Annotated in this window: 49 protein-coding genes and 1 other RNA gene (1 of these 50 running past the window's edge); 17 read left to right on the top strand and 33 right to left on the bottom strand. The window is 69.9% G+C overall.

Translation table 11 applies throughout. From position 1 onward, the window contains the following. Positions 1–1,188: the beginning of an RHS repeat-associated core domain-containing protein gene (locus tag KOI35_RS49210; RefSeq protein ID WP_215795693.1), read on the bottom strand. 5,616 nt of this gene lie to the left of the window's left edge; only the first 1,188 of its 6,804 coding nucleotides appear in the window; the start codon lies at positions 1,186–1,188; the stop codon falls past the left edge of the window. Between the two features lie 35 nt (positions 1,189–1,223). Next, on the bottom strand, positions 1,224–4,124 hold the full coding sequence (locus KOI35_RS43865) for a LamG-like jellyroll fold domain-containing protein (protein WP_215795692.1): 2,901 nt from the start codon (positions 4,122–4,124) through the stop codon (positions 1,224–1,226). A 208-nt stretch (positions 4,125–4,332) separates the two neighbouring features. Between KOI35_RS43865 and KOI35_RS43860 the strand changes: the two genes are divergently transcribed. Beyond that, complete coding sequence (locus KOI35_RS43860; RefSeq protein ID WP_215795691.1) at positions 4,333–5,277, top strand: hypothetical protein; 945 nt, start codon at positions 4,333–4,335, stop codon at positions 5,275–5,277. A 294-nt stretch (positions 5,278–5,571) separates the two neighbouring features. Here the strand turns inward: KOI35_RS43860 and ssrA are convergent. The 8 genes from ssrA to KOI35_RS43820 all read right to left on the bottom strand — a co-directional run bounded on the left by ssrA (position 5,572) and on the right by KOI35_RS43820 (position 12,038). Further along, positions 5,572–5,947, bottom strand: a transfer-messenger RNA (tmRNA) gene (gene ssrA, locus KOI35_RS43855). A 24-nt stretch (positions 5,948–5,971) separates the two neighbouring features. Then, entirely contained in the window at positions 5,972–6,604 is a 633-nt protein-coding gene (locus KOI35_RS43850; protein ID WP_215795690.1) for a cellulose binding domain-containing protein, read from the bottom strand. Positions 6,605–6,673: 69 nt separating this feature from the next. Beyond that, on the bottom strand, positions 6,674–7,150 hold the full coding sequence (smpB, locus tag KOI35_RS43845) for an SsrA-binding protein SmpB (RefSeq protein WP_215795689.1): 477 nt from the start codon (positions 7,148–7,150) through the stop codon (positions 6,674–6,676). 53 nt (positions 7,151–7,203) lie between these two features. Next, positions 7,204–8,319, bottom strand: a complete 1,116-nt coding sequence (locus KOI35_RS43840) for a M23 family metallopeptidase (protein WP_308121427.1) — start codon at positions 8,317–8,319, stop codon at positions 7,204–7,206. Between the two features lie 223 nt (positions 8,320–8,542). Then, positions 8,543–9,418, bottom strand: a complete 876-nt coding sequence (gene ftsX, locus KOI35_RS43835) for a permease-like cell division protein FtsX (RefSeq protein WP_215795687.1) — start codon at positions 9,416–9,418, stop codon at positions 8,543–8,545. Positions 9,419–9,476: 58 nt separating this feature from the next. Beyond that, complete coding sequence (ftsE, locus tag KOI35_RS43830) at positions 9,477–10,157, bottom strand: cell division ATP-binding protein FtsE (RefSeq protein WP_215795686.1); 681 nt, start codon at positions 10,155–10,157, stop codon at positions 9,477–9,479. Between the two features lie 148 nt (positions 10,158–10,305). Then, on the bottom strand, positions 10,306–11,424 hold the full coding sequence (gene prfB, locus KOI35_RS43825; RefSeq protein ID WP_215795685.1) for a peptide chain release factor 2: 1,119 nt from the start codon (positions 11,422–11,424) through the stop codon (positions 10,306–10,308). Positions 11,425–11,522: 98 nt separating this feature from the next. Further along, a complete protein-coding gene (locus KOI35_RS43820) occupies positions 11,523–12,038 on the bottom strand; it encodes a PadR family transcriptional regulator (RefSeq protein WP_215795684.1) in 516 nt (171 codons plus the stop codon). Between the two features lie 374 nt (positions 12,039–12,412). On the opposite strand from KOI35_RS43820, the gene KOI35_RS43815 reads away from it, so the two are divergent. Further along, positions 12,413–13,405, top strand: coding sequence for a hypothetical protein (locus tag KOI35_RS43815; protein WP_215795683.1), 993 nt, complete (start codon positions 12,413–12,415; stop codon positions 13,403–13,405). 79 nt (positions 13,406–13,484) lie between these two features. On the opposite strand, the gene KOI35_RS43810 is transcribed toward KOI35_RS43815, so the two are convergent. Together KOI35_RS43810 and KOI35_RS43805 are read right to left on the bottom strand one after the other, a co-directional pair. Further along, positions 13,485–13,994: a DUF6912 family protein gene (locus KOI35_RS43810; protein WP_438870661.1), complete on the bottom strand. Its 510-nt coding sequence runs from the start codon at positions 13,992–13,994 to the stop codon at positions 13,485–13,487. A gap of 261 nt (positions 13,995–14,255) precedes the next feature. After that, on the bottom strand, positions 14,256–14,690 hold the full coding sequence (locus tag KOI35_RS43805; RefSeq protein ID WP_215795682.1) for a rhodanese-like domain-containing protein: 435 nt from the start codon (positions 14,688–14,690) through the stop codon (positions 14,256–14,258). Between the two features lie 92 nt (positions 14,691–14,782). Between KOI35_RS43805 and KOI35_RS43800 the strand changes: the two genes are divergently transcribed. The 3 genes from KOI35_RS43800 (at position 14,783) to KOI35_RS43790 (ending at position 16,319) form a co-directional block, all read left to right on the top strand. Then, positions 14,783–15,238 carry an Lrp/AsnC family transcriptional regulator gene (locus KOI35_RS43800; protein WP_215795681.1) on the top strand — a complete coding sequence of 152 codons (456 nt, stop codon included), beginning with the start codon at positions 14,783–14,785 and terminating at the stop codon, positions 15,236–15,238. 58 nt (positions 15,239–15,296) lie between these two features. Then, on the top strand, positions 15,297–15,530 hold the full coding sequence (locus KOI35_RS43795) for a helix-turn-helix transcriptional regulator (RefSeq protein ID WP_215795680.1): 234 nt from the start codon (positions 15,297–15,299) through the stop codon (positions 15,528–15,530). Positions 15,531–15,674: 144 nt separating this feature from the next. Further along, positions 15,675–16,319, top strand: a complete 645-nt coding sequence (locus tag KOI35_RS43790) for an Rv3235 family protein (RefSeq protein ID WP_308121426.1) — start codon at positions 15,675–15,677, stop codon at positions 16,317–16,319. 149 nt (positions 16,320–16,468) lie between these two features. Here the strand turns inward: KOI35_RS43790 and secA are convergent, their stop codons facing one another. Then, positions 16,469–19,390, bottom strand: coding sequence for a preprotein translocase subunit SecA (gene secA / locus KOI35_RS43785; RefSeq protein WP_215795679.1), 2,922 nt, complete (start codon positions 19,388–19,390; stop codon positions 16,469–16,471). Between the two features lie 163 nt (positions 19,391–19,553). Between secA and KOI35_RS43780 the strand changes: the two genes are divergently transcribed. Continuing rightward, positions 19,554–20,687 carry a GNAT family N-acetyltransferase gene (locus KOI35_RS43780; protein WP_215795678.1) on the top strand — a complete coding sequence of 378 codons (1,134 nt, stop codon included), beginning with the start codon at positions 19,554–19,556 and terminating at the stop codon, positions 20,685–20,687. Here KOI35_RS43780 and hpf read toward each other — a convergent pair whose 3' ends face one another. The 12 genes from hpf to KOI35_RS43720 all read right to left on the bottom strand — a co-directional run bounded on the left by hpf (position 20,688) and on the right by KOI35_RS43720 (position 33,139). Further along, entirely contained in the window at positions 20,688–21,311 is a 624-nt protein-coding gene (gene hpf, locus KOI35_RS43775) for a ribosome hibernation-promoting factor, HPF/YfiA family (protein WP_215795677.1), read from the bottom strand. Between the two features lie 246 nt (positions 21,312–21,557). After that, complete coding sequence (locus KOI35_RS49390) at positions 21,558–21,971, bottom strand: phosphoribosyltransferase family protein (RefSeq protein WP_438870660.1); 414 nt, start codon at positions 21,969–21,971, stop codon at positions 21,558–21,560. A 377-nt stretch (positions 21,972–22,348) separates the two neighbouring features. Next, positions 22,349–24,148, bottom strand: coding sequence for an LpqB family beta-propeller domain-containing protein (locus tag KOI35_RS43765; protein ID WP_215795675.1), 1,800 nt, complete (start codon positions 24,146–24,148; stop codon positions 22,349–22,351). Beyond that, positions 24,145–25,824: an MtrAB system histidine kinase MtrB gene (gene mtrB / locus KOI35_RS43760; RefSeq protein ID WP_215795674.1), complete on the bottom strand. Its 1,680-nt coding sequence runs from the start codon at positions 25,822–25,824 to the stop codon at positions 24,145–24,147. The genes KOI35_RS43765 and mtrB overlap by 4 nt, the downstream gene beginning before the upstream one ends. A gap of 28 nt (positions 25,825–25,852) precedes the next feature. Then, positions 25,853–26,542: an MtrAB system response regulator MtrA gene (mtrA, locus tag KOI35_RS43755; protein ID WP_023358973.1), complete on the bottom strand. Its 690-nt coding sequence runs from the start codon at positions 26,540–26,542 to the stop codon at positions 25,853–25,855. A gap of 121 nt (positions 26,543–26,663) precedes the next feature. Next, positions 26,664–26,870: a DUF397 domain-containing protein gene (locus tag KOI35_RS43750; RefSeq protein ID WP_215795673.1), complete on the bottom strand. Its 207-nt coding sequence runs from the start codon at positions 26,868–26,870 to the stop codon at positions 26,664–26,666. A 42-nt stretch (positions 26,871–26,912) separates the two neighbouring features. Further along, a complete protein-coding gene (locus KOI35_RS43745; RefSeq protein ID WP_215795672.1) occupies positions 26,913–27,773 on the bottom strand; it encodes a DUF5753 domain-containing protein in 861 nt (286 codons plus the stop codon). 388 nt (positions 27,774–28,161) lie between these two features. Then, on the bottom strand, positions 28,162–29,316 hold the full coding sequence (manA, locus tag KOI35_RS43740; RefSeq protein ID WP_215795671.1) for a mannose-6-phosphate isomerase, class I: 1,155 nt from the start codon (positions 29,314–29,316) through the stop codon (positions 28,162–28,164). 16 nt (positions 29,317–29,332) lie between these two features. Beyond that, a complete protein-coding gene (locus KOI35_RS43735) occupies positions 29,333–30,265 on the bottom strand; it encodes a cation diffusion facilitator family transporter (protein ID WP_215795670.1) in 933 nt (310 codons plus the stop codon). 36 nt (positions 30,266–30,301) lie between these two features. Further along, complete coding sequence (locus KOI35_RS43730; RefSeq protein ID WP_438870659.1) at positions 30,302–31,534, bottom strand: SIS domain-containing protein; 1,233 nt, start codon at positions 31,532–31,534, stop codon at positions 30,302–30,304. Beyond that, a complete protein-coding gene (locus KOI35_RS43725; protein WP_215795669.1) occupies positions 31,534–31,719 on the bottom strand; it encodes a Trm112 family protein in 186 nt (61 codons plus the stop codon). Before KOI35_RS43725 ends, KOI35_RS43730 begins: the two co-directional genes overlap by 1 nt. A gap of 40 nt (positions 31,720–31,759) precedes the next feature. Continuing rightward, positions 31,760–33,139 (bottom strand): phosphomannomutase/phosphoglucomutase, encoded by a 1,380-nt coding sequence (locus KOI35_RS43720; RefSeq protein ID WP_215795668.1) that lies wholly within the window; start codon positions 33,137–33,139, stop codon positions 31,760–31,762. 194 nt (positions 33,140–33,333) lie between these two features. Here KOI35_RS43720 and KOI35_RS43715 point away from each other — a divergent pair, with 194 nt between their 5' ends. From KOI35_RS43715 to KOI35_RS43700, 4 genes are all read left to right on the top strand, one after another. Beyond that, on the top strand, positions 33,334–34,617 hold the full coding sequence (locus tag KOI35_RS43715) for a GAF domain-containing protein (RefSeq protein ID WP_215795667.1): 1,284 nt from the start codon (positions 33,334–33,336) through the stop codon (positions 34,615–34,617). A gap of 33 nt (positions 34,618–34,650) precedes the next feature. Next, positions 34,651–36,174, top strand: a complete 1,524-nt coding sequence (gene adh, locus KOI35_RS43710) for an aldehyde dehydrogenase (RefSeq protein ID WP_215795666.1) — start codon at positions 34,651–34,653, stop codon at positions 36,172–36,174. Between the two features lie 3 nt (positions 36,175–36,177). Beyond that, a complete protein-coding gene (locus KOI35_RS43705; protein WP_215795665.1) occupies positions 36,178–36,576 on the top strand; it encodes a DUF779 domain-containing protein in 399 nt (132 codons plus the stop codon). A 94-nt stretch (positions 36,577–36,670) separates the two neighbouring features. Next, on the top strand, positions 36,671–37,699 hold the full coding sequence (locus tag KOI35_RS43700) for a polysaccharide deacetylase family protein (protein ID WP_308121425.1): 1,029 nt from the start codon (positions 36,671–36,673) through the stop codon (positions 37,697–37,699). 10 nt (positions 37,700–37,709) lie between these two features. Here KOI35_RS43700 and KOI35_RS43695 read toward each other — a convergent pair whose 3' ends face one another. Continuing rightward, on the bottom strand, positions 37,710–38,078 hold the full coding sequence (locus KOI35_RS43695; protein WP_215795664.1) for a DUF3499 domain-containing protein: 369 nt from the start codon (positions 38,076–38,078) through the stop codon (positions 37,710–37,712). Positions 38,079–38,284: 206 nt separating this feature from the next. On the opposite strand from KOI35_RS43695, the gene KOI35_RS43690 reads away from it, so the two are divergent. Continuing rightward, complete coding sequence (locus KOI35_RS43690; protein WP_438870658.1) at positions 38,285–38,764, top strand: metallopeptidase family protein; 480 nt, start codon at positions 38,285–38,287, stop codon at positions 38,762–38,764. A gap of 83 nt (positions 38,765–38,847) precedes the next feature. Here KOI35_RS43690 and KOI35_RS43685 read toward each other — a convergent pair whose 3' ends face one another. The 3 genes from KOI35_RS43685 to KOI35_RS43675 all read right to left on the bottom strand — a co-directional run bounded on the left by KOI35_RS43685 (position 38,848) and on the right by KOI35_RS43675 (position 42,935). Continuing rightward, positions 38,848–39,105 carry a WhiB family transcriptional regulator gene (locus tag KOI35_RS43685; protein WP_014688021.1) on the bottom strand — a complete coding sequence of 86 codons (258 nt, stop codon included), beginning with the start codon at positions 39,103–39,105 and terminating at the stop codon, positions 38,848–38,850. Positions 39,106–39,390: 285 nt separating this feature from the next. After that, positions 39,391–41,901, bottom strand: coding sequence for a bifunctional FO biosynthesis protein CofGH (locus KOI35_RS43680; protein ID WP_308121424.1), 2,511 nt, complete (start codon positions 41,899–41,901; stop codon positions 39,391–39,393). Positions 41,902–41,984: 83 nt separating this feature from the next. Further along, positions 41,985–42,935 (bottom strand): hypothetical protein, encoded by a 951-nt coding sequence (locus tag KOI35_RS43675; protein ID WP_215795663.1) that lies wholly within the window; start codon positions 42,933–42,935, stop codon positions 41,985–41,987. 143 nt (positions 42,936–43,078) lie between these two features. Here KOI35_RS43675 and cofD point away from each other — a divergent pair, with 143 nt between their 5' ends. The 3 genes from cofD to KOI35_RS43660 all read left to right on the top strand — a co-directional run bounded on the left by cofD (position 43,079) and on the right by KOI35_RS43660 (position 45,892). Beyond that, positions 43,079–44,035 (top strand): 2-phospho-L-lactate transferase, encoded by a 957-nt coding sequence (gene cofD, locus KOI35_RS43670; RefSeq protein ID WP_215795662.1) that lies wholly within the window; start codon positions 43,079–43,081, stop codon positions 44,033–44,035. A 31-nt stretch (positions 44,036–44,066) separates the two neighbouring features. After that, positions 44,067–45,119, top strand: coding sequence for a coenzyme F420-0:L-glutamate ligase (locus KOI35_RS43665; RefSeq protein WP_215795661.1), 1,053 nt, complete (start codon positions 44,067–44,069; stop codon positions 45,117–45,119). Between the two features lie 209 nt (positions 45,120–45,328). Continuing rightward, on the top strand, positions 45,329–45,892 hold the full coding sequence (locus tag KOI35_RS43660; protein WP_246614769.1) for an NUDIX hydrolase: 564 nt from the start codon (positions 45,329–45,331) through the stop codon (positions 45,890–45,892). Positions 45,893–45,963: 71 nt separating this feature from the next. Here KOI35_RS43660 and KOI35_RS43655 read toward each other — a convergent pair whose 3' ends face one another. Then, the gene (locus KOI35_RS43655) at positions 45,964–47,079 is read right to left on the bottom strand and encodes a mannose-1-phosphate guanylyltransferase (protein WP_215795660.1); all 1,116 of its coding nucleotides are present in this window, start codon (positions 47,077–47,079) and stop codon (positions 45,964–45,966) included. Between the two features lie 18 nt (positions 47,080–47,097). Next, a complete protein-coding gene (locus KOI35_RS43650; RefSeq protein ID WP_215795659.1) occupies positions 47,098–48,249 on the bottom strand; it encodes a glycosyltransferase family 4 protein in 1,152 nt (383 codons plus the stop codon). 159 nt (positions 48,250–48,408) lie between these two features. Between KOI35_RS43650 and KOI35_RS43645 the strand changes: the two genes are divergently transcribed. Further along, entirely contained in the window at positions 48,409–49,113 is a 705-nt protein-coding gene (locus tag KOI35_RS43645; RefSeq protein WP_215795658.1) for a TIGR03089 family protein, read from the top strand. On the opposite strand, the gene KOI35_RS43640 is transcribed toward KOI35_RS43645, so the two are convergent. Both KOI35_RS43640 and KOI35_RS43635 read right to left on the bottom strand, forming a co-directional pair. Further along, complete coding sequence (locus KOI35_RS43640) at positions 49,094–51,034, bottom strand: acetoacetate--CoA ligase (RefSeq protein WP_215795657.1); 1,941 nt, start codon at positions 51,032–51,034, stop codon at positions 49,094–49,096. The two genes, KOI35_RS43645 and KOI35_RS43640, sit on opposite strands and share 20 nt — an antisense overlap. Positions 51,035–51,050: 16 nt before the next feature. Then, on the bottom strand, positions 51,051–51,548 hold the full coding sequence (locus tag KOI35_RS43635; protein ID WP_215795656.1) for an acyl-CoA thioesterase: 498 nt from the start codon (positions 51,546–51,548) through the stop codon (positions 51,051–51,053). Between the two features lie 84 nt (positions 51,549–51,632). On the opposite strand from KOI35_RS43635, the gene KOI35_RS43630 reads away from it, so the two are divergent. Then, positions 51,633–56,780 carry a midas domain-containing protein gene (locus KOI35_RS43630; protein WP_215795655.1) on the top strand — a complete coding sequence of 1,716 codons (5,148 nt, stop codon included), beginning with the start codon at positions 51,633–51,635 and terminating at the stop codon, positions 56,778–56,780. A 63-nt stretch (positions 56,781–56,843) separates the two neighbouring features. Further along, positions 56,844–57,452 (top strand): transcriptional repressor LexA, encoded by a 609-nt coding sequence (gene lexA / locus KOI35_RS43625; protein ID WP_215795654.1) that lies wholly within the window; start codon positions 56,844–56,846, stop codon positions 57,450–57,452. The last annotated feature ends 219 nt before the right edge of the window (positions 57,453–57,671 follow it).

Below are 57,671 nucleotides of genomic sequence, written 5' to 3'. Positions count from 1 at the left end.
GTACTTGGTGCCGTCGGTCGTGGTGACCCGCCAGTACTCGTTGTCGTTGTCGCCGTTGGCCCGGTCCGCGTCCTTGACCTTCTCGATCTTGGTGCCGTCGTCCTTCTTCAGCCGCCAGACCGAGCCGTCCTGGATGAGCTCGCCGGCGTGGCCGCTCAACGACAGCGTCGCGTTCTCGTTGAACCAGCACTGGTCGCCGGTCTTGTGATCCGGGTTGTCGTCGGCGCATCCCGCGTACTTGCGCTCGATGAAGCCCGACCACATGCTCCAGCCGTCACCGGCCCAGCCGCCCTGCGTGTTGGTGCCGCCGGTGAGCCCGTCGACGTTGCTCGACGAGTAGTCGAGGCTCAGCGCCGGTGCCGGACCACCGGACGCCTGCGGCGCCCGCATCGGCAGCGAGTACGAGAAGTCGCCCGTCTGCTTGGAGACGTCCCAGGTGGCCGCGGCCGACAGGTCGGTCGCGCTGTAGTCGCCGTTGTCACCGGACGCGCCCGCCTCGGTCGCCAGGGTGGTGCCGGTGGCGGCCAGCGGCACGGTGGCGGTCAGCGTCTGGCGAGCCGCGTCGTTGACCGTGCTCAGCTGGCGCCGGACCGAACCGGTGACCTCGACCAGCCGCAGCCGGGTGGCCCAGTCACCGCCGTACGCGTCGGCGAAGCTCGAGTAGTCGACCGTGACCGAGACCGCGCCGGTGGTTCCCGGCCGGTCGGTGCGCGCCACGTCGAGCAGCAGGCCGCTCACTCCCGCCCGCTCGGCCGTGGGCCGGTCGTGCAGGGTGACCTTCACCCGGGAGGGCCGGTCGGGGGCGGCCAGAGAGCGGCCGTTCGCGGTCGCGTCGGCCGCGGCCGTGCCGATCCGGACCGGCAGGGTGCCCGCCCGGGTGGCCGTGGCCGCGAGGGCCGCGGTCCTGGGCACGGCCGTGGCCGACAGGGCCACCTCGGCGCTGCCGGCGGCGGGCCACGTCACCTTCCGAGGGCCGTCGACCGACGGCGGCAGGGCCAGCGGCGCGGCGGCCTTGGGCTTGACCGCCTCGACCCGGACGCCCTTGACGTCGGCGGGCTTCGGCGGATCCCATTTGGCCGGCACGCCCAGCGCGGCCGACGGCCCGACAACGGTGACGGCCAGCAACGTGGCCAGCGGGAAGGCGAGCCATCGGCTGCGCCTCCCGAACTTGACGATCTGCGTATCCACTGGGCCTCTCCCCCGGAGACTGGTGGTCGGACGGTTCACTGGATGGCCTGCTGACAGATCTCGGCGGCGGTCAGCACGCGCTGGTGCACGTAGACCTGATCGACGCTGCCGCGCCAGTAGCCGGCGGCGGCGCCGTCGATCCGGCCCCGGCCGATGACGAAGGAGCCCGGCGCCGACCACGGCGTGCCACCGGACGGGGCGGAGACCATCTCGCCGTTACAGCTGTCCTGGTTGCCCATGACGTGGATCTGGAGCGTCCCGGTCACGGCGTCGTACACGCCGCCCAGGTGCACCCACTTGTTGTCGGCCGGGGGGACCGAGTCCCCGACGGTGCCGGTGGCGCAGACCGACGACGGTCCGGCGCCGGCCGAGTCGGCGTCCCGCAGCACGAAGCACCAGCCACCCGCGCCCCCGTTGGCGCTCTTGCGATAGGCCAGCGCGAACCGGCTGGCTGTCGTCCCGTCGGCGCTGAGCACGTTCTGCTCGGCCGCGGCGGCCAGCGACGACGGCTTGGCCCAGGCCATGACGGTGAAGCTCTTGGCCGAGTCGATCACGGGGCTGCCGGTGGTGATCTGACCGGTGCCGTCGAAGACCGCGGCGTTGCCGATGTATCCGGCGCCCCAGCCCACCCCGCCGGCCAGCGTGCCCGGCTGGGCGACCACGGTGCTGCCGATCGGCGCGCAGATCGGATCGCCGGCGTCGGTGTTACCCGTGTCCGCGGCCGTGCTGCCGCCTGTCTCGTCGAGCCGCCAGTTCCAGCAGCGGTTCGGCACCGGGGTGACCCAGAACTGATAGTCGTTCTGAGCCAGCAGAGGTGACTTGTTGCCGGCCACGTCGGTGGCGTAGACCCGCATGGTGTGCACCATGTCGGTGGCCGGCGTGTAGGCGGCCGAGGCGGTCGTGGTGGTCGTGGCGCTGCCGCCGTCCACCGTCCACGTGTACTCGTACGCACCGGTGCCGCCGGCGAAGGCGAACGTGCCGCCCTGCCCGGGCCCACCCGACCAGCTCTTGTACGGGTACTGCGGCGACGAGATCGTCGGGGTGCCGGGCGGCGTCTTGTCGACCTTCAGGGTCTGCCAGCCGCTCCACCCGCCGGTCAGGTTGTTCTCGTCCTTCGACCGGGCCCGCCAGTAGTAGGTCCCGTTGTCGGCGAGCGAGGCCGTCACCTTCCACGACGCGTTCGAACCCGACGATCCGCTGTAGGGAGCGGCGGAGTTCGTGGCGACCAGCGTGCCCGTGTCGGCGGCGGTGGCTCGCACCTCGAAGGTCGTCTTGAGCGTTCCCCCGTACGGGTCGGACGCCTTCGCGATGAGCGTCGGCGTCGACGTGCGCACCGTCGCCGTACCGGAGCAGGCCTTGTAGCAGTCGGTGGTCGCGTTGAACGCCTGCGGTGCGGGCGCGTTGGGCGCCTTGTCGTAGGTGAGCACCAGGTACGTCTTGTCGGTGTAGAACTTCTTCCACCGGTCCTGCGAGCTCTCGTAGTCGCCCTCGTCGTTGCAGGCACAGAGCCCGGCCACATAGTTGGTCCAGTGCTGCCCGGGGTTGACCGCGTACTGCAGGTCGGAGCGCAGCGAGGCGTTGTCGAAGACCGCGTCGGCGTCGGGCTGGATGGTGCTGCAGCCGCCGGCCTCGTTGGCGTGGCCCTCCCAGGTGCCGATGGTGGTCGCCGGCAACGGCCGGGTGCTCCAGGCCATCCGAGCGCCCGAACTCACGGTGATGCCGCCCGTCCGGTACAGCCAGACCCAGCTGTTGTCACACGAGTACGAGTGGTCCAGCTTCATCTTGATCTCGGCGTCCAGGATCGTCGTGTCGTGGAGGCTGGAGATCGTGAAGTTGAAGAACGAGCGATAGAGCGTTCCGTCGTACGGGTTCCGGCCGACCCGGGCCCGGTTCTCCACATCGGTGTTGAAGTTGCCGTTGTTGGCCCACGCCCAGCGCTCCCGCAACCCGTTCATCGGCGGGTCGATGAAGACCGGATAGGTGGTCGCCGGATCGGCCAGCATCGCGGCGTCGGCCTGGACGGTCAGTTCGGCCCCCGACACGCCGACGACAGCCGGCTTGACCACGGCGGCGGCACCCGGCCGGGTGGCATCGGACGCCAGGTCCTCCGCCACTGCGCTCAGCCTGGACTTCGCATTCGCGGCGGCGGCGGTGCCGGGAACGCTCGAGTCCCACATCGACCCGCCTCCGCCGGACGCGAACACCTGGCCGGACGCATCCACGACCTCCAGGCCGCCGGTCTCGCCGAGGCGCCGCGTGGCCGAGCCGCCGAGCTGATAGCGAATCGTCTTGAGCAGAGGATTCTTCGCCGCCTCGGCCGTCTTCACCTCGATCGCGTGCCGGAAGCCGTCGGCCGTCGCGGTCACGTGCAGCGCGACACCCGGCAGCACCTCGTCATAGGTCGCGGACGCCCCGTCGAGCCGCGGCGCGGGCAGGGCGGACGGCCAGGCCAGCGTGAACGCCGACCCGTTGGACCGCCAGGTGACCAGCGGCCCGGAGCCGCCGGCCGAGAAGGCGATGTCGGCGGTCGAGGCCTCGGCACCCAGGCTGCCGTCGGTCCGCCGGACGAGGGTGGTCGAGATCGGGTCCCAGGACCCGTTGGCCCGGCGCACCCGCTGCGGCGTGATCGCCGACTCGAACCGGCGCTCGCCCGTCGGCGCGACGAACGTGCGGGTCAGCTCGGTGCGCAGACCGGCGACCTCGACGTCCTCGGCGCACCGCTGCGCGAGCGCCTCGGCGGCGGTTTCGGTCGGCGCTTCGGAACCACAGGCCGCGAGCGCGGCCGGGGCCACGTTCGGCGGCGTGGCGGCAGCGGATTGCGCGGTGAGGGCGGGCGCGAGCCCGGCCAGAAGTATGAGAGCAGAGACCCGGGCGAGGGCCCGGCCGGCGGTCGAAGGCGCAGAGGGCCGTCCGACCTGCCAGATGGCAGGACGCATTGAAGTATTTCCCCCCGTTGATATGTGAGGGGAACGTACGGATGATCATCCAACGAGGTCAATCAGCCGTTCAGATGATCTCCAGGAACCACACAGCCCCCGTTAACCCGGGACTCGCCGATTTGCGCTATGGGGCCTAGATCGTTCCCCCGGCCCGGCCCGGCCCACCGGGACCTCGCGCGCCGGAAATTCGGGGCACAATGCCGCGATGCGCCGGATCACCGCCGAACTCGTCCATCGCCTCACCGACCTCCAGCCCGGCCGCGACCTGGCCCCCATCGGTCTGGGGGCGATGAATCGCTACACCCGGTCGACCGACGGGCAGGCAGGTGCCCTGGACGAACAGCTTCGCGTGACCCGCCGGCGTGATGTCACGCCCGACAGGCGCCTGCTGGCGGCCTCCCCGGATCTGTCCACGGTGGTGCTGGGCGGCTTCGAACACATGGTCGTCCACCTGCACGACCGCACAGTGAAGGTCGCCATCGAGCACGCCGACACGGCAACCCTCGTCAGCACCACCCGGATGGTCGTGACCGCCCCCGCAGTCACCTACGGCGACGGTCACCACGTTCGCCTGGTCGACCTGCCGTCGGCCGCCGTCCTCGACACAGTCACGCTGGACCTGACCGACGCCTTGCTGTTCACGGCACCGCACCCGTCCGACGGTTCGATCGTGCTCAACGCCGACCTGGGCCAGGACGGCAGCAAAAACTTCGTGGTGCACACAGCCGACACCCACCTGACCGTCACCCCGATGCGCTCGGACGTGACCATCTCAGGCTTCAACCCGTCCGGCGCCCACCTGTTGCTGCTCCCCCACCCCGCGTCCGAAAACCAGGCAACGGTGCTGGACTGGCCGGCCCAGCGGCCGGCCGGCCACCTGAAAGGCGCCGACCTGGGCTTCACCGAGTACGGCATCGACATGTACGGCTGCTACCTGAGCAACGACCAAATCCTCCTGCTGACCGAGGGCGGCCTGCTGTTGTGCGATGCCGGCCTGGCCCCCATCGCCTGGCTGGACCTACCCACAACCGACGACGACACCCAGGTCGCTTCGGTCCTGGGCCTGGGCCCCCACTTGTTCGCAGCCGAGGTCTGGGCCAACCGGGCCAAGACAGCCGCCGTCTGGCGCACCCCCGCCACACACCCCTGACCAAACCCCGCATCCGATCATCAAGCGACAGAGGACCGGCATGGCCGCCGAGCTCTTCGAAGAGACATGACAGGCGGGCGCCAGTCCCACAGGATCAGCGACTCCAGCCGGCCAACGCGAGGCGCCAGGCACCCCCGCGCAACCACCAGCCCGCGCAAAGCGCCGGGCACCCCAGCGCAACCACCCACCCAGCGCAACCAACCGCACCCGTGGGGTTTCAGGGGGCTCGGCCCCCTGAGCAGATATAGAGGGAGGCCCCGGTCTGCGCTTTCCGCAGACAGGGGCCTCCGCCTCCCGTGGAGGTGCCGGGAATCGAACCCGGGTCCTTCGTCGCTTTGTCAGGGCTTCTCCGAGCGCAGCTCACTATGCCTCTACTCGGCCCCTGGAATCACGTGAGCGAGTTCCTGTGACGGGCCCAGTCGCTGATTAATCTCGCCGTGAGGTCCCCGCGACCGGGACCTGGTGGCCAACCTCCTAGCTGATGCCGGAGATCCGGGACGGAGGTACTCCCGGTCCGACAGACTCACTACTCGCCTCAGGCGGCGAGAGCGAAGTCAGCGCGATTGGTATCGGCGCTTATAAATTTCCGACGACCGATTCTCGAGACGACGTCGGCTTCCTCGGCTCGCTTCCCCTGTCTCCACATTCGAAGTCGAAACCAGTCACCCCCTGGTCAATGAACAACTGTGCCATCCTACCTGACCCGGCACGAGCCGCCCAACGCATTACAGCCGTCGGGGTGGGCGCGGCCGCGGCCGCTGGATGAGGTCTGGTAGCCGAACTGCGCCGTGTCGCCGGGGGCCAGCGGGCCGCCGGTGAAGACCAGGGTGTCGCCGTCCTGGGTGCCGGTGGCGTTCCACGTGCCGCGCAGCTGCAGGTCGCGGACGCGGGAGTGGCTCACCGTCACGCGCCATTCGACCGGTTTGTCGCCGCGGTTGACGACTCGGCCGGCTGCGACGTAGCCCGCTTCCCAGCTCGCGCCGACCTGCAGTGTCGCCTCGACGTTGCTGCGCGTGGGGGCGGGCTTACGAGTCTCCCGCCGAGGCGACGGCGACGACGGCGACGGCGACGGCGACGGCGATCGCGATAAGGAGGGCGAGGGCGACGTCGAGGACTCGAGGGCCGAGGGCGTGGCTGACGGCGTACGGGAAACGGTCTTGGAAGGTGTTGGTGTGACCGAGGGCATGGCCAGCACCGGGGGCCTGGATGCCTCGGCCGGGCCGACGGCGCGGACCGCGACCCAGACGGTGAGGAACACCAGGATCGCGACGGCGAAACTCAGGACGAACCGGGCCGTGCCGAAGTCGCGCACGGAGTGCTTGGCCAACGCGATTCCCTCTCAGGACACTCCGCGACGAGCAACGCGCCGACGGCGAAGAAAGGGGAAGGGTACCCGTCAGGACATGCCTTTGGCACGCCGGCCGAGGGCGCGACTGATCTCCTTCTGCGCGTCCTTGCTGGCCATGTCCTGCCGCTTGTCGTAGGCCTTCTTGCCCTTGGCGAGGCCGATCTCGACCTTGGCGTAGCCGTTGTGGAAGTAGACCTGGAGCGGAACCATCGTGACGCCGTCGTCGCGCAGCTTGTTGCGGATCTTGAGGATCTCGTCGCGGTGCAGCAGCATCTTGCGGACGCGTCGTGGTTCGTGGTTGGTCCAGGTGCCCTGGGTGTATTCGGGGATGTGCATCCCGTGCAGGAAGAGTTCGCCGCTGTTCTCGTGGCCGAACGCGTCGACCAGCGAGGCCCGCCCCAGCCGCAACGACTTGACCTCGGTGCCGGTGAGCACCAGGCCGGCCTCGTACGTGTCGAGGATGCTGTAGTCGTGGTAGGCCTTGCGGTTGGAGGCGACGACCTTGCGACCTTGTTCGCGTGGCATGCCGCCAACCTCCTATTGATGAGTGACCGAACCATGCAATGTTACTAGGCCGGTCAGCAGAGGCAGCGCGGCAGATAGTTGAGCGGATCCCGGGGCTCGCCGTTGAACCGGGTCTCGAAGTGCAGATGGTTGCCGGTCGAGGCGCCGGTGGTGCCGACCAGCCCGATCACCTCGCCCCGCCGCACGTACTCTCCGACGTGCACGAGAAACGCCGACTGGTGCCCGTAACAGGTCTGGAAGCCGACCCCGTTGATCCGGCCGTGGCTGACACAGGTGTAGCGCCCGTAGCCACCGGCCCATCCGGCCCTGATCACCCGCCCGGCCGCGGCCGCGTGGATGGGGGTGCCGCCGCCGGCCGCGATGTCCACGCCGGCGTGCAGTTGCCACACTCGGTAATACGGGTCGTATCGCCATCCGTAGTCGCTGGACTTCCAGCCGGCGACCGGCATGAGCAGCTGCCCACCGCCGTACTTGACGTCGCCCGATTTGAGGGAATACCCGCGCAGCGCCGCCTCGATCCGGGCCTCCTCCGCCTTCGCCGCCCGATAGCGCGCGAGCACGGCCGAGCGTTGCGAGTTCGCCACCCGCAGAGCCGCGGCCCGGGTCTGGGCCAACTGCACAAGAGCTTGTTGCGCCCGTACGGCGGCAGTCTGCGCTGTCCGTGCCGCGGTCAACCGGTCACGGGCGTCGGCCTCGGCGTCCTCGGCGGCGCGCTTGGCCAGTCCGGCCCGGTCCTGTTCGGTCCGGGCATCGCGCCGGGCCAGCACCAGCGTGTCGACGTCCTGCTGCTGGCTGCGCATGATCTGGTCGACGATGCTGAGCCGGTCCATCATGTCGGCCGGTCCGCTGGAGTCGACCAGCACGTTGAGGCGGGCGATGTTGCTGCCCATGTAGCTGGCGGTGGCGATCTCGTCGACCCGGTCGCGAGCGCCGTCGACCCGGTCCTGGGCCTCGGCGAAGCGACCGGCCACCTTCGCGTACGCATCCCGGGCGGCCTCGGCCTTGCGCTCGGCGGTGTTGGCGGCGTTCAGGGCGGCCGCGACCAGGCCGCGCGACGTGGCCACCTTCTTCTGGGCGGCGGGCATCGCGGCGGTGGCGACCTCGAGCTTGGCGGCCGCGGCGCGTGCCAGGTCGGTGGCGTGTTCGAGGACGGCCTCGGCGCGCTGCACCGCTTTACCGGCGCGCTCGGCGTCGTCCCCTCCGGTTTCGGCCGAAGCGGGGTGCGGTGCGATCAACAGTCCCGCGCAAAACACCAGAAGAGCACATTTCCGGTTATGTCGACGTTTGGACCACACGAGAAGCACCGTAACGCGGTGATCTAGGTCGTACAGCCCAAAACGCCCAACGAGCCGCCTCCCCGAGAGGGAAGGCGGCTCGTTGGCGTGATTTAACTCAGACCTTGAGGTAGAAGCGCAGCGTCACCCAGGCGGTGACCGCACTGACCAGGGCGCCGACGCCGGCCAGCAGCGGCAGCATGAGCCACACGTTGCCGTTGTCGATCGGGGTCAGGATGTTCGTCAGCGCCTGCAGCTTGTTGTCGAACAGCACGATCTTGCCGACGAACAGGGCGACGAAGCCGAGGATGGCACCGATCAGGCCGGCCACCACCGCCTCGAGCACGAACGGGGCCTGGATGAACCAGTTCGACGCGCCGACCAGCTTCATGACCGCGACCTCGCGGCGCTTGCTGTACGCGGCGACCTGGATGGTGTTTCCGACGAGGAGCAGCGCGGCCAGCGCCATCACCCCCGCGACCACCAGCGCACCCACCTGGATGGCGTTGAAGATGTTGAACACCTTGTCGAGCAGTGCCCGCTGATCGATGATGTCCTGAATGCCCTGCATTCCGGTCATCTGATCGGTGAACGTCTTGTAGGTCTCCGGGTTCTTCAGCTTCACCCGGAACGACTCGGGCAGGCTGTTGGGGCCGACCGACTTGACGAACTCGGGCGAGTCCTTCCAGAGCTCCTGGAACCGCTTGAGAGCTTCCTCACGGGTCTCGTAGGTGCGCTCTTGGACCAGAGGGTTGGACGAGATCGCCTGGTCGATCGCCGTGCGCTGAGCCTCGGTGACATCGGTGCGCAGGAAGATCGAAACCTCGATCTCGCCGTAGTAGTAGTTCTTCATCTGGTCGACCTGCATGTAGAGCAGCACGCTCGCGCCCAGCATGGTCAGCGAGACCGACATGGTGATGATCATGGCGACCGTCATCGTGACGTTGCGCCACAGGCCCACCAGGACCTCGTTGAGGACGTACTTCAAGCGCATCGGGGGGTTCCTTCCGGGACTCCGCGCAGTTCTTCTTCAGTCGGGGGTTCGGCGGAGCTCAGCCGTAGACGCCGCGAGCCTGGTCGCGGACGATGCGGCCACTCTCGATCTCGATGACGCGACGGCGCATCTGGTTGACGATGTTGGAGTCGTGCGTGACCATCACGACCGTCGTGCCGGTCCGGTTGATCCGGTCGAGCAGTCGCATGATCTCGATCGAGGTGTCCGGGTCGAGGTTACCGGTGGGCTCGTCGGCGAGCAGGATCAGCGGCCGGTTCACGAACGCCCGGGCGACCGCGACACGCTGCTGCTCACCACCGGAGAGCTCGTGCGGGTAGCGGTGCTCCTTGCCACCCAGGCCGACCAGCTCGAGAACCTCGGGCACGACCCGCCGCGACACGGCCTTGGTCTTGCCGATGACCTCCAGCGCGAAGGCCACGTTCTCGTACGCGGTGCGGTTGGGCAGCAGCCGGAAATCCTGGAACACGCAGCCGATCGAGCGGCGGAAGTGGGGGATCTTCCAGGACCGGATGGAGGTGACGTCCTTGGCGTTCACCACCACCTTGCCCTGGGTCGGCGAGACCTCGTGGAGGAGAAGCTTGATGATCGTCGACTTGCCGGAACCGGAGGGGCCGATGAAGAAGACGAACTCACCCTTCTCGATACCGACGCTGACATCGTCCAGCGACGGCCGAGACGCCTTCGGGTACGTCTTCGTCACGTTCTCGAGCTGAATCACGGGAACGGAGTCTACGCGGTGTAACGAAAACGCCAACCCCGCCGGGTCCGCCATTCTGCGCGTCCGGTGAAGAAACCCGGCCGCCGGGCGACGACGGCCCACCGTTCGTCGGGGCGCCGTCGCCGTCCGTAGACGATCTTGCCGGTCGTTACTCCGAGGCGGCCTTCTGTGACTGCTTGCGCCAGCGGATACCGGCCTCGATGAACTCGTCGAGATCGCCGTCGAAGACGTTCGACGGGTTGCCCGTCTCCTGCTCAGTGCGCAGATCCTTGACCATCTGATAGGGGTGCAGCACGTACGAGCGCATCTGGTCGCCCCAGGATCCGGTGGTGTCCTGCTTGAGGCCGGCCATCTTGGCCTCCTCCTCCTGGCGCTTGCGCTCGAGCAGCCGGGCCTGGAGGACGCGCATGGCCGAGGCCTTGTTCTGAAGCTGGGACTTCTCGTTCTGACACGTGACGACGATCCCCGTCGGAATGTGCGTGAGGCGCACAGCGGAGTCGGTCGTGTTAACGCTCTGTCCACCGGGACCCGACGAACGGTAGACGTCGACGCGCATCTCGTTCTCGGGGATGTCGATGTGGTCGGTCTGCTCGACGACGGGCATCACCTCGACGCCGGCGAAGCTCGTCTGACGGCGGCCCTGGTTGTCGAACGGGCTGATCCGGACCAGGCGGTGGGTGCCCGACTCGACGCTCAACGTCCCGTAGGCGTACGGGACCTTGACCGCGAAGGTGGCCGACTTGAGCCCCGCCTCTTCGGCGTAGGAGGTGTCGTAGACCTCGGTCGGGTAGCCGTGCCGCTCGGCCCAGCGCAGATACATCCGCATGAGCATCTCGGCGAAGTCGGCCGCGTCGACACCGCCGGCGCCGGCCCGGATCGCCACCACCGCCTCGCGGGAGTCGTACTCCCCCGACAGCAGGGTGCGGACCTCCATCTCCTCGATGGCCTTGGTCAGCGCGACGAGCTCGTCGCCCACCTCGTGGACGGAGGCGTCGTCACCCTCGGCCTCGGCCATCTCGAGCAGCAGGCCGGCGTCGTCGAGCCGGGACCGCAGGCGCTCCATGCGGCTGATCTCGCCGGAGACGTAGGAGAGGCGGCTGTTGACCTCTTGCGCACGGGCCTGGTCGTCCCACAGGTCGGGGGCGGAGGCCTGCTCCTCGAGGTCTGCCTTGTCCGCGCGCAGCTTGTCGACGTCCAGGACGTTCTCGATGTTGCGCAGGGTGGCGTCGAGGGTCTTGAGTTGCTCGGGATAGTCGGCAGCAGTCACGACAGTCAAGAATACGCCGCCCCGACCAGAAAGCTGGTCGGGGCGGTCGAGGATGAGTAGGGAGCTTGCCCGGCCCGTCCGCCGGGCTCACTCCGGCGTCAGCCGGCTGGGGCGATCTTGAGCCAGCTCAGCGCGGCCTTGTGATAGGCGACGGCGAACTCGAGGGCCGCGGCACCGTACTGGTCGCCCGCCTTCTTCGCCTCCTTCGCCTGTTCCTTGGCCATGGCCATGGCCTCGGCGTGGTACTCGTTGGCGTTGGTGTAGAGGCTCTGCAGCTGAGATCCGCTGTGCTGATCGCCGAAGGCGACCCGGAGCGCGACCGGGTTACGCAGAGCGTCCCGGCCCGGGGCCTCGGCGAGCCACCGACTGAAGGCTCGCTTGCCGGAGGCGGTGATGGCGTAGGGCTGGCTGGATCTGGGGCCGGGCTTGCCGAGACGGACGTAGCCCATTTCGGCGAGAACCGGCAATTCGCGGTAGACCTGGCTCCGCGTCATCGACCAGTAGGGCCCGAGGCGGCGTTCGGCAGCCGCCATCAGCTGACCGCCGGTCATCGGCCCCTCGTGGAGCAGGCCGAGCAGAGCGGCAGCCGTGGGATTGATTTGAGAGTCGGGCATGCCTTCTACGCTGCCACTTTGTCGTGCCGACGTCCAGGATTTCGCCCGATCCGTCCATTTTGCGTCTCCACAAACGACTGTCCCGCACGGACAGTCCGACCACGAGTGTCGAGACGGCGCGTTCTGCCGAAAATCTGGCTCTTGACCAGCTAAAATGGTCCTAGCCAAACGGTCAGACGGCGATGCCGGGCAGGAAACCCCCGAAACGGGACAGATAGCCGCTCAGGAACAGCATCGTTCCTAACAAACCTGACATTCGACTCCGTTTAGCGTGTCGGCGCGCCGCGGTGACTCCACTTCGGCATCCTGCCCCGCGACACGGCCCGCCTTTCCCGTTCGTCGCGGGGCGACGGAGGCCGCGTACCCTGAGCCTCATGTCTGAGCAGGAGGTCACACCGGCCCCGAAACCGGCCGCCGCCGCTTCGTCGAACGGTCTTCTGCTGGCGTTCGTGACGCTGGTCTGGCTGGGCGCCATGCTGTGGTCGGCCCGCGAGACCATCACCGGCCGCGACAACGCCGAGATGGAGGTGACGTCGTCGGCCTACGCGCTGCCGGGCGCCATCTCGGCCGCGCTGGTCGCCGGGTCCACGGTGGCGCTTGCGGTCCTCGCCCTGATGCGCCGCCGCGGCGAGCTCGGTGCGACCACCCGTTTCATCATCGCCACCGGCGCCGGCCTGCTCGTCGGAGTGCTGGGCGCCGTCGTCATCGTCACGATCAACACCGAGGGCTGGCTGTACGCCGTGATGGGCGGGACGGTGGCCGCCGCGGCGACGATCGGCGGGGCGGTGGCCGGCTTCCGCATCCCCCGCGTGGTGACCGCGGTCGGCTGGGCCTCGGTGGCCGTCTTCGTGGTCGGCTTCCTGCTGAACATCTTCCAGGGCCCGCTGCTCGATCTGCTCAGCTCGGGCGAGACGAGCTCACAGGCGAACGCGTCCCAGTGGTTCTCGTACGGCCAGGGCGCGCTCAGCGGTCTCGCCGCGGGCATCGTGTCCTATCGGGTGCTGCGCCGCGCCCGGGCCCGGTCCGGCGGGCTGGACGTGCCGTGGCCGCTCTACGGTCTGGCCGGCGCCGGCGCGGGTCTGCTGCTCGTCATCGCCGAGATCCTCACCCGCACGGCGGGCAGCCGGGTGCTCGATCTGGCCGGACGGGTCAGCGAGCTCGAACTCGTGGTGCAGCAGATGCTCAGCGGCGCCCGGCTCAACAGCGCGCTGATCGTCCTCTTCGTCGGGGCCATCAGCGCCACGATCGCCGTGGGCCGCACGATCAGCCCCGGCACCGAGGACGACTCCGCGCCCGACGAGGACACGGACTCGGACGCTCCCGCCGCGCCGATCAAGTCACAGGCACGCCCCACCAGCGCATCCTGAACGAGCGCAGCGCCCCAGATCGCGGCACGGGCGGCGGCCCAGGCTAACAGCGCGGGCTAGCCGTCCGGGCGGCTGTTTCTCAGGCGAGTTCGTCCAGCTCCGTGACCGCGTACCACTCGAGCTCGTGATCCTCAGCACCGTCGACGGTGAACTGAGCGTCAGGATCGCCGGCGGCCGCCTCATCGACCACTTCGGCCGCCGCCGCTACCGACTCAGCCGCATCAGCACTGTCGACGTGGATCGAGGCGACCTCCTTGAGCGACACCGCCTGCGGCAACCGCACAGTGCTCGATCCCAGCTCGATGTCTTCACGAACGAGCGCCGACGATGGCACATCAGCCGACACCACGACCCGGCGGCGCGGCGCCTCCGGGTCGAGCCGCAGCAGATGAAGCGCATCCTGAGCGGCCCGGGTGAAGGCGACGTACTCAAGCTCCTCTTCGTCGCCCTCGGCATACCACTCACGCAGCGCCGGAGTCACCGCATGCGCCTCCAGCGCCCCGGCACCCAGCTGCCCGTCGGCGCGCAGGGCCGCAAGCATCGGCACGGTGGCCGGCACATAGACCCGGACCAGCTCGGTGATCGGCACGTCTCCTCCAGCGTTTGAACCGTCCCCGTAGTACACCGCCGAGGCGGCGCCGGGTAGGCCCATTCCACCAGTCGTGTCCGGATCGTGGCGCGCCGGGCTGTGGATAACTCCGCACTGTGGATAACCCAGCCACCCCCGCTCTCGCGCAGTACGGTCCCCTCACTTCCTTAGTCCCTGGGTGGGCGGGGGAGGCGGCGGCTGCTCCGATGATCTTGGCCGTGTCTGATCTTGACCGTGACTGATCTTGGCCGTGTGACGGGATCAGCAGCCGCAGGACTCCGGGGGCGCGCCGGCGAGCAGCAGGAGCGGGACCGGCGCTGTGCGGGGGTCGGCCGGGGTGGTGACGTCGCCGTCGGGGGTGCGTACGGGGAAGCCCTCGCGGATCCAGTACTCGATGCCGCCGATCATTTCCTTGACCTGATAGCCGAGCCGGGCCAGGGCGAGCGCCGACCGGGTGGCGCCGTTGCAACCGGGGCCCCAGCAGTACGTGACCACGGGCACCGCGGGGTCGAGCAGTTCAGCGGCGCGAGCCGGGATGTCGGCGGTCGGCAGGTGCAGGGCGCCCGCGATGTGGGCCTGGTCCCACGAGGCCTGGGACCGGGAGTCGATGAGCACGAAGCCGGTCGCCGCGCGTACGTCGGAAACGTCGGTCTGGAAGTTCAGCTGGGCCTCGAAGAAGGCAACGGCGGAAGTCATGCCAACACGCTAGGGGCGCCGGCGCCGCTGTGACATGGCCGTTCCCCGGCACATCTGGCCTCGCGCCGGGGAAACACGTTTAGATGAGCGCCATGACCACGGATATCGCACTCGACTCGACGGATTGGCGATTGCTCACCGAGCTGCAGAAGGACGGGCGTTCCTCGTACGCGGAACTCGCCCGCGCCGTCTCGATGTCGCCCAGCGCCGTCACCGAGCGGGTCCGGCGGCTGGAGGAGGCCGGCGTGATCGCGGGCTATCGGGCCACCGTCGATCCCGAAAGGGTCGGTTTGCATGTGATGGCCTTCGTTCGCATGCGTTACCCGCACGGCAACTACAAGCCGTTCCATGATCTGCTCGGCTCCACGCCCGAGATCGTCGAGGCGCACCACGTCACGGGTGAGGACTGCTTCGTGCTCAAGGTGCTGGCCCGCTCGATGCGCCACCTCGAGGAGGTCACCGGACGTATTTCGGGGCTCGGAGCGGTCACCACCAGCGTCGTCTACTCGAGCCCACTCACCGGTCGAGCCGTCGCCGGACCCGAGTGACGCGTTCCGAGGGAAACGGTGGCAAACTGAGGCCGCCGAATCTCGACCGGAGGTGACCGTGGCGGAGCCGCGCTTCCTGCTGCTGACCGACGTCGCCACCGAGCTGAACGTCTCGGAGTCGCAGGTCTATCACATGGTCCGCAGCGGCGAACTGCCCGCGATCAAGATCGGCGGCCGGGGTCAGTGGCGGGTCGAACGGGCCCGGCTCGAGCAGTACATCGAGGACAAGTACGCCGAGACGGCGACCTGGGTGGCCCACAACCCGCTCAACGCGGCCGAGAGCGAGCAGTAGCCGCCCGCCCGTTTCGCCCCTCTTCCCATCTGGCTCAGATGGATCTCCGTTCGCGTTGACCCCCGATCCGCGCTGTCTTCAGAATCGCTGTCACAGGCAAACGAAGGCAAACGCAAGGTCAACTCAACGACAAGGGGTGCGGTGGTGCAGACAACGGCAGAGGCAACCCGAGCCAGACCCTCGACTCTGATCACCCTGCGCCCCGTCCCACGCTGCGAGCCACCCTTCGACGACGAGCTGGAGCCCACGGTCTGGGCCACGGCTCACCAGCTGTCCCTCGACTGGCCGTCCCGGCACCCCGACGGCGGGCCACGATCCGGCGGCGAGCGCGGCCGGGACGGCGAGCGCGGTAGGGACGACGGATCGGAAGGCGACCCGGAGAGCAGAAGGACGCCGCAGCACTCCCCCATCGCCGGCGCCTCGCCCGAGGCCAAACTGGCCGTACGACGATTCGTCCACACCTGTGTCGAGGTGCTCGAAGGGCACCGCCCGGCGGCTCACCTACGCCGCCTCTCCCGCCCGATGGAGGCGGGCTCGGTGGTCGCCCAGGGCATGGCCGCCGCGCATCGAGTGGCCGACATCCGGCGGGCGTCCCAGCCCCGCGGCGGCCGCCGCCCGGTCCGCCGGATCCCACCGGTCGCCGTGATCCACGTCCGGCTGTGCGAGCCCCGCCCCGGCGCCGTGGAGGCCGCCGTCGCCCTCGTCACCGGCGACCGCACCTGGGCCCTGGCGCTGCGGCTCGAGCTGCACGAGGAGTGCTGGCGCGCCACCGCCCTGCGCCTGATCTGACCAGACCCCCGGGGCGCCCGCCGACCACACTCGGCAGCGGGCGTCCCGGGCCGCAACACGACACCAAAGCCCGGCCGCAACACGACACCGAGCGCGAAACGACGACGGCCCGCTGGCGTGATGCCGGCGGGCCGTCGTGCGGGTCTTACTCAGACGGCGCCAGGCGCACCGTGGCAGCGCTTGTACTTCTTGCCCGAACCGCAATAGCAGGGCGCGTTGCGCGACGGGCCGTTGGACTCGGCCGCGCCCGGCGCCTGCGCGCGCCGCCCGCCCGTGTGGGCCGGGCTGGCCGGCACCGGCGAACCGCCCGGGCCGATGCCCAGGGCCGGCGCCTGCGGCTGCTGCTGGTTCTGGATCTGCGGCGAGCCCTCACCGGCCTCGCCGTCGATCGCGGGCGACGTGTATTGCAGGTTGCGCGGCCGGCTCTCGCCGCCCAGGCCCTTCGCCCGCACCGCCACCCGGTCGGCCTCGGTCTCGTTGTCCGAGTCGCCGTCGGCCATCACGCCACCGGCCGGCAGGGGCACCGCCTTGCTCGGGTCGACGGTCACCGTGGGCTGCTCCTGCACCTGGACCTCCAGGTTGAACAGGAACCCGACCGCCTCCTCCTTGATGCCCTCCATCATCTGGTTGAACATGTCGAAGCCCTCGCGCTGGTACTCGACCACCGGGTCACGCTGGGCGTACGCCCGCAGGTTGATGCCTTCCTGCAGGTAGTCCATCTCGTAGAGGTGTTCGCGCCACTTGCGGTCGATGACGCTGAGCAGCACCTGACGCTCGAGCTCGCGCAGCGCCTCGGCCCCGAGCTCCTCTTCCCGCGTCTTGTACGCCTGGTTGGCGTCCTCGACCAGCTGGGCCGTGAGGAACTCGGCGTCGATCGACTGCCGCTCGCCGCCGGACTCCTCGATCATGTCTTCGACCGTGATGGTGACCGGGTAGAGGCGCTTGAGGTTGGTCCAGAGCTGTTCGAGATCCCAGTCCTCGGCGTAGCCCTCACCGGTGGCCGCGCCCACGTAGTCGTTGACCACGTCGTTGATCATGTTTTCGACCTGGTCGTGCATGTCCTCGCCGTCGAGGACACGCTTGCGCTCGGCGTAGATCACCTGGCGCTGCTTGTTCATGACCTCGTCGTACTTGAGGACGTTCTTGCGGATCTCGGCGTTCTGACCCTCGATCTGGGTCTGCGCGCTGCGGATCTGCCGGGTCACCATCTTGGACTCGATCGGCACGTCGTCGGGGATGTTGAACCGCTCCATCACGGCCTCGACGGCACCGGCCCGGAACCGCTTCATGAGGTCGTCCTGCAGGGACAGGTAGAACCGGGACTCGCCCGGGTCACCCTGCCGGCCGGAACGACCGCGGAGCTGGTTGTCGATGCGGCGGGAGTCGTGGCGCTCGGTGCCGAGGACGTAGAGGCCGCCGGCCGACGTCACCTCGGCCGCTTCCTCCTCGCAAGCTTCCTTCCAGACCGGAAGCACCTCTTCGAGGGCCTTGGCGTACTCGTCCGGGTCTTCCACCGGGTCGAGGCCGCGCTGGGCCAGCTCGTTGGCCGCGAGGAAGTCGGGGTTACCGCCGAGCAGGATGTCGGTGCCGCGGCCGGCCATGTTGGTGGCCACCGTGACCCCGCCCTTGCGGCCGGCCTGGGCGATGATCGTCGCTTCCTGCGCGTGGAACTTCGCGTTCAGCACGCTGTGCGGGATGCCCCGGCGGCGCAGCAGCTGCGAGAGGATCTCCGAGTTTTCCACCGAGACCGTGCCGACCAGGACGGGCTGACCGGTCTCGTGCCGCTCGGCGATGTCCTCGATGACGGCCTCGAACTTGGCCTTCTCGGTCTTGTAGATGACGTCGGGGTGGTCGATGCGGATCATCGGCCGGTGGGTCGGGATGGACACGACGCCGACCTTGTAGACGCTGTTGAACTCGCCGGCCTCGGTCTGCGCCGTACCGGTCATGCCGCCGAGCTTCTCGTAGAGCCGGAAGTAGTTCTGCAGCGTGATGGTCGCCAGGGTCTGGTTCTCCTGCTTGACCTCGACGCCCTCCTTGGCCTCGATGGCCTGGTGCATGCCCTCGTTGTAGCGACGGCCGTGCAGGATGCGACCGGTGAACTCGTCGACGATGAGGACCTCGCCGCCCTCGTCGACGATGTAGTCCTTGTCGCGCTTGTAGAGCTCCTTGGCCTTGATGGCGTTGTTGAGGTAGCCCACCAGCGGGGTGTTGACCGACTCGTACAGGTTGTCGATGCCGATGCGGTCTTCGACCTTGCCGACACCGCGCTCGGTGATCGAGATGGTGCGCTTGGCCTGGTCGACGTCGTAGTCGCCCTCGCCGTCGGTGCCGCGCTGGAGCCGGGCCACGATCGAGGCGAACTCGCCGTACCACCGCTGCGAGTGCTCGGCCGGGCCGCTGATGATCAGCGGGGTGCGCGCCTCGTCGATGAGGATCGAGTCGACCTCGTCGACGATCGCGAAGTTGTGGCCCCGCTGCACCAGCTCGTCCTTCGACCACGCCATGTTGTCGCGCAGGTAGTCGAAGCCGAACTCGTTGTTGGTGCCGTACGTGATGTCGCACAGGTAGGCCGCGCGGTGCTCCGTGGAGGGGCGGTTCGGCAGGATCACACCGACCGTCAGGCCGAGGAACCCGTGCACCCGGCCGACCCACTCGGCGTCGCGCTGGGCGAGGTAGTCGTTCACCGTGATGATGTGCACGCCCTTGCCGCTCAACGCGTTGAGGTAGGCCGGGAACACGCCGGTCAGGGTCTTGCCCTCACCGGTCTTCATCTCGGGGATGTTGCCGAAGTGCAGGGCGGCGCCGCCCATCAGCTGGACGTCGTAGGCCCGCTGGCCGAGCACCCGCTTGGCACCTTCCCGGGCCACCGCGAACGCCTCGGGCAGCAGCGAGTCGAGCGACTCACCGTCCGCCACACGTTCTTGGAACTGCTGGGTGCACTCGCGCAACTCGTCATCGGTCAGGTCGACATAGTCGTCCTCGATCGAATTGACCGCATCCGCGATCGCCTTGAGCCGGCGCACCATGCGGCCTTCGCCGGCGCGTAGGACCTTTTCCAAAATCGACACGGGTCAGCGCTCCCCTAGACAGTCTGCCGAACCATCGTAGGCACCCTTCCGCCGAAGCTGTGACCCGAGCCTCGGGTTAACCGCACAAACGGTGTGAAACTTCGCATCAAGTTCGCTGAGAGCGCAGCCGTTCGGGCAGGATGAGCGCGGAAGAGGAGAGGGCGTGACCATCGCACAGATCAACGGCACCGGCGTACGCCTCCGGGCGTTTCGCGCCGACGACGCCGAGGCGCTGGCCGCCGGATTCGACGATCCGGTCTCCCAGCGGTTCCTTCCCCAGATGCCGAAGCCGTTCACCGAGGCGCACGCCGACCGGTACATCGCCGAGCGTGTCGCGGCCACCTTCGCCGAGGGCGGGGTGCTCTACGCGATCGCCGATCCGGAGACCGACGAACTGCTCGGCGGCATCGGGTTCGACAAGGTGGTGGCGGCGCGGCGGCAGGCCGAGGTGGGTTACTGGGTCGGGCCGTGGGCGCGTCGCCGCGGGGTGGCCGGGGCGGCTCTGCGCGCCCTGAGCACGCACGCCCTGAGCCATGGCCTCGAGCGCCTCGAGCTGCTCACCCACTGGGACAACCCGGTCAGCCAGCGGGTCGCCCTGGCCGCCGGTTTCACCCGGGAGGGCGTACGCCGGGGGGCCGAACCCGGGCGCGGCGACGGCCGCGAGGACATGATCGTCTTCACCCGCCTGGCCACCGATTCCGGCGAGCCCACGCCGCGGCTGCTGCCCGGCCTGCCCGGCGGCGAGCTCACCGACGGCGTCGTGCGGCTCCGGCCGTTGGGCCCGGGCGACACCACCTTCCTGGGCGAGCTGCTCGGCCTGCCGGACGTGGTCGCCACCAGCGTGCCGCCCGTCCCGCCGACGCCGGAGCGCATCCGGCAGCGGTGCTTCCGGGCCGAGGCCCACTGGCTGGCGGGCACCCGCGCCGACCTGGTGATCGAGGATGTGGCCACCGGCGAGCCGGCCGGCGACATCGGGCTCTACTACGACGACCCGGGAACGCAGCAGGCCATGATCGGCTACAGCATGCTGCCGGCGTACCGGGGGAAAGGTTTTCCGACCCGGGCCGCGCAACTGCTGTCGTTGTGGGTGTTCGCCGAGACCGACGTGGCCCGGCTCATCGCCGGGGCGGTGCCGAGCAACGCGGGTTCGCAGCGGGTGCTCGAGAAGGCCGGATTCCACCGGGAGGCGTACCTGCGCTCGCGTCTGCCCGGCCCGGACGGGACGCGCAGCGACGACGTGCAGTTCGTCCTCCTCGCCGAGGACCTCCTGACCGAAGGCCCTCGGCTTGATGGGTGACTAACCCGTGGTCTCCAGCGACAGGATTCCGTAGTCGTAGCCGCGCCGGCGATAGACGACGCTGGGGCGGCCGCTGTCCTTGTCGAGGAAGAGATAGAAGTCGTGGCCGACGAGCTCCATCTGGAAGAGAGCGTCGTCAACCGTCATCGGGTCGGCGGGATGTTCCTTCTCGCGCACGATCCGCCACGGCTGGTCCTCGTCGTGTTCCGCGAGGGCGGTGGCTACCGATGAGGTGTCCTCGGCCGCCTGTGCGGCCAGGCTGAGGTCGGTGGGCAGGCCGGCGGTGGCCGCCGCCACCGAGAGGGGCGCGTGGCGCCCGCGGTGCACCCGGCGCCGGTCGGCGGACCGCCGCAGCCGGCTGTCGAGCTTGGTGATGGCCAGGTCCAAAGCGGCGTAGAAGTCTTTGGCGCAGGCCTCGGCACGGACGACCGGACCTCTCGTCATGACGGTGATCTCGACGCGCTGGCACTTGTCGGACTGGCGCGGATTGCGCTCGTGGAAAAGTTCGACGTCGGCCCTGATCAGCTTCTGGTCGTAACGCTCGACCTTGCTCAGCTTCTCGGCGACGTGTTCGCGATAGTGCTCAGGAACCTCTACGTTGCGGCCCTTGACGACAATGTCCACTCGTGACCTCCCCCAACGTTTTTCATCTGCAAACGCCCCTGCGATAAGGGTGTGCGTGCGGGGGCGCCGAACTGCGACGCGAAGTGCGATTCGGCCTCCGCCTACGAAGACGGGCGTGACCGATTGTGAAGAGGACGACTCCCTTCCGGTGCGGCGGTTCGCGGAACGCTGCGCCTGGAGGACGGGCGGGTTGAGACGGCACTCATACCCTCGTCACCAAGACGCTAACGTGCCGATGCTCTCCCGTCACCCCTCGTTCGGGATACCAGATCCCCGACGTTCCACCTTTTCTCTACCCCCAGGTGGTAATCCGCCGAAACCGACTGCCGATGATCTCCGCAGTTGGGTGGCAGCGAGAATCGCAGCGCCTACGACCTGCATGTTCGCCTCCTCGAGCCGACGCGTCGCCGCGGCCAGCGTGGCTCCCGTGGTGACGATGTCGTCGACTATCACCAGCGTGCCTTTCCGGGGCGCGACGCGTCGCAGAACGCCGATTCGGGGCCGCCGAATTCGCAGCGAATCCTCAGCTGCGGCACGCCGACCGGACACGCTCAGTGACGTAGAGTCGGGGCGCGGTAACGCTTCGAGCTGATGACTGACATCAGCGTTCCAGCCGGCCGCGCGCAGGCGCCGCACCGTGTGTGCGGCCAGTCGCGTCATGTGGTCACCGTGGCGCTCGCGGGCGGCCTCGGCGGTCGACGGCACGGGCACCAATGTCACCGGTGTCCCGCGCGGGGCTAGCGCGGCCACCGCCGTCGCCAGCATGGTGCCCAGTGGCCGGGCCAGCCGATGCCGCCCCTTCTCCTTGTAACCCAGAAGAACACCCCGGAGCGGTCCCTCGTACGCCCCCACAGCCACGCACGGGGGCAGTCCGGGTGGCGGGGGCTCGGGACTCGTACGGAAAACTCTGAGCCCCTCCAGACGACCGGCACAGTTCGCGCAGACGCCATAGCGCAGGGGCACCCGTTCGGCCTCGCAGCCGGCGCACGGGACCGGCAGCACGAGGTCGGCCAGATCGCCGAGCAGACCGGCCAAGCTCAGTCCAGGTAGAAGGGCGCGGTCGGGTTGATCCCGGGCTGCGCGGTCACGTCGGCCAGGTGCTGCGGCTCGATCTTGTCGGGTTCGCTGAACACGTCCCAGGCGTCGCCACCGGCCACATACGACTCGGAGGCCAGCCGTTCCCCGTTCACCGGGTTGGTCGGGTAGGCCGACAGGTATTTCACCGGCGCCGCCCCGATGTCGCTGAGCCGCGTGACGGCGATCGTGCCGTCGAGCGAGACGTCGTAGATGGCGTACCGGTTGTTGGGCCGCATGCCCGCCACGGCCAGCGAGGACTCGCTGTTCCAGGCCACCGCGGCCACGGTCTTGAGGTCGGGCGGGAGTACCTGTTCGGGGTCGCCCACAGTGATGCCCTCGCCGACGGTGGTCAGCGCCGCCCGATAGAGCCGGCCGTTGCTGACCAGGGCGACGCGGTGCCCGTCGGGCGCCACCGACAGGCCGGTGACCGCACCCAGGCCACCGCCCTGCCACTCGACCCGCCGGGCGGTGCCGCCGGTGGCGTCGAAGCTGTAGATCTGGCCGCCGATCGTGATCAGGCCGACCGCCGCCGAGGCGTCGTCACCGTCGGGGGTCTGCGCCCAGATCGGAGCACCGAGGGTGCCGCCGGGCAGCCCGCCCACGGCCTGGAGATCGGCCTGTTCGCCGAGCGGGGCCTGGGCCACCCGCAGCTTGCCGCCGGTCACCACGGCCGCGTAGGCGCGGGTGGCCGACGCGCTCAGGGCGGCCGCGGTGATGTTCTTGTTCGCGGCCGGCTTGAGCACCGGCACCGGATCGGTGGCGTGCGGCGAGTCCTTCATCCGGCGGATGGCGTTGCCGTAGAGCGCGAACCGCTCGGGCGCGCCGACCAGCCGGAAGGACGCGTTGCTGTCGAGATAGTCGCCGTCATGGGTGCGGACCGCGTCGTCGTGACCGATCTTGATCTCGATCGTGCGCGGGACCAGCGGCCGGATCGACCACTGCAGCTGACGCCGGAGCCGGTCGAGCGCCCCGCCGTCGCTGCCCTGCGGCACGGCCTGCGCGGTAAGACTGATCTGCAGCGTGTCGTTGCTGATGGCGGGCACGTTGCTGGTCAGCTGGGTGCCCTGGGGCAGGGAGTTGACCGCGTCGGCCAGCCAGGGCGCCGGGGCCCCGGTGAGCCAGCCGAGGATCGTCGTGGGGCGCTGCACGGTCGGCACGGCCAGCGGCATGTAACGCACGTCGGGCACCAGGCTGGTGTTCGCCGTGTCCCACCAATAGATCGTGCTCGGCGTGTAGAACTCGGAGAGCGCCCGGTCGGTCATCATCAGGATCGGCGGCGCCTCGAGGATGAACTGGCCGTCGCGGCCGCTCACCGGGCCGACGCGCAACGTGTACGGCTGCGAGCCGGCCGGGTCGGCCGGGGTGAACACGCCGTTCGCCTTGAGGGTGCCGATCACCTGGATGTTGATCGTGACGTCGGTGTCGCCCGGGGTGTGCAGCGAATCCTCGGTCTCACGGACGACCTTGATGTCGTTGCCGGACGGGAACTTCGCGGCCAGGTCGGGCGCCAGGAACGCCTTGGCCCGGGCGACGGCGGTCTCGGGATCGCCCGCGGCGGCTCGCAGGTAGTTGCCGACCAGCGTCTTCGGCTCGTCCGTGTCCTCGCGCCGGGGCTGTACCGGAGGCAGGTCGTCGCCGCCACCCGAGACGCCGCCGGACGGGCCGTTGTCGACGATCGTCACGCTGCTCTGATCGGGGATGCCACAGCCACCGGCCAGCAGGGTGGCCAGCACCGCGGTGGCGCACAGCAGGCGCTTCACGAGACCACCTCGGCCGCTTCGCCGGGCGCGGCCGGGAGCGCGGCCGCACGGTCACGGGGAATCAGCGGCAGGGGCGCCGCCAGCAGCCGGTCACCCGAGCGCACCGGCAGCGTGAGCCGGAACTGGGCGCCCTCGCCGGGCGCGCCCCACGCCTCGAGCCAGCCGCCGTGGAGCCGAGCATCCTCGGCACTGATCGACAAACCCAGGCCGGTGCCACCGGTCTGCCGGGCCCGCGACGGATCGGCCCGCCAGAACCGGTTGAAGACCAGCCTCTCCTCGCCCGGCTTGAGCCCGATGCCGTGGTCGCGCACGGTGACCGCGACCGCCGCGTCGTCGGCCGCCAGTGTGACCACCACCGGCTTGGCCTCGCCGTGCTCGACCGCGTTGCCGACCAGATTGCGCAGCACCCGCTCGACCCGGCGCGGATCGACCTCGGCGATCACCGGCTCGTCGGGCACGCGCAGCTCGATCGTCACCGACACCCGATCGGCCAGGCCGGCCAGCCGGTCGGCGACCCGTTCGACGATCGGCACCAGGTCGGTGTGCTCGGCGTCGAGGGCGGCGAACCCGGCGTCGAACCGGCTGATCTCCAACAGGTCGGTCAGCAGGCTCTCGAACCGGTCGAGCTCGGCCTGCAGCAGCTCGGCGCTGCGGGCCACGGCCGGGTCGAACTCGTCGCGCTCGGCGAAGATCAGGTCGGCCGCCATCCGGACCGTGGTCAGCGGGGTGCGCAGCTCGTGGGAGACGTCGGAGGTGAACCGGCGCTGCAGGCGGGACAGCTCTTCGAGCCGGACGATCTGGCGCTGCAGGTTGGCCGCCATCTGGTTGAACGACGCGGCGAGCAGGGCCAGGTCGTCCTCCCCGTCGACCTTCATGCGCTGGTCGAGCAGGCCGGCCGAGAGCCGCTGGGCGGTGCGGGCGGCCACCCGGACCGGCGTCACCACCAGCCGGGTGACCAGGCCGGCGATGACCCCGAGCATGATCACCAGCGCGATGCCGGTGGCCAGCACCGTGGTGCGGATCTGGTTGGCCGCGCTGTTCTCGGTGGTCAGCGGCACCATGTAATAGAGCTCGACGTGGCCGAAGCTGGTCGGCACCGGAGAGCCGGTGACCAGGTATTTCGTGCTGCGGTCGTTGACGTCGGCGGTGACGATCTGGCGGGCGACCTTGTCCTGCTCGGCGACGTCGCGGATCAGCTCGGGCGTGATCAGCTCGTCGGTCGGGATGCTGGGCGAGGTGATCGACGGCAGCTCGGGGAACAGCCCGGCCCGGATCGAGACCACCGAGCCGCCGGAATCGGACGGGTCACCGTCGGCGAGCTGGTTGACGATCAGCGCGAACGTGCGCGGCAGCTGCGGATCGCGCGCCTGCGGGTGGATGGTGAGCTGCTGTTCCGCGTACGACACCTTGTTGCGCATCGAGATCTGCACCTCGTCCTGCGCGCGGCTCAGCAGGATCTTGGCGCTGCGGTCGGCGATGAACCAGCCGAACGCGCCGACCAGCAGGCTGGACGCGATCAGGGTGAGCGCGACGACCCGCAGCTGCAGCGAGCGCCGCCAGGCCCGGCGGACCGGCGACGACCAGATCGCGAACCGGCGAGCCAGGACACGCCAATATCGCCGCACGACCCTCAGGACGCGGCGTGCGGGACGGGGGAGCCAGGCCGGAGCGCGCATTACGCGGCAAGGTTAGCCGCTCGCGCTCCTAACCGGTGCCCGCCTTGTAGCCGACCCCCCGGACGGTCAGGATGATCTCGGGTCGCTCGGGGTCCGGCTCGATCTTGGCCCGCAGTCGCTGGACGTGCACGTTGACCAGCCGGGTGTCGGCCGCGTGCCGGTAGCCCCAGACCTGCTCGAGCAGCACCTCGCGGGTGAACACCTGGCGCGGCTTGCGGGCCAGGGCCACCAGCAGGTCGAACTCGAGCGGCGTCAGCTTGACCTCTTCGCCGTCGCGGGACACCGTGTGGGCCGGGACGTCGATGGTGATCTGGTTGCCGGGCGGGCCGATGGTGAGCATCTCGGGCGCGGCGTCCTCGCCCCGGCGCAGCCGCGCGCGCATCCGCGCCACCAGCTCTTTGGGCTTGAACGGCTTGACCACGTAGTCGTCGGCGCCGGACTCGAGACCGAGCACCACGTCGACGGTGTCGCTCTTGGCGGTCAGCATCACGATCGGGATGCCGGACTCGGTGCGGATCGCCCGCGCCACGTCGATCCCGCTCATGCCGGGCAACATCAGGTCGAGCAGCACGATGTCGGGCCGGCTCTCACGGAAGGCGGCCAGCGCGCGTTCGCCGTCGGCGACGAACGAAGGCAGGAAGCCCTCGCTCCGCAGGACGATGCCGAGCATCTCGGCCAGCGCTGGATCGTCATCGACGACGAGTACCCGGGCTCTCATGCGGTCCAATATTGCACTGTCCTCCCGGGCACCACGTACCCCGGGGCCGATCTTGCGTAAATCGGGGACCCGCTCCGGGCAAAACGGACGGGCGGCCCCGAGTCGGGACCGCCCGTACGAATCAGTGCGTGGTGGGCCGGTCGAACTCCCCGGCCCGTACGCCGGCGATGAAGCCGGCCCAGTTGTCGTCGCCGAAAGCGAGCATCGGACCGGTGGCGTCCTTCGAGTCGCGCACGAACACGCTCGACGGGACGGTCGCGACTTCGACGCAGTGACCGGCGGCCGCGCTTCGAGTGCTCTTGCGCCAGGTGAGAGTGGCGTCCTGCATCGTGGGTCCCCTTCCAAGGATGAATTGCTCATCCATCACAGCTCACGATGCGGCCAAGAAGCGGAGCGCTTCCTCCCTCTGAGCGATAGCCGTTCGGCTCTGATCTGCCGACAGTGCGCGTTCCCGCAGGTCAGAGAGGGCATCCCGATAGACGTCGACGTCGGTCGGTTTCACCCGGAAGAGACCGCCGGTAAGGCCTTCGCTGTGCACGATCGGGGCGCGCGTGCCCACTCCGAATTCCAGGACCATGAACGGCTCGGCCATGCCGGCGTGCGCGCCCGCGCTGAACGGGAGCACCAGGAGCTCGACGCCGGGGCGCTCGCTGGCCTCGAGCAGCCGCGCCAACTGGCGGCGCAGCACCTCGGGCCCGCCGACCTCGCGGTGCAGCACGGCCTCGTCGAGCACGATCCGCAGTTCGGGGGGCGGCTCCCGGGTCAGGACGGCCTGCCGGGCCATCCGCAGGGCGAGCCGGCGCTGGATCGTCTCGGCGGCACCGACGTCGGCACCGACCTCGATCACGGCCCGGGCGTACTCGTCGGTCTGGAGCAGGCCGGGGACGACCGCCGTCTCCCACTCGCTGATCAGCACGGCCTCGGCCTCGAGGGCGACGTATTCGTCGTACGGGTCGGGGACCGACGATCGATAGGGCGTCCACCAGGCCCGGGTGCGGCCACGACGGGCCAGGTCGCGCAGGCGGTCGCGGTCTTCCACCCGTACGCCGTACGCGGTCAGCAGACGGTCGAGATCGGGCTCGGTGATGCCGGTGTGGGCCGTCTCGATGCGACTCAGCTTCGACTCGGACCAGCTCAGCGAGGTGGCCACGTCGGCCGCCCGGCGTTCGCCACGCAGGCGTCGCAGCTCGTTGCCGAGCTCGTGCCGTGCCGTCGATGTCACCCTAGCCACGCGAACACCATAACGGCCCCGAGGTTGCGGTCTGCAACTTGCAGCGCACGCTGTGCACTTGCACGCAGGTCAGGGGCGTGAATGAATGGAGTGGACGACGGGACGGCGGTGGCGGCAAACACCACCGATCCTTCGTGGGAGGGCCTCGTCCGGCGGGCGGACGGGGCCCTTTCACGTGCATCAGCGAAAGGGCAATAGCGAACGGGACGACAGGCCTGAGCCCGCCGCCCCGTTCATCCCCCCGGTTTGGTACCGCGCGCGTCCGTGGGACCCCCCGATCACCAATGACGCTGCGTGTTTATAGATTCACACTCCGCACAGGCCGTGTCAAGCAAATCGGGAAATTTCCCGATTTGCCCGAAGCTCTGAGAGCACCGAGGGTGAACGCCTAGGCGGGAACAGCGGCGACGAAGACCTGCCCCGTACCCGCCACCTTGATCACTCCGGCGTCGGCCGGGGCGTAGGCCGCCGTGCCCGGCGTCAGCTCGACCGGAGTGCCGTCGACCGCCTCGCCCACGAACGTGTCACCCCGGACGCCCAGAATGATCCGCGGGCCGCTCGCGGGCACCTCGGTCGGCGCCCGGGTGCCGTCGAGCTCGATCCGGAACAGCTCGAAGTCGGGCACCGGCACCTGCCACGTCGACACGCCCGGCCCGACCTCGGTGCTGTGCAGGATCGGGTCGTCGAGCACCTCGAAGCGCAGCACGTTGAGCAGCTCGCCGACGTCGACCCGCTTGGGAGTCAGGCCGCCCCGCAGCACGTTGTCACTGGCCGCCATCAGCTCGACCCCGGCCCCCTTGAGGTAGGCGTGCAGGTTGCCCGCCGGCATCCAGATCGCCTCGCCCGGGGCCAGCCGCACATGGTTGAGCAGCAGCGCCACCAGCACGCCGGGGTCGCCCGGGTAGTGCGCCGCCAGGTGCGAGGCGAGTTCCGACTTCCCGGCCTCGACCACGGCCGAGATCAGGCCCGCACGGTCGTCTTCGGGCCAGGTGAGCAGGGTCTGCACGGCCGTCCGGAGGTCTCCCCCACGCAGCGCGGCCACCACTGGGGCGAGCGAAGCCAGGCCGAACGCCTCGATCGCGTCGGCCGAGTCGGCCGGCGCCCGGAAGCCGCACAGTGCCTCGAACGGCGTCAGCGCGACCAGCATCTCGGGCTTGTGGTTGGGGTCGGTGTAGTTGCGGGGCAGGCTCGGATCGGCGTCCTGCCGGGCGTACGCCAGCTTGGCGTAGTCGGGGTCGGGGTGCGCCTGCAACGACAGCGGCGTCTCGGCCGCCAGCACCTTGAGCAGGAACGGCAGCCGCGGGCCGAACGATTCGAGCACCGGGCCGCCGAGCTGACCCTTGGGGTCGTCGGCGATGAGCGCCTCGAGGCTGACCGGGCCGTCCGGGCCGGTGACCGTGGCCGGATCACCGGGATGGGCCCCCAGCCAGAGTTCGGCCTCGGGTTGCTCGGTGGGCGACGGCCGGCCCTGGAGCTCGGCGATGACGGTGCGGGAACCCCAGGCGTACGGGCGGACGTTCCCGGTCAGCGGAAAGACACTCATGCGCAGATTGTCCAATTTACGGGGCGACGGGTGCCACCGCTCGGTCGATATCGGGCTCGATGTAGATCACCCGGGCGATCGGGACGGCGTCCCGGATGCGCTTCTCGGTCTCGTCGATGTGCCGGGCCACCTCGTCCGCCCGGTCCGTCCGGGGCACCGCGATCTTGACCGCGACCAGCAGTTCCTCCGGCCCGAGGTGCAGCGTCTTCATGTGGATGATCCGCTCGATGCCCTCGCCGGCCAGCACGGCCTGCTCGATCTTGCGGGCCGCCTCGGGGTTCGCCCCCTCGCCGATCAGCAGGCTCTTGGTCTCGATGGCCAGCACGGCCGCGATGGCCACCAGCAGCAGGCCGATGGCCGCGGTGCCGATGCCGTCCCACACGCCGTTCCCGGTGATCAGGGTGAGCACCACGCCGAAGAACGCGAACACCAGGCCGAGGAGTGCGCCCGAGTCTTCCAGCAGGACGACCGGCAGCTCCGGCGCCTTGGCCCGGCGCACGAAGTCGACCCACGACGTCTTGCCCCGGGTGTGGTTCGACTCCTTGATCGCCGTACGGAAGGAATAGCCCTCGAGCCCGATCGCGACGATCAGCACGACGACCGGGACCCACTGCCAGCTCTCGATCGGGTGCGGATCCTGAATCTTGTGCCAGGCCTCGTACAGCGCGAACAGGCCGCCCAGGGTGAACAGCACGATCGACACGATGAACGCGTAGACGTAGCGCTCGCGGCCGTATCCGAACGGGTGCTCGGGAGTGGCCTGGCGCCGCGAGCGCTTGCCGCCGATGAGCAGCAGCAACTGGTTGCCGGAGTCGGCCACCGAGTGGATCGACTCCGCCAGCATCGACGACGAGCTGGTCAGCAACCAGGCGATGAACTTGGTGACCGCGATGCCGAGATTCGCGGCCAGCGCCGCGATGATCGCCCGGGTGCCGCCTTCAGCACTCATTTATCCACTCCGCAATGACGTCGGGATGAAACCGGGTCACTGCATTCCCTCGGGCAACGGGTTCGAAAGCTCCTTCATCTCGCTGATCGCGGGCACGGCCATCGGGTCGAGCCCGTGCGCGAGCGCGAGATAGAGCGAGGCGAAGTCGGGCACGGCGGTCAGCGAGGCGAGCCGCTCCAGCGCGGAGCCGCCCTCGGCGGTCAGCACGTCGCAGCGGACCCCGCGGCGCTCGGCCAGGGTCTGCACGGCGTCGGCCCGGCGTTCCTCGACGGCGACCGGCTCGTCCGCGTCTTCCTCGGGGTTGAGCCCGCCGTCGCGGAACAGCACCAGCCGCAGCCGGGTGGCGGCCGAGCCGTCGTCGTCCGCGTCCGGGTCGGCGAAGATGTCGCGCGACGACTCGGCGAGACCGCCGAACACGCCGTCGAGCAGGCCCACCCGGCCGCGACCGGCCTCGCCCAGCGCGCCCGCCATCACCGGGTAGCGGGCGTTGGCCGCCAGCGTGTCGGCGAACCGGCGTGCGGCCACCGTGGCCAGCGGGGACGAGCCCCAGACGATCGGGATCGAGCCGGCCAGGCCGAGCGCGAGCGCCTTGGCCGGGTTGACGAACGAGTCGGCCCCGGGCCGGCAGCGCTCGGCGTCGGCGTCGAGCCGGGTCGCGGTCTCGGCCAGGTCGGCCTCGTTGACCTTGACCAGGCCGATCGCGCGGGCGGCGAGCAGCACCGGCACGGCCAGGCCCCAGAGGCTGGCTCGGGCGGGCGCCCGCCGGGGCACCGGGAAGAACGGGGCACGAGCGCGCGCCGCCATGGCCTCGAGCTCGGAGTCGGGGTTGCCGACGGCGACCAGCCGAGCGCCCCGGCGGGCGGCCGCCTCGGCCGCGGCCAGGGCCTCGGGGCTGCGGCCGGAGGCCGAGACGGCGATGACCACGTCGGCCGCGCCGACCCAGCCGGGCAGGCCGGGGCTGCGGTGGCCGATGATCGGCACCGGGCAGCGCGGGCCGGCCACGGTCGACAGGATGCTGCCGGTCAGGCCGGCCGTGCCGATGCCGGCCACGACGACCGCGCGCGGGCGGCCCTCGTCCGAAATCATGCTCAGGTCGGTCTCGGCGGCCAGCGCGGCCGCCTCGCGCACCTGGGCCCCGGCCGACGCCGTGGCCCGCAGCATGCCGCCCGGGTCGTTGGCCAGCATCGACTTCTCGTCGTCGAGGGCCGACTCGTCGACGTGCCGGTGACCGTGCACGCCGGCCGCGCCACCCTCCAGCGGGCCCGCCATCAGGCTGCTCCCCCGGCCGCCGGGCGCGCCTCGTCGAGCAGCAGCACCGGGATGTCGTCGCGGACCTCGAAGATGCGCCCGCACTCGGTGCAGGTGAGGGTCTGCGCGTCGGCGTCGTAGGTGAGCGGCGCGTGATGCGTGTCCGGACAGGCCAAAATGTCCAACAACTGCGGATCGAGGGCCACCGAACGCTCCTTTAAAACGGAAAGAAGAGGCGTCACGATCCTAACTGCGGACGATCGCCAGCACTTCGTCCCGGAGCGATGCCATGCGATCCGGCTTCGCGGCCTCGACGTTCAGGCGCAGCAGCGGCTCGGTGTTCGACGCCCGCAGGTTGAACCAGGCGCCGTCCGAGAGCGTCACGGTGAGGCCGTCGAGCTCGTCGAAGGTCGCCCCGGCGAAGTGCTCCCGCACCTCGGCCACCTTGGCCGCGGCGTCGGCCACGGTCGAGTTGATCTCGCCCGAGGCGCTGTAGCGCTCGAACTCGGCGGCGAACTCGGAGAGCGGCCGGTCCTGCCCCCCGAGCGCGGCCAGCACGTGCATCGCGGCCAGCATGCCGGTGTCGGCGAACCAGAAGTCTCGGAAGTAGTAGTGCGCCGAGTGCTCGCCGCCGAAGACCGCGTTCGTCGTGGCCATCTCGGCCTTGATGAACGAGTGGCCGACCCGGCTGCGGACCGGCTTGCCGCCGTTCTCGGTGATGATCTCGGGCACGGCCAGCGAGGTGATCAGGTTGTGGATGATCGTGCTGCCCGGGAACTTGGCCAGCTCACGCTTGGCCACCAGGGCGGTGACCGCGGACGGCGAGACCGGGTCGCCGTTCTCGTCGATGACGAAGCAGCGGTCGGCGTCGCCGTCGAACGCGATGCCGATGTCGGCGCCCTGCGCGCGGATCGCATTTTGCAGGTCGACCAGGTTGGCCGGGTCGAGCGGGTTGGCCTCGTGGTTGGGGAACGAGCCGTCGAGCTCGAAATACATCGGCACGATCTCGAGCGGCAGCGCGGGCAGCACCTGGTCGCCGAGCACGGCCGGCACGGTGTAGCCGCCCATGCCGTTGCCGGCGTCGACGATCACCTTGAGCGGCCGGATGGTGGTGAGATCGACCAGCGAGCGGAGATGTTTCGCGTACGCCCCCAGCAGCTCGCGCGTCTCGACCCGATCGGGCCCGTCGGCGCCGGCGTTCAGGTCGTCGAGCAGAGCCTCGGCACGCTGCCGCACGACGGCGAGACCGCTCTCCTGGCCGACCGGCTTGGCACCCGCGCGGCACAGCTTGATGCCGTTGTACTGCGCCGGGTTGTGGCTGGCGGTGAACATGGCGCCGGGCAGGCCGAGCGCGCCGGACGCGTAGTAGAGCCCGTCGGTCGAGGCCAGACCGATGTTGATCACGGCCGCACCGGCCGCGTTGGCGCCCCGGGCGAACGCGGCGGCCAGGCCGGGACCCGATTCGCGCATGTCGTGCGCGATGACGATCTCGTCCGCGTTGTCGCCCGACTCGCGCAGCATCTCGACGAACGCCGTGCCCAGAGCCCGGGCGACCGACTCGTCGAACTGGTCCGGGACGACACCCCGGACGTCGTACGCCTTGACAAGCTTGGACAGGTCAGACACTGCGCCCCCTCAGGCCCCTACCGGATGTTCGGGCCGAGAGTAGCCGAGGCGCGTGGACGGCAAGGTGGCAACGACGAGGCGTCACTGTTACGTGATCCGATCGCGATAAATACTCACGGCATTTTCTCGGCCGAACAGCGCTTGTCGACACGCGTGATGCGGGTCACGATGGACAGGTCTGTGGAGGTGTCTTCTTGGCCAATCCCTGGCTCGCCCTCGACGCCGGTGCCGACCCCGTCGAGCGTATTCGGCAGGTCGGACGCGCCCACGAGCGGTTCGTCGCGGGCGAGGCTCCGCGGGGTGCCTCGATGCGGTCGGTCGTGGCCGACTCGTGGCGGCGCTCGGCCGTGGCGCTGCCCGGGCCCGACGCCACCGCCCCGATCGAGCTCAGCGACGACGACCTCGAGACCTACCGGGCGGCCCACCCGCTGGCGAGTGTGCTGCCGATCTTCCGCGACCTGCTCGGCGGTCTGGCCGAGGACGGGGAGCACCTGATGGCGGTCTGTGACGCGTACGGGCGCCTGCTCTGGGTCGAGGGAACGGCCAAGACGCTGCGCGCGGGCGAGCGGATGAACTTCGTGCCCGGCGCCCGCTGGGACGAGGCGCACGCCGGCACCAACGCACCCGGCACGGCCCTCGCGGTCGACCACCCGTTGCAGATCTTCGCCACCGAGCACTTCAGCCGGGGCGTGCAGCGCTGGACGTGTGCCGCCGCTCCGATCCACGACCCGGGAACGGGCCGGTTGCTCGGCGCGATCGACGTCACCGGCGGCGACCACCTGGCCAACCCGCACAGCCTGGCCCTGGTCCGGGCGACCGCGCTGGCCGCCGAGGCGTTCCTCAGCTCCCACCGGCCGTCGCCGGCGACCGCGGGTTCGGTGTCCGCGCTCGGCCGCAACGAGGTGGTGCTGACCTTCGAGGGGCGGCAGTGGCGCCTCGGCCGTCGCCACTCCGAGCTGCTCGTGCTGCTGCTGGCCCATCCCGAGGGCAGCACGGGCGACGAGCTGGGCGTCGGGCTCTACGGCGACGAGGCGAGCCCGGTGACCGTCCGCGCGGAGTTGTCCCGGTTGCGCCGGATGCTCGGCCCCGAGCTGATGGAGTCCCGGCCCTACCGGTTGCGAGCCGAGATCCAGGCCGATTTCCGTACGGTGCCCCAGCTGCTCGAGCAGGGCCGCGTGGCCGACGCTCTGGAGGCGTACGCGGGACCGCTTCTGCCTTTCTCGGACGCTCCGGGCGTGGTGAAACTGCGGCGACTCGTCGACGGACGGCTGCGCTCGGCGGTGCTGACCGCCCGCGACCGCGGCCTGCTGCAGACCTGGCTGCACTCACCCTGGGGCTCCGACGACCTGGAGATCTGGGAGGCGTACGCCCACCTGCTCTCCCCCACCGACCCGGCCCGCCCGATGGCCGCGGCCCGCATCCAGGAGCTCCAACTGGAGTACGGGCTTGCAACGTCGTTGCAACGTTCTGGTAACTAACGTCGGCCGTATCCCTGAGGTACGGAGGCAGGCATGACCGTATATTCCGCGCCCGGCACTGACGGCGCCATCGTCAACTATGAATCCCGGTACGACCACTTCATCGGCGGGGAATACGTGCCGCCGGCGAAGGGCCAGTACTTCGCCAACCCCAGCCCGGTCACCGGCGAGGACTTCTGCGAGATCGCGCGGGGCACCGCCGAGGACGTCGAGAAGGCGCTGGACGCCGCGCACGGCGCCGCCGACGCCTGGGGCCGCACCTCGACCGCCGAGCGGGCCAACATCCTCAACAAGATCGCCGACCGGATGGAGCAGAACCTCGAGAAGCTCGCCGTCGCCGAGTGCTGGGAGAACGGCAAGCCGGTACGCGAGACGCTCGCGGCCGACATCCCGCTCGCGATCGACCACTTCCGCTACTTCGCCGGCGCCATCCGCGCCCAGGAGGGCACCGCGGGCGAGATCGACGACGACACGGTCGCCTACCACTTCCACGAGCCGCTGGGCGTGGTCGCGCAGATCATCCCGTGGAACTTCCCGATCCTGATGGCGGTCTGGAAGCTCGCCCCGGCGCTCGCGGCCGGCAACGCGGTCGTGCTCAAGCCGGCCGAGCAGACCCCGGCCTCGATCCACTACTGGATGTCGCTGGTCGCCGACCTGCTGCCGCCCGGCGTCGTGAACATCGTCAACGGGTTCGGCGTCGAGGCCGGCAAGCCGCTCGCCTCGTCCAACCGGGTCGCCAAGGTCGCCTTCACCGGTGAGACCACCACCGGCCGGCTGATCATGCAGTACGCGTCCGAGAACCTGATCCCGGTCACGTTGGAGCTGGGCGGCAAGAGCCCGAACATCTTCTTCGACGACGTCAGCCGGCTCGACGACGACTTCTACGACAAGTCGCTCGAGGGCTTCTCGATGTTCGCGCTCAACCAGGGCGAGGTCTGCACCTGCCCGTCGCGTGCGCTGATCCAGCAGGGCATCTACAACGACTTCCTGGCCGCCGGCGTCAAGCGGGTGGAGAACCTCAAGCAGGGCAACCCGCTCGACACCGACACCCAGGTCGGCGCGCAGGCCAGCAACGACCAGCTCGAGAAGATCCTGTCGTACCTGGACATCGGCCGGCAGGAGGGCGCCAAGGTGCTCACCGGCGGCGCGCGGGCCGACCTCGGCGGCAACCTCTCCGGCGGCTTCTACGTCCAGCCGACGATCTTCGAGGGCAACAACTCGATGCGGATCTTCCAGGAGGAGATCTTCGGGCCGGTCGTGTCGGTGACCTCGTTCGCCGACTACGCCGACGCCATCAAGATCGCCAACGACACGCTGTACGGCCTCGGCGCCGGCGTGTGGACCCGGGACATCAACACGGCGTACCGGGCCGGCCGGGCGATCAAGGCGGGCCGGGTGTGGACCAACTCGTACCACCTCTACCCGGCGCACGCCGCGTTCGGTGGCTACAAGCAGTCCGGCATCGGCCGCGAGAACCACAAGATGATGCTCGACCACTACCAGCAGACCAAGAACCTGCTGGTCAGCTACAGCCCCAAGGCGATGGGCTTCTTCTAGGCCATGCCCACGACCCGAGTTGACGTGACTCCCGCCGCTGCCGATCTGATGCGGCAGCTGCGGGAGACCCACGGCCCGCTGATGTTCCACCAGTCCGGCGGCTGCTGCGACGGCAGTTCGCCGATGTGCTACCTGGAGGGCGAGTTCCGCACCGGCAAGTCCGATGTGCTGCTCGAGTCCCTGAAGATCGACGGGGTGCCCGAGCCGATCACCTTCTGGATGTCCGGCTCGCAGTTCGAGCTCTGGAAGCACACCCATCTGACGGTGGACGTGGTCCGTGGGCGCGGCGCCGGCTTCTCGCTGGAGGCGCCCGAGGGCATGCGGTTCCTCATCCGATCGCGCCTGCTCACCGAGCAGGAGATCGACGAATTGTCCGAAACAGACGCCGATCGGGTTGTTTGATCCCGACCACAATCTGATCCGATCACCGCCGCCGTCCCGTATCAATGGGGGCGGCGGCGTCTTGCTGCCGTGACGTCAACTTCGAGGACAGCAAGTGCCACCCCCTTCTCCCGTACGCCTCCTGACCGCCCTCACCGCACTGGACCGCCGCTTCCTGGCCGTCCTGCGCCGGGCCCTCGAACGTGTCGGCTTCTCCCCCGACCGTGCCGAGTCGCACCGGGCGGAGCCGATGAGCCCTCTCCCCGCGGCAATGTCAGCCCCGGAGCGATATGGGGAGGCGTTCATGCGGTTGTCGCGGGCCAGGAAAGTCGTACTGCTCGGGGTCGTGGTGCTCGCCGTGGGCCTGACCGGGCGCGCGTCGGCGCAGTCGAACGCCCCGGCCGATCCGGTGGCGGCTCCGGCCTCCTCGGCGCCGGCGCCCACGCCTACGCCCTCGCACTCGAAGAAGCCCAAGCCCAAGCCGAAGCCCACGAAGAGCGCGTCCGGCCGGAAGTCCGTCGTCAACGCGCGCTTCGCCGGGCCGGCCGGCAGCCACATGCTGACCGGCACCAAGGGCGTGGCGCTCACGTTCGACGACGGCCCCGACCCGGCCGAGACGCCCAAGCTGCTCAAGCTGCTGGCCCAGCATCACGTCAAGGCCACGTTCTGCCTGGTCGGCCAGAACGCGCAGCGGCACCCCGAGCTGGTGCGACAGATCGTCGCGGGCGGTCACACCCTCTGCAACCACACCTGGAACCACAGCCTGAAGATCGGCAAGGACCCGGCCGCCAAGATCCGGGCCGACCTGCAGCGGACCAACTCGGCCATCCTCAAGGCGGCGCCCGGCGCGAAGATCAAGTACTTCCGGGCGCCCGGCGGCAACTTCACGCCGCGGCTGGTCGAGGTGGCCGAGGACATGAAGATGACCTCGATCTATTGGAAGGTCGACCCGCGCGACTGGGACCACCCCAAGGGCGAGTCCGACTCGGCCCACCAGCAGCGGGTGATCTCGAAGATCGCCCGGAACTGCCGGCCGGGGGCGATCGTGCTGTCGCACGACTACGCGCAGCCGGACACCATCGCGGCGTACCGGAAGCTCATTCCGATGCTCAAGAAGCGCTACACGCTGGTCGCGCTGCCATAGGCCCTAGGGTCTAGTGGGACGGCGGGATGACCCGCAGGTGACCGCGACGGCCGGTCTGGTGGCCCGGGAGGCGTTCCTCGTCGTCGGTGCGCGGGGGCGGGGCCGGCGGGCGGGCCGCTTCGCGTACGGCGTCGGCCAGAGCGACCAGATCGTCCGTGGTCGGCGGCGGCGGGGCGAAGTCGCCGTCGTGGCGGACGAGTTCCCAGCCTCGGGGGGCGGTGAGGCTGCGGGCGTGCGGCTCACACAGGTCGTACGTGTGGGGTTCGGCGAAGGCCGCCAAGGGGCCGACGACCGCCGTGGAGTCGCTGTAGACGTAGGTCAGCGTGGCGACAGCCTGTCGGGGACAGCCGTTCCGGGAGCAACGCCGTGGTGACCTCACGGCGGCACGTTATCTCTCCGGCGGCCCGTGTGGGCGCTCCCGCCCCGCGACACGCCGACCCACGATGCATCACGATTCGGCCATGCTCGGCCGACACGCCGCCCCCGATGGGGCGAATTACCGGCGTAAGGCCCCGAAGGGACGAATCAACGACGCCGTAACTCCTCTGACGCCGTGTCACACCGTCGGAGGACTAGGCTTGCCGAGTGACCACCAGTCCCGAACGTCGCCGCACCGATCCGTCCCGGGCGGCGCGCAAGGCCGGCCCGGGTCATCCGACCCGCCGTGACCGGCACGGCCGGGGCTTGCGCGGCCGGCTCGTACCGGCCACCGTCCCCCTGGCCCGCACCAAGGCGGAGATCTTCGACGACCTGGTGCTCGACACCGTCGAGCAGCTCGAGCGGCGCTATGCCAAAGAGCTGGCCGGGGTCGAGTTCGCGGTCGAAGACGTGCCGCCGGATCTCAACGTCTACGACTCCGACGTGCTCGAGGACGGCGAGGTGCCGCTGGCCCGGTTGCTGCCCGGTCGCCCCGGCCGGCAGGAGCTTCCCCCACGGATCGTGCTCTACCGGCGGCCGCTGGAATTCCGGGCGATGGACCGCGAAGACCTCGCCGACCTCGTCCACGATGTGATCATCGAGCAGGTCGCCAACCTGCTCGGGGTGGATCCTGACGAACTGTCCTAGTGCATGAGGGTTATTCAGGGCCGACCGCAAGCCCCGCCTTGCCGCAGCTCAATCGCCTTGGTCTCCGCCGCCCTGAATAATTCTCATGCCACGCGCCGCTTGAGCTTGCGGCGCTCGCGCTCGGACAGTCCACCCCAGATTCCGAAACGCTCGTCGTGGCCCAGTGCGTATTCCAGGCACTCGGCCTTGACCTCACAGCGACCGCAGATCCGCTTCGCCTCCCGGGTGGACCCCCCCTTTTCCGGGAAGAAAGCTTCCGGGTCGGTCTGCGAACACAGCGCCCGTTCCTGCCACTCGGGCGCGTCCCCGAGCAGGTCGACCCCTTCAACCTGCGCTTCCATCGGCGTGCCTCCCAATTTCCGCGCCGGCAGCAATGCCGACGCTGACCCCCCACGCACGCAGCGTGTTTTTTGCGAGCAGAATTCGCATATCTGCGCCCTCAGCTCACAACCCCACCGAAATTACACGCGTGTAAGACGTGCGTCGTCAAGCCGAACCTGATAAATAGGCCCGTTTCCCCGGCGCGCCTTCGGCGCGTCGTGGTCCCGTTCCTGCCATATCTCTCCGGAGCACCGGGAGGTAACGCAGCTCGGCCAGCATTAGTCCAATTTAACCCGATTTGTGACTCAGCGTCGACCGTAGGTCGTAGTCCGCTCCACGGCCGGACGACCCGCGGTCGCCGCGAGTTCCTTCAGCTCAGCCACCGTGCGAGCCGATCCGTGCTCGGAACCCGCCATCCGCGAGATCGTTTCCTCCATCAGGGTGCCGCCGAGGTCGTTACAGCCGCCGTTGAGCATCACCCGGGTGCCCTCGTCGCCCAATTTCACCCACGAGCACTGGATGTTGTCGATGCGGCCGTGCAGCAGGATCCGGGCCATGGCGTGGACGACCCGGTTCTCCCGCCAGCTGGCGCCGTTGCGCGCGATGCCGGCCAGGTAGATCGGGGCGTTGGTGTGGATGAAGGGCAGGGCCACGAACTCGGTGAAGCCACCCGTACGGTCCTGGATGCCGGCCAGCACCCGGAAGTGGCCCAGCCACTGCCGCGGGTGGTCGACGTGGCCGTACATCATGGTCGAACTGGACCGGATGCCGAGCTCGTGGGCCGTCGAGACGACGTCGACCCAGGCGTTGGCCGGGAGCTTGCCCTTGGTCAGCACCCAGCGCACCTCGTCGTCGAGGATCTCGGCCGCCGTGCCCGGGATAGTGCCCAGGCCCGCTTCCTTGAGGTCGCTCAGCCACTCGCGGACCGGAACGCCGGCCTTGGCCGCGGCGGTGACGATCTCCATCGGGGAGTAGGCGTGGACGTGCATGCCGGGGACCCGCTGCTTCACGGCCCGCACGAGGTCCGCGTACGCGGTAACCGGCATCTTGGGGTCGATGCCGCCCTGCATGCAGACCTCGGAAGCACCGTCCTGCCAGGCCTGCTCGGCCCGGTCGGCCACCTGGTCGACGGAGAGGCGGTAGGCGTCGGCGTCCTTCTCGCGCTGGGCGAACGCGCAGAACCGGCAGCCCACGTAACAGACGTTGGTGAAGTTGATGTTCCGGTTCACCACGTACGTGATGTCGTCGCCGTTGACATGTCTGCGCAGGTCGTCGGCGATGCGGGCGAGCTCGTCGAGGGCCTCGCCGTCCGCGTTGAACAGCGCCATCGCCGCGTCTTCGTTCTTCTCGTCCAGCAGCGCAGCCGGGTTGTCGGCCGCGAGCTTGAGCCCGGCGAGAACATCGCTTTCGATTCTTCGGGGCGCCTCGGTCGTGATGTGCGACGCGACCTCGGTCCAGTCGCCGTAGACGTCGTCGAAATCGGACCGGCGGTCGCTCGTCCGACCCTCGGTGTCGATCGACGCGAACAGATCGGTGCGGCCACCGCCGTACACGTCGTCGGGCTCCTGCCACGGACGGCCGATCACCTCGGCGTCCTCGTTCGCCAGCCCGTCGGAGCCGGCCAGCGCCGCCACGTGGGTCGCCAGGCGCGGGTCGAGCCAGCCCTCGGCGCCGCGGCGCACATATTCCGGATAGATCGTCAGCCGCTCACGCAGCTCGAACCCGGCGGCGGCCGACTTCTCGCGCAGCAGGTCGATCTGGGGCCAGGGCCGCTCGGGGTTCACGTGGTCGGGCGTCACCGGGGAGACGCCGCCCCAGTCGTCGATGCCCGAGCGCAGCAGCAGCGCGAACTCGGTGTCGATCAGGTTGGGCGGGGCCTGGATGCGGGCCCGGGGGCCCATGATGACGCGGCCCACGGCCACCGTGGCGGCCAGCTCGCGCAGCTCGGCGTCGGGCATACCGCGCATCGCCGTGTCGGGCTTGGCGCGGAAGTTCTGGATGATGACCTCTTGGATGTGGCCGTACTCGCGGGCGGCGCGGCGCATCGCGAACAGCGCGTCGACCCGCTCGGCCGGGGTCTCGCCGATGCCGATCAGGATGCCGGTGGTGAACGGCACGCCCACCCGGCCGGCGTCGTCGAGCACGCGGAGGCGTACGGCCGGCTCTTTGTCGGGGGAACCGAAATGCGGACCGCCCGGCTCGGACCACAGGCGGGTCGCGGTGGTCTCGAGCATCATGCCCATGCTGGGCGCGACCGGCTTCAGCCGCTGCAGCTCGGCCCAGCTCATCACGCCCGGGTTGAGATGCGGGAGCAGGCCGGTCTCCTCGAGCACGGCGATCGCGCAGGCACGCACATAGTCGAGGGTGGAGTCGTAGCCGCGCTCGTCGAGCCACTGCCGGGCCGCGGGCCAGCGCTCCTCGGGCCGGTCGCCCAGCGTGAACAGCGCCTCTTTACAACCCTGGGCGGCACCCTGGCGGGCGATCTCGAGCACCTCGTCACGCTCGAGGAACGCGGCCGGCAGCCGATGCGGCACGGTGGCGAACGTGCAGTAGTGACACCTGTCCTGACACAGCCGGGTCAGGGGGATGAAAACCTTGCGGCTGTACGTCACCACGCCCGGCCGCCCGGCTTCCCGCAGACCCGCGTCGCGGATGTGGCCGGCGATCGTCAGCAGCTCGTCGAACTGATCGCCGGTCGCGGCCAGCAGCGCCGTCGCCTCTTCGGCGTCGACTGCCTTGCCGTCGGCGGCGCGGCGCAGAGCGCGCCGGATGCTCGCTTCGGTAGGACCGTTCACGACCGCGTTGACCTCTGTCACCCCAGCAGCCTAGGCCGGAAAACCGGCGGTTGCCCCGGGCGTACCGGGGCAACCGCAGTGGCATAGGACACGAGGCCGGCCTTTTACCGGCGGGGCGGGTCCTGGTCGGCGGGACCGAAACCGGGGCGGTCGTCCGCGATCTTCTCGGTGCGGTCGTCGGCCGGCTGGGTCGTACGCGGGACGGCCTGGGTCGGCTCCGCGAAGTTCGGATAGGCCGAGTTCGGCGGGGTGCCGGGGAAGACCGACGTGGGTGGCATCTGCGGTGCGCCGGGCGGGGCCGAGGTGGGGGGCGCCGGCGGGGCCGAGGCGGGCATCGGGACGGCCGACTGGTTCCAGCTCGGCTGCTGCGGCTGCGGCGGCTGGCCGTACTGAGGCGGCTGGCCGTACTGCGGGGGCTGACCCTGCGGCGGCCCGGCCGGGTAGCTGCCCGGGGCGAAGCCCGGCTGCTGCGGCTGCTGCTGCGGGGGCGGGCCGTAACCGGGCTGGCCCGGGTAGGTGCCCGGCTGACCGTAGGCGGGCTGGCCGTAGACGCCCGGCTGCTGCTTGGGCTTGGGCACCTGGAACAGGCCCTGCCAGAGACGGAACGTGGCGTACGCCGCCACGCCGAACACGGCCAGCCAGGCCACGCGGACCAGCAGCTCTTCGAAGGCGATCCGCGCGCCGTTGTTGCTCGCGTGGTTGATCAGCCCGATGAGCAGGCCGAACACGAGGCCGAAGAAGGCCATCACCGCGTACTCGAGCACGGCGACCAAGGTGATCAGCGACGCCTTGGCGTGGCGCGGCTGCACCAGCACGGCCAGCAGCACCGCGGCCAGCGGCATGGCGATGGTCGCCGTGTTGATGAAGCCGTAGAAGCTGTCCTGCGTGCGGTAACCGAACTGGTTCTCGCCATCCGGGATCAACCGGATGACCGCCACGAAGAGCAGCAGCGCGGGCGCGCCGACGAGCGCGTAGGCCGCGAGATCGCGCAGCGGGCGAAGGAACTGGCCGGCCGATTTGCCCTCGCCCGGCGCGGGCTGCGGTTGGCTGGTCACGGGGAACTCCCTGACGGACGTGGAATGAGTCGGCTAAGGGTAGACGGACCTGGCACTGTTACCCCTCGGCCCGGCTCCCCATACCCGCGAGTTTCGTCACCCGGGGGCGGTTTCTGTCGTACGGGTGCGGGAGGATGACCGGTATGCGGATCGTGGTCCTTTCCGGTGGCATCGGCGGCGCGAAGTTCCTCGTCGGCGTGCGGGCGCAGGCTCGCGCGCTCGGCGCCGAGGTGGCCGCGGTGGTCAACGTCGGCGACGACGTGCGCATGCACGGCCTGCAGATCTGCCCCGACCTCGACAGTGTGATGTACACGCTGGGCGGCGCCCACGACCCCGAGCGTGGCTGGGGCCGGGTCGGCGAGAGCTGGGTGGTCAAGGAGGAACTGGCCGCCTACGGCGCCGAGCCGTCGTGGTTCGGCCTGGGCGACAAAGACACGGCGACCCATCTCGTACGCACCCAGATGCTCACCGCCGGCTACCCCCTCTCCCAGGTCACGGCCGCGTTGTGCGAGCGCTGGCAGCCCGGCGTGACGATGCTGCCGGCCACCGACGACCGCCTCGAGACGCACGTGGTGGTCGACGTCGAGGGCGAGCGCAAGGCGATCCACTTCCAGGAGTGGTGGGTGCGCTACCGCGGCGACCTGCCGACCCACCGGTTCGTCTTCGTCGGCGCCGAGGCGGCCAAGCCCGCGCCCGGCGTGCTCGAGGCGATCGCGGCGGCCGACGTGGTGCTGGTCGCGCCGAGCAATCCGGTGGTCAGCATCGCCCCGATCCTGGCCGTGAGCGCGATCCGCGACGCGGTGGCGGGCGGTTCGGCCCCGGTGGTCGGCGTCTCCCCGATCATCGGCGACTCCCCGATCCGCGGCATGGCCGACAAATGCCTGGCCACGGTCGACGTCGAGGTCACGGCGGCCGGCGTGGGCGGCCTCTACGGCGCCCGCTCCGACGGCGGCCTGCTCGACGGCTGGCTGGTCGACTCGTCCGACGCCGGCGCGTCCGTGGCCGGCGTCGAGACCCGGGCGGTCCCGCTGTGGATGAGCTCGGAAGAGGCGACGGCCCAGATGGTGAAGGACGCGCTGTCGTTGGCCGGCGTCGCGTGACCTCGATGTTCAGTTTTTGGAGGGGCAAGTCGTGACGGACGGGCTGGAGATCCTGCCGGTGCGCGGGATCGGGCACATCGTGGCCGGTGACGACCTGGTCGAGCTGATCGCCGCGGCCGCGCCGTGGATCGCCGACGGCGACGTGCTGGTCGTCACCAGCAAGATCGTGTCGAAGGCCGAGGGCCGCCTGGTCGAGGTGCCGGCCGACGGCGAGGCCCGCGACGACGCCCGGCGCGAGGTGCTGGCGTCCGAGACGGCGCGGGTGGTGGCCCGGCGCGGGCCGACGACGATCGTGCAGACCCACCACGGGTTCGTGATGGCGGCCGCGGGCATCGACGCCTCCAACGTCGACAAGACCCACCTGGTGCTGCTGCCGGCCGACCCCGACACGTCGGCGCGGCAGTTGCGGGCGGGCTTCCGGGCGCGCGGGCTCGACGTGGGCGTGATCGTCTCCGACACGATGGGGCGGGCCTGGCGCAACGGGCTCACCGACGTGGCCCTGGGCGCGGCCGGAATCGAGCCGATCCGGGACCATCGGGGCGAGACCGATCCGTACGGGAACGAGCTCGAAATCACCCAGATGGCCGTGATCGACGAGCTGGCCGCGGCCGGCGAGCTGGTCAAGGGCAAGTGTGACCAGGTGCCGGTGGCGGTCGTGCGGGGTTATCCACGGTCCGGCATCCGCGACTCTTCCGACGGCGCCGCCGTGCTGCTGCGCGACGCCGCCTCCGACATGTTCAGCCTGGGCACGGCCGAGGCGCGGGCGCTCGGCCTGCGCGAGGCGGCCCAACTGCCCGACAACGCCCTGCCCGGCCTCCCGATCGACCCGGCAGCCCTGGAGCGGGCCGCGGCCGCGGTGGCCGACGCACTGTCACCGGCCACGACGGTCACCCCGGCCGAGGCGATCACCGGCAGCGGCGCCACGGCCGCCCTGCACCTGACCACGCGCGACATGACACCGATCGGCCTGATGCGCCTGGGCGCCGACGCCCACCGCTTGCGGGCCGCCCTGGCCGCCGAGTCGATCGTCACGCTGTCCCTCCCCCACGACGACGGCATCCGCTTGGAGCTGTCCGGCCACTGAGCCACTCCGCGCCCGCTGTCGGGTGCGGAAACGCGATTGGCGGGTGGGCCCCGCGAAGGGCACATCTGAGCTTCGCCGAGGGGTCGTCGAAGTCGGGCGGGGCAACCACATGTGACCCGTGTGTGCCCGTCTAGGGTGAGGGCTCCCCCGTCGGCTGTGTGAGGCAGGCGTCGTTGCGGGACGACGAAACGGCGTTACTGGGAGAACTCTTGACCATCGATGTGCTGCACGCGGACGCTCTGCGGGTGCTTACCGGGTGGGCGGCCACCTCGGATGAGGCGGCGCTCGCCCAGAAGCGGACGCTCGAACTGCTGGGCGACGGGCCGGTGGCGATGAGTCGTGCGCATCGGGCCGGGCACGTCACCGCGAGCGCGCTGATCGTCGACGGGGACGGGCGGGTGTTGCTCTGCCTGCACGGGCGGCTGGGTCTGTGGATGCAGCTGGGTGGGCACTGCGAGGCCGATGACGTGTCGCTGGCCGCGGCGGCGTTGCGGGAAGGCACCGAGGAGTCCGGTATTTCGGGCCTGGTGCTCGACCCGACGCCGATCGACGTCGACGTGCACGAGGTTCGGTGTGGTGCGGCTGAGGGGGCGCCGGCTGAGCCGTCGGTTCACAACGACGTGCGGTTTCTGCTGCGTTGCCCGGCGGGGACGGTCGAGCGGATCAGTGACGAGTCGGCCGAGCTGGGCTGGTTCGCGCCCGGTGACCTGCCGAGCCCGCTCGCCTCGGGGACCGTCCGGCAGATCGCGCCCGCGCTGGCCCGTATTCGCTGACGCGCGGGCTGGAGGCGTACGGGAAAAGGGCCCGGCGCCTGAGCGACCGAGCCCTTCCACCACCGGTTTGTCTAGATATAACCGTGCTCGCCGAGCTCCTTGAGCTCGTCGACGAGGTGCTTGACCTCTTGGGCGCGTTCGCGCGGGATGACCAGGACGGCGTCCGGAGTGTCCACGATGACCAGATCGCGGACGCCCATGGCGGCGATCAGGCGGCCCTCGGTCGGCACCACGACCAGGCCCTCGGTCTCGCGCAGCAGCACGCCCGACTTCTGCTCGACCTCGCGGCCGACGACCACGTTGCCGGCCGGGTCGGCGGCCAGCACGGCGCCCAGGGTGTGGAAGTCACCGACGTCGTTCCAGCCGAAGTCGCCCGGAACCGTGCCGACCCGGCCGACCGTGGCCGCGCCTTCCATGACCGCGTAGTCGACCGAGATGCGGGGCAGGGTCGGCCAGACCTCGCCGAGCACCTCTTCGCGCTGGGCCGAGTCCCAGGCCGAGGCGATGCGGGAGACGCCCGCGGCGAGCTGCGGCTGCTGGCGGGACAGCTCGGCCAGGAACGCGTCGGCCCGCCAGACGAACATGCCGGCGTTCCACAGATAGTTACCCGACTTCACATAGCCTTCGGCCACGTCGTACGTCGGCTTCTCTTTGAACTCCTCGACGGCCAGCACCGGGCCGTCGCCGACCGCGCTGCCGCACTGGAGGTAGCCGTAGCCGGTCTCGGGGCGGGTGGGCGTGATGCCCAGCGTCATCAGGAGGCCCTCCTGAGCGCCGATCATCGCCTGCCGGATGACCTCAGTGAAGCGTTCCTTGTCGGCGATCAGGTGATCGGACGCGAACGAGCCCATGATCGCGTTGGGGTCGCGCCGGGCGATCACGGCCGCGGCCAGGGCGATCGCCGCGCAGGAGTCCCGCGGCGAGGGCTCGACCAGCACGTTGGCGTCCGGGATGGACTCGAGCTGGCGGGAGACCGCGGCCGCGTGCGCGACACCGGTGACCACGAAGACGCGGTCCATCGGCGCCAGCAGGTCGAGGCGGTCCACCGTGGCCTGCAGCAGCGACGCCTCGGTGCCGGTCAGCGGATGCAGGAACTTAGGGTGACCGGCCCGTGACAACGGCCAGAGACGGGTGCCCGTCCCGCCCGCCAGCACCACGCCGTACAGCCCGCCGAGATCATCGCTCATGCGCACAGAGTGTAAAGGTCAGAGGGCCGCAACACGTTTCCAGGTTGTGACGTGCACTTCGGCACTCGACGCCCAGGTGAATTCCTTGGCCCGGTCGAAGCCCGCCTTGGCCAACGTGAGGCGACGCGGCTCGTCGTGCAGCAGGTCAGCCAGGTCGGTGGCGATGCGGTCGGGATCTTCTGTCGTGTAGGCGACAGCGTCGCCGCCGACCTCGGGCAGCGACAGCCGCGGCGTGGTCAGAACCGGAGTTGCGCAGGCCATCGCCTCGAGGATCGGCAGGCCGAAGCCCTCGCCGAACGACGGGTAGCAGGCCACCAGGGCGCCGCCCAGGAAGCCGGGCAGGTCGGCGTAGCGCAGGTAGCCGGGGCGCAGCAGGCGCAGGTGGGACGGCACCTCGGCGACCGCGCGGTCGATCTCGTCGTCGTGGCCCTGACCGCCGGCCAGCACCAGCGCGGGCGGGTGCGGCCAGTCGGCGACCGCGCGGGCCCAGCCGCGGATCAGGTTGGGCACGTTCTTGCGGGGCTCCTTGGCCCCGAGGAACGCGACGTAACCGGCGTCGGTGAGACCGAGACGAGCCCGTACGCGGGCCTTCTCCTCCTCGGTCGGCGCGTGGAAGGCGGCCTGGTCGACGCCGTGGTAGGCCACGTCGATGCGGGTCGGGTCGGCGTCGAGCAGGCGGATCAGCTCGTCGCGGGTCGCCTTGCTGGGCACGATGACCCGGGCCGCGCGGCGCAGCGACGTCTTGATGGCGCTGCGGAAGAACGTGCGCTTGGTGTTGTCGTAGTGCTCGGGCTCGGTGAAGAACGTCGCGTCGTGCACGGTCACCGTCACCGGGCAGCCGGCGCGCAGCGGGCACGTGTAGAACGGCGAGTGCAGCACCTGGGCGCCGACCTGCTGGGCGAGCAGGGGCAGACCGGTCTGCTCCCACGCCAGCCGGGCCGGGCGGTGCGCGACGGCAGCCGGGCCGGCGATCACCTCGGCCTTGTTGTCCAGCATGCGGCTGTAACGCTCCGCATCCGAACGCTGGGCCACGACGGCCAGATCGACCCGGTCGGGGTCGACGCGGCCGAGGGCACCGAGCAGGCCGTCGACGTAGCGCCCGACGCCTCCTCGGTCGGCGGGGACGCTGGTGGCGTCGACGAGCACTCGCGGGGGGCGACCGGCGGTCACGAGGCAACTCCCAAAGAGGTTGTGGTTCCGACCACTGGCAAGGGTACGCCCGCAATGCATCGCGCACGTGACCGCGACACCACCTTGGTCGAGACGTTTCCTGGTTCTCATCGCCCGCTCAGGATCAGTGACGCTGCGTCACCTCCTATCGTGGACCGTGTGGAGACGACGATCCCGCAGGTGCTGGCGGCCACGGTCCGCCGCGACCCGGCGAGCCCGCTGCTGACGTTCTACGACGACGTGAGCGGTGATCGCACCGAATTGTCGGCCGCGACGCTGGACAACTGGGTCTCGAAGACCGCAAATCTGCTGGTCGACGGTCTCGGGCTGGGGTCCGGCGACACGGCCGCGGTCGCGCTCCCGGCGCACTGGCAGACGGCCGCGATCCTGCTCGGGGTGTGGTCGGCCGGGGTGACCGCGGAGATCAGCGATCCGGAGTCGGCCGACGTGCTGTTCACCACGCCGGGCCGGGAAGTTACGACAAAAGCCTCGGACCGGTACGCGACGGGCCTTCTACCGTTCGCGATGCCGCTGCGGGAGCTGCCCGACGGCTTCGGTGACTACGTGCTCGAGGTGCGGCAGTTCGGCGACCACTTCCCCGGGCAGCCGGTCGCCTCGAACGACGTCGCGCTGAACGACCGTACGCACGGTGACGTGCTGCTGGCCGCCCACGCGCGGGCGGCCGAACTCGGCATCGCCGCGGGCGGACGGGTGCTGGTCGACGCGACCACCCGGTTCGACCCGGTCGACTGGCTGCTGGCGCCGCTGGCCGCGGGCGCGTCGATCGTGCTGTGCGCGAACCTCGACCCGGCCAAGGTGACCGGCCGGGTCGCGTCGGAGAAGGTCACACAGGTCGTCGCCTGAGCGCCGCCAGTTCCTCGAACGCCAGCAGCGACTCCGGGTTGGCCAGCGCACCCTTGGCGGCGGCCGACTCGACCGGCGTGCCGGTGAGGATGCGCTTGACCGGCACCTCGAGCTTCTTCGCGGACAGGGTTCGGGGCACCGCCCGTACGGGAAAAATGTCGTCCGGAACGTGCCTCGGGGACAGCGCCGCCCGCAGCTCGGTGGCGATCCGTCTGCGCAGGGCGTCGTCCAGCTCGTGGCCCTCGGCCGGCACGACGAAGAGCAGCAGCTCGCCGTTCGGGTTGCCCTCCTGCTCGAGGTGCACGACCACCGAGTCGGCGATCTCGGGCAGGCTCTCGACCACCGAATAGAACTCGGACGTGCCCAGCCGCACCCCGCCCCGGTTGAGGGTCGCGTCGGAACGGCCGGTGATCACGCACGAGCCGTCGGCGCCGATCGTGATCCAGTCGCCGTGCCGCCACACGCCCGGGAAGTAGTCGAAGTAGGCCTCGCGGTAGCGCTTGCCGTCGGGGTCGTTCCAGAAGCCGACGGGCATGCTCGGCATCGGTGCGGTGATCACCAGTTCGCCCAGCTCGTCGAGCACCGGCCGGCCCTCGGAGTCGTACGCCTCGACCCGGGCTCCCAGGGCGCGGCAGGCGATCTTGCCCTCGACGACCGGGAGCAGCGGGACAGATCCCACGAAGCCGGTGCACACATCGGTGCCGCCGGACAGCGACTGCAGCTGAAGACGACTGCCCACGGCCTCGTAGACCCAGTCGAAGCCCTCCGGCGGCAGCGGTGCGCCGGTCGAGCCGATGCCCTTGAGCTGCGGTTTCTGCGGAGTGAGCCCGGCCTTGCGGCAGGCCATGAGGAAGGGTGCGGACGTGCCGAAGTAGGTGATGCCGGCCTCGTCGACCAGGTCCCACAGCGCCGACATGTCGGGATAGCCGGGATTGCCGTCGAACATCACGATCGCGGCGCCGACCGCCGGGCCGCTGACCAGGAAGTTCCACATCATCCAGCCGGTCGTGGTGAACCAGAAGAACCGATCACCGGGACCGAGGTCGTGGTGCAGGGCCAGCATCTTGAGGTGTTCGAGCAGGATGCCGCCGTGGCCGTGGACGATCGGTTTGGGCAGACCGGTGGTGCCGGAGCTGTAAAGGACATACAGGGGAGAATCGAAAGGCATTCCCTCGTACGCCATCGGTTCGTCGCTTTTCAGCTCATGGAACTCGTCCCGGGCCGGGTCGAGATAGCCGATCGTGACGACGTGCTCCAGGCTCGGGAGGGCTTTGGTGATCGCTGCGACCTCGTCCCGGCGGTCGATCGCCTTGTCGCCGTAGCGGTAGCCGTCGACCGCGACCAGGATCTTGGGCTCGATCTGCTGCCAGCGGTCGATCACGCTGCGGACGCCGAACTCGGGGGCGCAGCTCGAGAAGATCGCGCCCAGGCTGGCGGTGGCGAGCATCAGGACGTACGTCTCGGGGATGTTGGGGGCGTACGCCGCTACCCGGTCCCCCTTCGTGATGCCACGCGCTCGGAGTCCGGCGCGCACCATTCGGACTTTTTCTCTCAGCTCGGCTTTTGTCAGCTTTATCGGGGCGCGGCTCTGTGAGTAGGCCAGCACCACTTCGTCGTCGTCGGCCAGGCCAGGCATGCGGAGCACGTGCTCGGCGTAGTTGAGGGTCGCGCCGGGGAACCACTTCGCGCCCGGCATCCCGCGGTCGGGCAACACTCCCGAGGGCGGGTCGTGAGAAATCACCTCGAAGTAGTCCCAGATCGACTGCCAGAACGCGGGCAGATCGTCGACGGACCACCGCCACAGGGACGCATAATCGGCGTGGGTCAGGCCGCGTTCACGCTCCAGCCAGGACATGAAGTGCCCGATCCGGGTCGTCTCGCGGACGTCGGCCGGCGGCTGCCACAACACTGTGCCCGTCATGCCCTCACCTTAACGCTCATTCAGCCCTCGCCTTCTGGATGGCGGCCCGCCGGGACAGACGATGCTCCCGCCGGATCAGAGCCTCACGGAAACGGCGCTCGTCGTCCACGTTCTCCGGCACCACCGGAGGCACGTTTCTTGGGTGGCCGGCCACGTCCACGGCCACGAACACCAGGTATGCCGTCGCCACCGTGAGCGGCTCGGTGGCCACCACGTCCCAGCGCTCGGCGGCGAGCTTGACGCCGACCTCCATCGAGCTCGAGCCGGTCCAATTCACCTGGGCGTACGCGTGCACGAGATCGCCGACCCGGACCGGCTCCAGAAACACGATCTCGTCGATCGCCGCCGTGACCGCGGTGCCGCCACTGTGCCGGGCCGCCGCCGCACCGGCCACGTCATCGACGAACTTCATCAGAATGCCGCCGTGCACGGTGCCGTACAGATTGACGTCCACGGCGGTCATGATCCGGCTCAGCGTGACCCTGGAATAGCTGGTGAGGCGGCCCTCATTCATGCGGCGAACGTTACGGCGTCCTTCCGCGCGGTTGCCCCCCGACGGTACGGTTTCTTCCGCAGCCAGTGTCCGGGGAGTTAAAGCGTGCGCCACTTCAGGTCGATCTTGTATGCCCTCGTGCTGGCCCCGGCGGTGTGGGTTCTCGCCGGAGTGGGCTTCACGCACGACCTGACCGCACGGGGGCGTGGCGACTTCGCCGTCGAGTCGGTGACCGGGCTGTTGCTCCTGGTGCTGGCGGGGGCGGCGTACGGAATCCTGCTCTTCGCCCCGATCTCTCCGGCCGGGCCGGTCGCGGGCGGATTGGCCTACCTGGGCATCTCGTCATGGGCGCTGGTGTCGCCGTCCGGTTATGCCGGGGTGTGGCCGGCCGCGGTGGCCAAGGAGAGCTTCGACCTGAGCCGGCCGGGCTACGGTCTGGCGGCGATGCTGGCGTTGCCGTTGCTGTGCACGGCGTTGAGTGCGCGGCGGTGGGCGGCCTATGAACCGCCGGTGCTGCCGCTGATCGGGCCGGTGGGACGGGTTCGCGCGGCCGTGTCGACGCCGCCCTTGGTGACGGCTTCGCGGACCGAAGAGATCGTGCCGGGGTTCGGCCCCCGGCCGACCGACCCGGATCCGACGACGGTGTTGCGGTTGCCCGTGGTTCCCGGCCCCGACGAGGCGACGACGGTGTTGCGGGTTCCTTCTGGTCCGCCCTCGGTTGCTGCTTCTCCTTCTGCGTCCGCCGATTTGCCGGCTTCCCAGGATGAGCCGGCGACGGTTGCCGTGGTTGCGGGCACGTCCGCCGATTCCGATGCGACCTCGGTGTTGCCGTCGGACGACCCGACTTCTACCGGTACGGCGATGCCGGCGCCCTTTGCCGACGGGGTTGCCGCTGGTCGGGGCTCGTCGTCGTCCTCGGCTTCGGGTGAGCCGACGGTGTCGGGGACTGCGGTTGCCGCTGACGAACCGACTGCGCCGAATGTCGGCTCCGGCCCGGTTTCTGACTCCGGTCCCAGCTCGGTCGTCGGCTCGGGTTCGGGCTCGGTCGTCGGCTCCAGCGCAGGCTCCAGCGCGGGCTCGGTCGTCGACTCGGGCGCAGGCTCGAGCGCGGGCTCGGGCTCGGGGTCGGGCGCAGGCTCGAGCGCGGGCTCGGGCTCGGGGTCGGGGTCGGGCGCAGGCTCGAGCGCGGGCTCGGTCGTCGACTCGGGCTCGGCCTGGAGCGCGGGCTCGGGCGTCGACTCGGGGTCGGGCTCGGGGTCGGGCTCGGGGTCGGGGTCGGGCTTGAGTGCCGGCTTCGGCTCGGGCTCGGATTCCGATGAGGCGACGACAGTGCTCGCTCCCATGGTCGGCCGATCGGCTCCCGCGCCGGATCCAGAAACGGCGTCGGAGACGGATGACGAATCGACAGCCGCTCTCGCCCGGATGACCAGTTCCTCCTCCCCCGCCGCCGCAGCCACGACGGAAGCCGTCGCAAGCGGGTCGGCCAGCTCGCACGCCGGCTCGGGCGAGTCTCCGGCGGTCATCTCGGGCCCCTTGCGCGAGGTCGCCGCCGTGGCGCCCGAGGACGAGGCCACCATCGCGCTGCCGGTCTTCCGGCCCGAGCGGCAGACAGTGGTCGTCGTCTCCGCGGACGAAACCGCAAGTGTGGCGGCGCGTTCCAACGGAGAGTCCTCAAGCCGGCGTGCCCGGGTAACGCCGCCGCCCACCGAGGTCGAGGTAGTTCCGGCGGCGGGGCTACCCACACCTCCGGCCGATTCCGATGAACCGTCGGCAACGCCCGAGGACGACAGGCCGGCGGCACTTGCGATCATCGACGACGAGCCGACGCCGACGGACGAAGAACCGCCCACGGCCGAGGCTGCCCAGATGGTCACGGCCCTGACCGACGAACCCACCGCCGCCGAGAAGGACACCGCTGCGGTCGACAGCGGGCCCCTCACGGCAGACGAAGAAGCCAACGCCGTCAACGAGCCCACGACGGCAGCCACTGACACCGCCGACGCCGGGAGCGATGCCCCCACGGCGAACGAAGAAGCCAACGCCGTCAACGAGCCCACGACGGCAGCCACTGACACCGCCGACGCTGGGAGCGATGCCCCCACGGCGAACGAAGAAGCAGCCGCCGTCAACGAGCCCACGACGGCAACCACTGACAACGCCGCGTTCGCCGGCGACCGCGCGGCCACTGCGGACAACTCCTCGACGTCAGCCGCTGTCGCCACGGCCGAAAACGCGGAGCCAACGGCCACTCCCGTGGCCGAGAAGGCAGACGCGGCCGACGAGTCGGAGGCGACCGACAGCGAAGTCACCCCGGACGAAGAAGTGGCGGCGACAACCGCTGCTGAGGGCCAACTCGCCGTAGACGACGATCAGACGTCGACGGTCGCTGCGGCGAGCGGCCAACCCTCGTCGAGCGCGGCCAACGTCGAGACCGCGCCGACGCACGCCGAGGAAGACGACGCCACCATGGGCGTGGCGCCGATCGACGACGCCGCCGAGACCACCGCCATTGCCGTCACTGATGACGAGCCCGCAACGGTCACCTTCGACACCAACAGCGGCGACAAATCGACCTCGACCACCGCCGACGACGAAGCCACCGCCGACATCACCGCAACCGGCGAGCTCGCGGCCGAAGCCTTCGCCGTCGAAGCGTCACCGGCAGAGGACGACGACACAGCCGCCCGGGCCGCCTCAGCCGGCCAGGCCGCTGGCGACGACGAGACCGCCCGGATCGCGCTCGCACACGACGAACCCACAACGGCAGTCTCCGAAAGCGCCACAGGCGACAAATCGCACTCGACCACCACAGATGACAAGGCCACCACCGACATCACCGCGACCGGCGAACTCGCCGACGACGAAGCCACCGCTGTCGAAACACCGGTGGAAGCCGATGGCACGGCCGCTCGAGACGCGTCAGATGGCGAAGACGACGCCGACGGCGAGACCGCCCCGATCGCGCTCACCCAGGACGAACCCGCGACGGCCGCCCCCGAAACCACAGCGGGCGACAGGTCAGCCTCGGCCACCGCGGACGACGAAGCCAAAACGGATGTCACCGCCGACGCAGCACTCACGGCGAACGCTGCCGAAGCGGCAACAGGAAGCTCATCAGCATTCCGCGCCGCGGAGGACGAAGCCACCGCGGACATCACCGCCGACGCAGCACTCACGGCGAGCGCCGCCGAAGCGGCAACAGGCAACGCATCAGCATTCGGCGCCGCGGAGGACGAAGCCACCGCGGACATCACCGCGAACGCAGAACCCGCGGACGCCGCGGCTGACGAGCCCACGCTCACAAGCCTCGACGACACAGGCACGGGTGACACGTCGACCGATCAGGCCGTCACCGGGGACACGTCGACCAGCGAGGCCGCCGCCGTCACCGGGGACACGTCGAGCGATCGGGCTGCCACCAGCACGGGTGCGGACGTCGAACTCGCGGCAGCCACCGAAGCGACCACGAGCGACGACTCGACGCCTCCGACAGCTGGTGGCGAAGTCGGCACCGTCGACGCGGAAGCCGTGGAGGGTGCTGTCGAAGGCGACGCAGGCGCGGCCACGAACGACGAACCCACGCTCACGACCGCCAGCGACACTGCGGATCCCGGAACGTCGACGAGTGCGGCCCACGTCGAAGCGACTGCCGTCATCGCGGTGGTCGATGTTGGACCGGCGGTCGACATTGACCAGGCCCCGAGCGAGGGAGCTGCATCGGCCACCGACGACAGCGACGCCGGCAGCGAACTTGCTGCGGTCGCTGACGAGGACAACCAGATCACCATCGGTGTCGCGGCCGGGGGCATACTCGCCGCTGCTGACAAGGTCGGCGGAGCTGACGCCGCCGACAAAGACAACCACGCCGCCGCTGACGAGGACGACGAAGCCGACGCTGGACTTGCCGCTCCTGAGCTGGGGCACGAGAGCACGGCCGAGATCGCGGTCGACGGTCGACCCGCCGACGCCGACCAAGATGGCACGGGAAGCGCCGCCGGTGGCCGGGACGACTTTGCCGGCTCGGACGTTGCGGCGGATGGCGAACTCGGGGACGGTCAGGAGGACGACGAGGAGCTCGCCAACCTGATTGTGGTGGGGAAAGCTACGCCCGCGCCGAATACGCGGGTTGTGCATCCCGACTTCGAGGAGACGCGGTCACTCGAGGCGCCCGATCCGGAGCGGACCCGGTCGATCAATCTCGGTGAGATGACCACGAAGCTGCAGGTCACTCCCGGTGTCGATGAGGAGCCTGAAGGCGTCAACGAGCCGGCCAAGGCTCGAGCGTCGGTGGCCGCGCCGGATGTCGCGGGGCCGGATCTGAGTGGGGCCGAGGTGACGCGGTCGCTGACGGCACCCGACCCGGACCGGACCCACACGATCAAGGTGTTCAGCTCGGACGACGCCGAAGTGACACGGCCGTTCGGTGCACCCGACCCGGACCAGACACACGCGATCACCGTCGTGTCGTCCGACGACGCCGAAGTGACACGGCCGATCGGGGCGCCTGACCCCGATCAAACGCACGCGATCACCGTCGTGTCGTCTGACGACGTTGAGGTCACGCGGCCGTTCGGGGCGCCGGATCCTGATCGGACGCAGGCGATTGGTGTGGTGTCTTCCGAGGGGGAGACGGGGCGTACGGGAGCAGGGAAGGTTTTGGGCTCGGCCGATGAGCTTCGGCTGATGCCGCCGGTGCCTGCGGCCAGCATCGCCAGTCACCCGGGGCGGGCCGAGAGTGTGCCGGCGGTCGCCGAAGCGGACGAGACTCAGGTGATCAGGCTTGACCCGGACCGTACGCAGATTGTGCGCCCGGGGTCGGTCGAGCCGCAGGGTGAGCGGACCGAGATCATCCGGCTGCCGGTCCAGGCTTCCAGCACGCCGACGGCTCCGGATTCCAGCATCCCGCCGGGCCCGGCTCACGGCGCGCCGTCGGCTCAGGTCTATGGCGCACCGTCGGCCCAGGCCCATGACACGCCGTCGGCCCAGGCTCATGGCTCACCGGCGGCTCATGCCCATGGCTCACCGGCGGCTCAGGTCTATGGCACGCCAGCGGCTCCGGTGTCGATTGCCGACGCTGAGCGGCCGAACTTTGCCGAGGATCCGACCAGCCGGATCGTGCCGCCGGAGCAGAACGGCGAGGGGAACGGCGACGGTGCCGGCCAGCGGGGGATGACCGTGATGAGCATGGAGAGGCCGCCCGAGGAGGAGCCGGAGATCCCGGCGCAGCGTCGGCCCGATGCGGCCGAGAGCTGAGGTTACGGCTGGTCACCCGATCGGGTTCGTACAGATGATCGAAAGATGTAGTATCATCACCGCATGTCCACGGACGACGCGCCTCTGAGCAAGCGGCAACGGCAGGTTCTGTCGATGATCCGTGAGTGGATCGACCAGCATGGTTACCCGCCGACCATCCGCGAGATCGGCGCCGCCGTCGGGCTCGACTCGCCATCGTCGGTGGCGCATCAGCTCAAGGTGCTCGAGGATCGCGGCTTCATTCGCCGGGGTGCCCGCGGGTCGCGCGCGATCGACGTGCGCACTCCGGGTGAGCAGTCCAACGTGCCCGTTCCGGTGCTGGGCACGATCGCGGCCGGCGCGCCGATCCTCGCCGATGAGCACGTCGACGAGGAACTCAATCTGCCGTTGAGCCTGGTCGGTCACGGCACGCTGTTCGCGCTCAAGGTCAAGGGCGACTCGATGATCGACGCCGCGATCTGCGACGGCGACACGGTCGTGGTGCGCCAGCAGCAGGTGGCCGACAACGGCGACATCGTGGCAGCCATGATCGACGGCGAGGCCACCGTCAAGGTGTTGCGGCTCACCGGCCGGCACATCGAGCTGGTTCCGCGAAACCCGGCCTACGACGTCATCCCCGGCGACGACGCCACGATCCTCGGGCGCGTGGTAACCGTCCTACGCCGCATCTGACGTCGGCTCCGCGCGGTCTGCAGTTTCGAGACAGTGGGCGATGCGAGCGCGCGGCCCCAAACGCAAGAACGGCGGGGCAAGCGGGCGATACGGCCACGCGGGTTGAACGTCGCGACAGCAGAGCGACGCGAACACGCAACCCCAACGCAAAAACAGCGCGGCATGCGGCGATGCAGCCACGCGGGTTGAACGTCGCGACAGCAGAGCGACGCGAACACG

The organism is Paractinoplanes bogorensis, assembly GCF_018829635.1.
Taxonomy (GTDB): domain Bacteria; phylum Actinomycetota; class Actinomycetes; order Mycobacteriales; family Micromonosporaceae; genus Actinoplanes; species Actinoplanes bogorensis.
The sequence above is the reverse complement of the archived record's forward strand: the minus strand, read 5'-3'. Positions and strand labels throughout refer to the sequence as shown.

Excerpts from the sequence above, each read along its gene's own strand:
- KOI35_RS43865 (WP_215795692.1), bottom strand. The coding sequence starts at position 4,124 with ATGCGTCCTGCCATCTGGCAGGTCGGACGGCCCTCTGCGCCTTCGACC.
- KOI35_RS43860 (WP_215795691.1), top strand. The coding sequence starts at position 4,333 with ATGCGCCGGATCACCGCCGAACTCGTCCATCGCCTCACCGACCTCCAG.
- smpB (WP_215795689.1), bottom strand. The coding sequence starts at position 7,150 with ATGCCACGCGAACAAGGTCGCAAGGTCGTCGCCTCCAACCGCAAGGCC.
- ftsX (WP_215795687.1), bottom strand. The coding sequence starts at position 9,418 with ATGCGCTTGAAGTACGTCCTCAACGAGGTCCTGGTGGGCCTGTGGCGC.
- KOI35_RS43820 (WP_215795684.1), bottom strand. The coding sequence starts at position 12,038 with ATGCCCGACTCTCAAATCAATCCCACGGCTGCCGCTCTGCTCGGCCTG.
- KOI35_RS43815 (WP_215795683.1), top strand. The coding sequence starts at position 12,413 with ATGTCTGAGCAGGAGGTCACACCGGCCCCGAAACCGGCCGCCGCCGCT.
- KOI35_RS43805 (WP_215795682.1), bottom strand. The coding sequence starts at position 14,690 with ATGACTTCCGCCGTTGCCTTCTTCGAGGCCCAGCTGAACTTCCAGACC.
- KOI35_RS43800 (WP_215795681.1), top strand. The coding sequence starts at position 14,783 with ATGACCACGGATATCGCACTCGACTCGACGGATTGGCGATTGCTCACC.
- KOI35_RS49390 (WP_438870660.1), bottom strand. The coding sequence starts at position 21,971 with ATGACGCGACTGGCCGCACACACGGTGCGGCGCCTGCGCGCGGCCGGC.
- mtrB (WP_215795674.1), bottom strand. The coding sequence starts at position 25,824 with ATGCGCGCTCCGGCCTGGCTCCCCCGTCCCGCACGCCGCGTCCTGAGG.
- mtrA (WP_023358973.1), bottom strand. The coding sequence starts at position 26,542 with ATGAGAGCCCGGGTACTCGTCGTCGATGACGATCCAGCGCTGGCCGAG.
- KOI35_RS43750 (WP_215795673.1), bottom strand. The coding sequence starts at position 26,870 with ATGCAGGACGCCACTCTCACCTGGCGCAAGAGCACTCGAAGCGCGGCC.
- manA (WP_215795671.1), bottom strand. The coding sequence starts at position 29,316 with ATGAGTGTCTTTCCGCTGACCGGGAACGTCCGCCCGTACGCCTGGGGT.
- KOI35_RS43735 (WP_215795670.1), bottom strand. The coding sequence starts at position 30,265 with ATGAGTGCTGAAGGCGGCACCCGGGCGATCATCGCGGCGCTGGCCGCG.
- KOI35_RS43730 (WP_438870659.1), bottom strand. The coding sequence starts at position 31,534 with ATGGCGGGCCCGCTGGAGGGTGGCGCGGCCGGCGTGCACGGTCACCGG.
- adh (WP_215795666.1), top strand. The coding sequence starts at position 34,651 with ATGACCGTATATTCCGCGCCCGGCACTGACGGCGCCATCGTCAACTAT.
- KOI35_RS43705 (WP_215795665.1), top strand. The coding sequence starts at position 36,178 with ATGCCCACGACCCGAGTTGACGTGACTCCCGCCGCTGCCGATCTGATG.
- KOI35_RS43685 (WP_014688021.1), bottom strand. The coding sequence starts at position 39,105 with ATGGAAGCGCAGGTTGAAGGGGTCGACCTGCTCGGGGACGCGCCCGAG.
- cofD (WP_215795662.1), top strand. The coding sequence starts at position 43,079 with ATGCGGATCGTGGTCCTTTCCGGTGGCATCGGCGGCGCGAAGTTCCTC.
- KOI35_RS43655 (WP_215795660.1), bottom strand. The coding sequence starts at position 47,079 with ATGAGCGATGATCTCGGCGGGCTGTACGGCGTGGTGCTGGCGGGCGGG.
- KOI35_RS43640 (WP_215795657.1), bottom strand. The coding sequence starts at position 51,034 with ATGACGGGCACAGTGTTGTGGCAGCCGCCGGCCGACGTCCGCGAGACG.
- KOI35_RS43635 (WP_215795656.1), bottom strand. The coding sequence starts at position 51,548 with ATGAATGAGGGCCGCCTCACCAGCTATTCCAGGGTCACGCTGAGCCGG.
- lexA (WP_215795654.1), top strand. The coding sequence starts at position 56,844 with ATGTCCACGGACGACGCGCCTCTGAGCAAGCGGCAACGGCAGGTTCTG.